Source organism: Streptomyces sp. NPDC093544 (assembly GCF_040683495.1).
Classification (GTDB): domain Bacteria; phylum Actinomycetota; class Actinomycetes; order Streptomycetales; family Streptomycetaceae; genus Streptomyces.
Map to the genome: position 1 here is coordinate 1 of NZ_JBFBEA010000038.1, position 56,596 is coordinate 56,596.

Here is a 56,596-nt window from a genome sequence, read left to right on the forward strand (position 1 = left end):
CACTCTTCGCCCGCTTCGCATCCCGCCAGGACGACTCACCGCAGATGAAGATGGTGGCGGCACTGCGCAACCAGTTCGGCGGCCACGCCGTCGAGTCGGCGAAGTAACCGCCATGGGGGACCTGTTGCTGGTCCGCCACGGCGAGACCGAGTGGAGCGTGTCGGGCCGGCACACCAGCTGGACCGATCTACCCCTCACCCAGCACGGCGAGGAACAGGCCAAGTCCCTCGCCCCGCTGTTCGCCGACCGGACCTTCGCCCTCGCGCTCACCAGCCCGCTGGGCCGCGCGATACGCACCGCGGAACTCGCCGGCCTGCACGGGGCCGCACCCGATCCCGATCTGCACGAGTGGGACTACGGCGCGTACGAAGGCATCACGACCAACGAGATTCACCGCACCCGGCCCGACTGGTACCTCTGGAGCGACGGGGTCCCGGTCGGACCCCCGGGGCACCCGGGCGAGTCGCCGACGGAGGTTGGCGAGCGCGCCGACCGCGTACTGAAGGGCCTCGGGCCGGCGCTCGACGGCGGTGACGTGGTCCTCGTGGCGCACGCCCACTTCCTGCGCGTGCTCACGGCCCGCTACCTGGAGCTGCCGGCCGCGGACGGCCGCCTGTTCCAGCTCGCGACGGGTACGGTCAGCCGGCTCTCCACGGAGCACGACCGTCCGGTGATCGCCGAATGGAACGCCACCGGGGTCGCCGCACCTGTCCGCCCGTGACCAGCACCGGGACCAGTGCGGAGACGGAACGACGAAGTCGATGAGCGGGGCCGGGCTCTGTACGAGCCCGGCCCCTGCTTCTCCCCCGAATGATTGCCTTACGCATACCGTCCTTTGGTTTTTGTATGCATATGTCCCTTTTATCCTGGTGGGAGATCAGGCCTGGTACGCAACAGGACCAGCGCACTCTCGACCGGATCATCGGAGGCAGACGTGACGACCGAACACCGAGTTCGTCCCACCCTCACCACCGAGGCGGGCGCACCCCTGGCGGACAACCAGAACACGGAGACGGCCGGTCCGGACGGGCCGATGCTGCTCCAGGACCAACAACTCTTCGAGAAACTCGCGCACTTCAACCGTGAGCGGATCCCGGAGCGCATCGTGCACGCACGCGGCGGCGCCGCGTACGGCACCTTCACACTGACCCGTGACGTCTCGAAGTGGACCCGCGCGAAGTTCCTGTCCGAGGTCGGCAAGGAGACCGAGACGTTCCTGCGTATGTCCACGGTCGCCGGCAGCCTCGGCTCGGCGGACGCGGTGCGCGACCCGCGTGGCTTCGCGCTGAAGTTCTACACCGAGGAGGGCAACTACGACCTCGTCGGCAACGACACCCCGGTGTTCTTCATCAAGGACGCGAGCAAGTTCCCCGACTTCATCCACACGCAGAAGCGCGACCCGTACACCGGATCCCAAGAGGTCGACAACATGTGGGACTTCTGGGGGCTGTCGCCCGAGTCGACGCATCAGGTGCTGTGGCTGTTCGGCGACCGTGGCATCCCGGCGTCCTTCCGCCACATGAACGGCTACGGCTCACACACCTACCAGTGGAACAACGAGGCCGGCGAGGTCTTCTGGGTCAAGTACCACTTCAAGACCGACCAGGGCATCAAGAACCTCACGGTGGAGGACGCCGTGAAGGTCTCCGGTCTCGACCCCGACTCCCACCAGCGCGACCTGCGCGAGTCGATCGAGCGCGGTGACTTCCCGTCCTGGACCGTGCAGGTGCAGATCATGCCGGAGGCCGAGGCCGCGGGCTACCGCTTCAACCCGTTCGACCTCACCAAGGTGTGGCCGCACGCGGATTACCCGCCGATCGAGATCGGCAAGCTGGAGCTCAACCGCAACCCGGACAACGTCTTCGCCGAGGTCGAGCAGTCGATCTTCAGCCCGGCCCACTTCGTCGCCGGCATCGGCCCGTCCCCGGACAAGATGCTCCAGGGCCGTCTCTTCGCGTATGGGGACGCCCACCGCTACCGCGTCGGCGTCAACGCCGATCTCCTGCCGGTGAACCGCCCGCACGCCACCGATGCGCGAACCTACGGACGCGACGGCGCTCTGTACGACGGGCGTCACGGCGGCGCCAAGAACTACGAACCGAACAGCTTCGGCGGACCGGTGCAGACCGACCGGCCACTGTGGTCGGCCACCGCGGTCGACGGCTACACCGGCAACCACGAAGCCACCTCGCACGCCGAGGACAACGACTTCGTACAGGCGGGCGACCTCTACCGGCTGATGCCGAACGACGCGAAGGACCGCCTGGTCACCAATCTCGCGACCGCCATCTCCAGTGTGTCCGCCGAGCGCGACGACATCGTCGACCGGGCGGTCGGCAACTTCGCCCACGCCGACGGCGATCTGGGCAGGCGGCTCGAACTCGCGGTGAAGGAGCGGCGCGGCCGGGACAACTAGCCTTGCCGTAAAGCCTTTTGCTCCTCCCGGTCACCGGCGCACCCGGTCACCCGGTCATCGAGCACCCGGTCGCTCCGAGACACCCCGCCGCTCTACGCCTCTTGTCCGGCGCACGCCGTGACGCCCTGCGTCTCCAGCGACGGCTCCACGACGCCCTGCGCACCGCCGAGTCCGCGGCACGGCTCTGGACGCCCTATGTGCGGAGTCCGCGGCTACGGCCCCGGCGGCCGGCGTTTCGCCCCGAGCGACCCGGCCCCAGCGCTCTCCACGCGGCGACCGCGCATCACAGGCTTCGCCTCGCGAGCGACCTCAGTTCCGACCCTCTCCTGCGGCGACCTCATATCCCGGGCTTTGCCTCGCTGTTCAGGCGCTTCGCGCCCGCGGCGCCCTCAGCTCCGGCAGTCGCCCCGCCCAGCCAAATCCCAGTCCCAGCCCGCCAGTCTCATAAGGACGCGAATCATGGCTGTACATGCTGATTTCCATCCCCGTTTCGGCCTCAACACCAACCGAACCGCCACCCGAGCCGCCTCCCGCAGCGTCGTCGGCGCCTACCTGGCGGAGTTCACCGGGACCTTCATCCTGGTGTTCGCCATCACCGCGACCGCCACCTCGGCGGGCCTGGCCCAGTCCGTCGCAGGATCCGCCTACGGTTCACTGGCCATCGTGCTGGTCAACGGAATCGCGCTGGCTGCGCTGGTCGGCGGTCTCGCCCATGCCTCCGGCGCGCATTTCAATCCGGCCGTGACGATCGCGATGGCTGTCGTCCGTAAGTTCTCCTGGCGGCATGTCCCCGGCTACGTCGCCGTCCAGATGGCGGGTGGCATCGTCGCCGCTCTCGCCACCTGGGCCATTCGCGGTGACACCGCGCGGACCGTCATGCATCTCGGCGCGACCAACCCGAAGCCGGGTGTGAGCGACTGGCGCGCACTCCTCGTCGAGTTCCTGATCACGTTCATCCTGGTCTTCGTCGTCACCGCGGCCGCCACCGACAGGCGGTTCCCGGCCCCTGCCGCTCCTCTCGTCATAGGATTCGCCCTCGCCACCGCGGTCTTCATCGGAGGCCCGACCGACGGCGCGGCAGTGAACCCGGCCCGCGGTCTCGGCCCGATGATCGTGTCCGGCTCCTATGGCGGCTGGTGGGTGATGATCGTCGGTCCGGTACTCGGCGGTGTCGTCGCGGCCGTGATGTACCAGGTGTTCGTCCGCAAGGGCCACGCCCCCGTCATCGAGCGGGCACCCCACGACGCGCGGGACCTGGAGGCCCACCCCCGCCACCCGGTCCGCTGACCGACGGCCGCGGCGCGCTCAGAACCGCGCCGCGGCGACGGACCGGCCGTCCGTCGCCCTGTTCACCGCGCCCCTCGCCCTCTGCTCCCAAGTCTCCGGCGCCCGCCAGGCGTTCGGGGACTCGGGCGTTCCCCCCGAGTCCCTCGGGCAATGCTGGAGCTCGCGTCGACTACGGTTACCCGATCACACGAGTGGCACCCGGCTGTGAGCTGGGCCGACGGGCGCGAGGGGCGGTGTACGGGCGTGGGTCGGGACGGATGGATACGGGTGCCGGTCGGGGACGACGCGGCCCGGTGGGTCACGCGCGGGAAGGCCCACCCCGTCTTGTTCGTCGTGCACAACGTCACGTCCGCCACGCGGCTCCTGGATGTCCTCCCCCTGTTCCACGACGATTTCCGGGTGCAGTTGCTGGTGACGTGCACGGAGTCGTCCGCGTTCCGCTCGGGCGTCGCCGAGCTGCTCGCCGACACCGCGGTGCCGGTGCTGCCCTGGGAGCAGGCGGTGGAGACCCCCGTATCCCTGGTGATCTCGGCTAGCTTCGGCGGCCAACTCCGTACATTTTCCGGTAAGTTGACCGTCTTGTCGCACGGCGTTGGTTACACTAAGAGGCTGGCGATACCGGATACCGGATACCGGATACCGGACGCCGAGAGCCTCTCCCCTCACCCGTGTTCGGGATGTCTCGCGAATGGCTGCTCGCCGAGGACGGAGAGCCGATCGCCGACGCGCTCGTGCTGTCGCATCCCGAGCAGTACGAACGGTTGCGCGTCGCCTGTCCCGAGGCGGCGCCGACGGCCGTGCTCGCCGGCGACCCCTGCCTCGACCGCATGCTGGCGGCCCGGCCGTACCGCGACCGCTTCCGCCGCGCCCTCGGCGTACGTACCGGCCAGCGGCTGATCCTGCTCAACTCCACCTGGAACCCGGAGTCGTTCTTCGGGGACGGCGGCGGAGATGACGTACTCCCCTCGCTGCTGCCCCGGCTGACCGCGGAGTTCCCGGCCGACGAGTACCGCCTCGCGGCCGTGCTCCACCCCAACATCTGGCACGGTCACGGCCCCGGCCAGATCCGTGCCTGGCTCGACCGGGCCCGGCGCGCGGGACTGGCCCTCGTCGACCCGCTGGAGGGCTGGCGCCAGGCCCTGCTCGCGGCGGACGCCGTGATCGGCGACCACGGCTCGGTCACCTACTACGCCGCCGCGCTCGGCACGCCCGTACTCCTCGGCGCCGCGCCCCTGGACGGCCTCGATCCGGACGCGCCCCTGTACGACTTCGTACGGGATGCTCCACGGCTCGACGCACGAGCCGCACTACCCCCTCAAGTGGAATCGCTACTTGCCGCCCACCGTCCCCTGCCCGGTCCCACCGAGTTCGCCAGCTCCGTGCCGGGCGAGTCCGCGGTCCGGCTGCGCCGCCTCTTCTACGAGTTCATCGGTATCCCGGAACCTGACGAGCCCGCGCTCCTCGAACCGCTCCCGCTCCCGCCGTACGAACCTCCGTCACGCACCGCGTCGTTGCGCGTCCTGACGCGGCTCCTCGGCTCGGGCGAGGTCTCGGTCGTACGCCATGCCGACCCCCGCGGCGAACCGGAGGGTGCCGGGGAGGCGCACACGGCCGTGCACGAGGACACTCGCGACCCCGGCCAACTCGCCCTCGCCGACGTCGTGTTCAGGTACGGCGAAGCAGCCGATCCACGGTTCGGCTCCCCCGCGGCTTGGACCCGCGAGGTGCTCGCCCGGCTCCCGGAGTGCACGCTCGCCTGCTACGTCACCGGGCCCGGCGACTGCACCGTCGGCACCCGCGCCGGGGACCTGCTCCACCTCACCGGCGAACCGTCCGAGGCGGACGCGGATCCGGCCGCGTACGCCTCCGCCCTGCACGCCTGGCTGGCGGCGGGCAAGTCGCTCGGCGACCTGGTCGCCCGGGGCCTGACCGTGCGCACCGGCCCGACCGTCCATCGCGTACGGATCACTCCTGAAGGCCGATCGGGTACGGATCTCACTCCTGAAGGCCGATCGGGTACGGATCACTCCTGAAGGCCCGCAGCGCTGACGCACCGCTCGCGCATCGCCCGCAGATGCACGAGGTGATAGGCCGCGTTCTCCTTCGCGAGCGCCGTGACCGCCTCGTCGATGAGCGACAGGGCATCCGTGAACTGACCGCCGTCCAGGCGGGTTTCGGCGAGGTCGGTGAGGGCGCGTGCCGTGTTGTACGCCTCGCCGCTCTCCCGGAAGAATCGCAGGGCTCGCTCCAGCCGCTCCCGTGCCTCCTCTTGACGGCCGAGGCCGCGCAGGGCGCGTCCACGGTGGCGTTCCAACAGGGCGCGGGCGCGCGGCAGATCGCCCGCGCCCTCGTCGTCGGGGCCGATGCAGTCGAGGATGCCGCCGGCCTCCTCGAAGGAGTCGTAGGCCTCCTGCCAGCGCCACTGGCGCAGTCGCAGCAGCCCGAGGATCTCGACGGCGGAGGCGTGGCCGCGCAGGTGTCCGGCGGCGTGTTCGTCGCGCGCCGCCGCCAGTGCCTCGGGTTCGGCCTCGTCCCAGCGGCGCAACTCGGTAAGACTGTGGGCGAGTTGGACGTGCAGTGATCCGGCCGTCCGGGTGCCGGGGAAGTGCGCCTCGGCCGTGCGCACGCCGATCCGGAGCGCGGGCAGGAGGACGTCGTGGTGGCCCGCTTTGAGCTGGAGCGGCCACAGCGCCTGGCAGAGTCTCGCGACGGTGTCCCAGTCGTGGAACTCCTCGGCGGCGTACACCGCTTGGACGAGATTGCGCGATTCGGTGGCGAGCGCGGCCACGGCCTCGCCTCGGTCCGCGTACCGGACCGGAGAGGTGCCGGACGGGACCCGCCAGCTCTCCGGGAGAGCCGCCTGTGCGGCGCCGACCGCCAGGCGCAGATAGCCCTCGACGGTGCGGGACATGGCGGCCGAGCAGGCGGCGATGCCGTCGGTGGCGGCCGCGGTGGCTTCGGCGTGCGCGCGGACGACGGGACGGTAGTGGTAGCGGCCGGCGCCGGTGCGCTCCAGCAGCAGCACGTCGGCCAGTTCCTCCAGGAATGTCGCCGCCTCGGTCTCCTCGATGTCCGCCGTTCGTGCGGCGGCCGTGGCGTCGAAGGCGGGCCAGTCGTAGAGGCCGGTCAGCCGGTAGAGCCGGGCCGCTTCGGGTCGCAGCAGGCGGTAGGAGTCGTCGGCCGCGGCGCGCACCGGATCACCGTCGGCCAACGGCAGCTCCGTCAGCGGGAGTTCGGCGAGGCGGGGTGCGGCGGCACGGAGGGCGTAGGGCGAGCCACCGCAGCGCTCCAGTAGGGAGGGCAGCGTGGCCTTGGCCGCGCTGATCGCGGGTTTGCCGGCCAGGTCGGTGAGCAGCCGTACGGCGTCGCGCCGGGCCAGGGGGCCGACCTGGACCGGCAGGGCGTCGATGCCGGTGAACGGACGGCGGGTGACGACGACCGTGAACACTCCGGGCGCGGGGGCCAGCAGGGGCCGGATCTGCGCGGCGGACTGAGCGTGGTCGAGCACGAGCAGCAGGCGCCGGTCGGCGGCGTGCCGTCGGAAACGGTCGACGCGGTCGGCCGCGGAGGGCGGTATCTCCTCGTCGGGCAGGCCGAGTTGGCTCAGTAGCGAGCTCAGGAGGGCCCCCGCGTCGGTCGCGCCGGGGCCGCGCAGGTCGACGTAGAGCTGTCCGTCCGGGAAGCGGTCCGCCTGACGCCAGCCCCAGTGCACGGCCAGCGTGCTGGTGCCCATGCCCTCCCGGCCGTGCAGGAGTGCCACCCGGGGGCTTCCGTCGAACGCGCGCGAGGCCTCTTTGTCGAGGAGCTTCAGCGCTTCCTGACGGTCCGTGAAGAACCTTGTGGAGGGTGGCAGTCGGGGGTGTGTGGGCCGGGGAGCGGCTCCGGCACCGGATGTCGGTAAGGCCTGGGCGAACAGGGCCCATGTGCGGGCGAGTTGCTGATCGCCCTGCAATCGCTCATGCACCAACTGCGCTACTTCGGTGAGCTGTTCGGTGCTCGTCGGCGCCGTGACCTCCCGGCCGACGATCCGGCGCACCAGTCCCCCGGTCGACTCCCAGGCCCACTTGCCCGCTTCGTTGGCCATTCCCGAACCGACGGTTCCAAGGACCGCCGTGATGGCCCCCAACGAGATGGGATCCAGCATGCCCGTGCTCCCCCGCTTCCGACGCCTCTGCCCAGCTGGGCGCCTTGCACCTCACACCCGTGTCGGGTTCGACCCTACGCGGCGGGTCATGCGTCGCGACGGCACAACCAGCCGTTTCCGGCAGCCAAGTTGACCTGCATCCCGTGTTACTCACACAGCCCTTGGCTCGTCGTTCGCGCCCCGTCCAGCAGCGGGCCGAGCTCCCTGGCCACAGTCGTCAGCGCACGTACGTCCCGCTCGGTCCTGGCGATGAGGAGCGCCCCCTCCAACGCGCTGATCATGACCGTCGCGAGCGGCTCGGCCCGGTCGCGCGGTACGCCCAGGTCCGTCAGCGCCTGGGCCACCGGGCGGTTCCAGCGGGCGAACGCGGCGGCGGCAGCGACCCGGGTGGACTCGACGGACTCCGCGCAGTCCACGGTCGCCGCCGCGACGGGGCAGCCCGAGGCGAACCCGGCCGTCCGGAACTCCTCGGTCCACTGCCGCACCATCGCCGCGAACAGTCCGCTCGGCGTCGGCTCCGGCAGCTCAGCGAGAAAGCGGGCGACGCGCTTGCCCGCGTATCGCCCTGCCCAGTCCACGGCCTCGTTGACCAACTGCTCCTTGCCGCCCGGGAAGTAGTGCTGGAGCGAGCCGCGCGGCGCCCCGGCATGCGCGGCGACCTCGCGCATGCCGGTCGCCGCGACCCCGTCCCGCCGGATGAGCTGCGCCGCGCTGAACACCATCCGCTCACGCGGCCCGCGCCCGGAACCCACCATCGTCGACCTCCCGCTCTGCCTGCCGTACGCACCACTGGTACACGCTGCTTCCACTATGACAGCCGTCATAGATCTCGCTACCATGACGACTGTCATAGTGGATGCGGTGGGGGCCGGCCCGGCGCACATGCCGGGCAGAGACGGCGGTGTGGCATGTGCGTGGGTTTCATCGGCCTCGGAACCATGGGACAGCCCATGGCACTGAACCTGGCCCGGGCGGGCACCGCTCTCATCGTCTGGAATCGCACGGCCGCCAGGGCCGAGCCACTGCGCGCGGCCGGCGCCGAGGTGGCGGCCCGCCCCGCCGAGGTCTTCGAGCGGGCCCGCGTCGTGTTCCTGATGCTGGCGGACGGACCCGCGATCGACGCGGCCCTCGGACGCGGCACCCCGGACTTCGCCACGCAGGTCGCCGGACACACCGTCGTCCACATGGGGACGACGTCACCGGAGTACTCGCGCGAACTGGAGGCCGAGATCCGCGCGGCGGGCGGCCGGTACGCCGAGGCCCCCGTCTCCGGCTCGCGGGTCCCCGCGGAGGCCGGGCAGCTCGTGGCGATGCTCGCCGGTGACCCCGCGGTCGCCGAGGAGGTACGCCCGCTGCTCGCGCCGATGTGTCAGGAGACGTTCGACTGCGAGGCGGTGCCGAACGCCCTGCTGATGAAGCTCTCGGTGAATCTGTTCCTGATCGCCCTGGTGACCGGCCTCAGCGAGGCGTTCCACTTCGCCGACCGGCAGGGCCTCGACCGGAAACTGTTCCTGGAGGTGCTGGGCGCCGGCCCCATGGCCAGTGCCGTGTCCCGGATGAAGGCGCCGAAGCTGCTGGAGCGCGATTTCACCGTGCAGGCGGCGGCGCACAACGTCCTGATGAACAACGAGCTGATCGCCGAGGCCGCCAGGAAGTCGGGCCTGGCCTCGCCGCTCCTTGACGTCTGCCACGCCCTCTTCGAGGAGACCGTGGCACTGGGACACGGCGGTTCCGACATGGCGGCCGTGCTCCACGCGATCGAGGCTCGCACCGACTCCGTGAGCGGGGAACGTTCAGCGTCCGCGGGGGATGCCGTACGCGCGCTCCACGTGGAACCGTAGGACGAGGCGGCGGTCGCGGACCATGGCGGCGCGGTAGTCGTCCCAGTCGGGGTGCTCACCCTGGACGTCCCGGTAGAGCCGAATGAGTTCCTCGACGGTCTCATCCTGCGGGTCGCTCGCGACGGGTGTCAGCTCGGCGGTGCCCTCGGCCACCGTGTACGCCCAGCGGTCCTCGCTGGTCACATGGTACGAGGCGCGCGGATCCCGACGCAGATTGCGGGTCTTGGCCCGGTCGTCCGTGAGTGAGACCCGGACGAGCCGCTCGTCGGGGTAGTAGGCATGGGTGACGTTCGACAGCTGGGGGCGACCGTCCTTCTTGAGGGTGACGAGCACTCCGCCCTTGTACTCGGAGAGCAGTTTCAACAGCGCGCCCTGCGTCGCATCCTGAGTCATGCGTTGATCAACGCTTCGGACAGGCCCAGGCATTCCGCGTAGACACTGTCTACTCACTCCTGGTAGACAGTGTCTATGGACAACATGGACAGCAGCGACGACGAGACAGGACTGCGGGCCCGCCTGATCGAGGCCGGCGTGGACCTGGTGACCAGGGAAGGCGCCCAGGCGTTGTCCCTGCGGGAGATCGCCCGGCGGGCCGGGGTCTCCCACGGAGCCCCGCGCCGCTACTTCCCCACACACCAGGAGTTGCTGTCCGCCATCGCCCGCCGTGGCTTCACCGACCTCGGAGCCCGGGCGGCGGAGTCGGTCGCCGGCAGCGAGGCATCGTCTCCCCGTACTCAGCTCACGACGCTGGGGCGGGTGTACCTGGACTTCGCGCTGAGCAACCGCGGAATGTACGAGCTGATGTTCCGTCACGATCTACTGGAGAGCAATCGGTTGGGGCTCCGCGAGACGAGCCTGCCGCTGTTCGGCGCCCTGGTGGACCTGGTGGGCCAGGTGCGCCCCGAGGCCGACGTCCCGGTCGTCGCGGGCGCGTTGTGGGCGAACCTGCACGGGATCGCCCAGCTGTGGAGCTTCGGCAGCCTCCAACTCACCACGGGCGCCGAGGACTTCGTACCCCTTCTGCATGCGGCGTTGGACGCGCACCTCGGGCCCGACCCTCGATGAACTCGCGCCTGCATCGTCCGCTCACGCTCGCGAGCAGTGTCATAGGTGCCGTGATCGTCGCCCTGGACGGCACCGTGCTCACCGTCGCGCAGCCCACCCTGCAACGCGATCTGCACGCCACCTTCGCGCAGGTCCAGTGGACGAGCACCGGGTATCTCATCACGGTGGCGTGCCTGTTGGTGTTCGCGGGCCGGCTCGGGGACCGGTACGGGCACCAACAGGTCTTCGCCGTGGGGATCCTGGGGTTCGGCGCGGCGTCGGCGGGGATCGGGTTCGCACCCGGGATCGGCTGGGTGATCGGACTGCGGGTCGCGCAGGGCGTGTTCGGCGCCCTGCTGCAACCCGCCACGCTGGGGATGCTGCGCGCCGGGTACCCCGCCGACCGGCTCGGGATGCCGATCGCGCTGCGCACCAGTGCCATCGGTCTCGCGGCCGCCGCCGGTCCGGTGATCGGCGGAGCACTGGTCACCGCCCTCGGATGGCGCGCGGTCTTCTTCCTGAACGTCGTGCCCGCGCTGCTCATGGGCGTGCTGGCGCTCGCCGTCCGGGGCCCGGCGCGGAACCGGGCCGCCTCGGGCGGGCTCGACATACCGGGGGCCTGCCTGCTCGCGGTGGCCCTGGTGAGTCTCGTCCACACCCTGGTCGGGATACCGGAGACCGGCTGGACGACGGCGTCCACACTCGGGCTGCTCGTGGTCGTGGCCGCGGGAGCCGCGTTCGTACGTCACGAGCGCCGCACCGCGAGCCCGTTGGTGCCGTACGACGTGCTCGGCTCTCCGACCATCGGTGCGGCGCTCGGCATCCTGGTGGCCGCCTCGGCAGCGATGCTTGGCTCACTCTTCGTCGGCAGTTACTACCTTCAGGGCGCCCTGGATCTGGACCCCCTGCAGACCAGCCTGCGGGCCCTGCCCGGAGCCGTGATGATGGTGCTGGGCGCGCCGGTCGCTGCCGTCCTGCTGCGCCGGCAGGGTGCGCGCCGGACGACGCTGGCCGGGATGACCGTCCTGACCGCCGGGGTCCTCCTGCTCTCCCGGCTCGACCGGACCTCGACCGCCGTGCCGATCGGCAGCGGATTCCTGCTGCTCGGCGCCGGTTTCGCGACCGTGATGGTCACCGCGACGGCGGTCCTCGTACGGCACGCCCCGGCGGAGTCGGCAGGTGTGGCGGGCGGGCTCCAGCAGACGGCGATGAATGTGGGGCCCACGCTCGGCGTCGCGGCGGCGACCCTGCTGATGACCCGCACGACCAGTGTCACCATCGGCCCACCGCTGACGGCACTCGCGGGCGTGTCCGCGCTCGGAGCACTGCTCGCGCTGAGGCTACCGGGGTCCGCGAGGTCGCCGTGGCGCAATCGCAAGGAGTCCATCAACAAGTGCGGGGCAGACGACGGTTCATGAACCAGTAGGGGACCATGAAGCGAGTTGGTCCAAGAGCCGCAGCCCGGAGGAGAGCCAAATGGGACATCTGCGACAGGAGGCCGAGCCGCACGAGGCCGGCCTCGATCCGAAGGCGCTGGCCCGTCTCGATCAGCATTTCGCCCACCTGGTCGACGACGGCAGACTCCCCGGGTATCTGGTGTCCGTCTCACGGCACGGCCGCATCGCCCACCTCACCACGTACGGCTGCCGCGACCGCGAGGCCGGGCTCCCCGTCGAGACCGACACCTTGTGGCGGATCTACTCGATGACCAAGCCGGTCACCTCGGTCGCCGCACTGATGCTCCTCGAAGAGGGCCGCCTCCGGCTCGACGACCCCGTCGCCGACTTCCTCCCGGCCTTCGCCGACCCACAGGTGTACGTCGACGGATCCGGCCCGGACACCAAGACCCGCCCGGCCGCACAACCCATCCTGATCCGACACCTGTTGACCCAGACGGCGGGCCTGACCTTCGGCTTCTACCACTCGCATCCCGTCGACTCGCTGTACCGGGACGCCGGTCTGGAGTCGTCCGTGCCGTCGGGTGCGGATCTGGCCGAGACCTGCGAGGCGTATGCCCGACTGCCGCTCCAGTTCGAGCCGGGCACGCAGTGGAACTACTCGGTGGCCACCAACGTGCTCAGCCGTGTCATCGAGGTGATCTCGGGCCAGGGCCTCGACGAGTTCCTGGCCGAGCGGATCTTCGCACCACTCGGTATGAAGGACGCCGGATTCTGCGTCACGGACGAACAGGGGGGCCGGCTGGCCGAGTTGTACGGCGAGGACGACGAGGGCCGGATCACTCCGATCGCCGGGCTGCCCCTGCACGGCCGCCCGCGCTGTGTTTCCGGGAGCGGCGGCATGGTGGCCACGGCCCACGACTACCACCGATTCATGGAGCTGCTCCGCCTGCGCGGGGAACTCGACGGCACCCGCCTGCTGAAGCCCGAGACCGTGGACCTGATGGTGTCCAACCACCTCCCGGACAACGCCGACCGCCGCACCTTCGGCAGCCCCGTCCACCAGGAACCCGGCAACGCGGGCCTCGGCTTCGGTCTTGGCGTCTCCGTCGTGGTGGACCCGGAGATCACCCAGTCCCCGGCCGGGCAGGGCGCGTACGGCTGGAGCGGCGTGGCGAGTACGACGTTCTGGGTCGACCCGGCCAACGACCTGACCGTGCAGTTCCTGACCCAGCTCCGCCCCACCTCCTCCCACTTGATCTTCCGCGAGCTGAAGCGGCTGGTGCAGGAGGCGGTGCTGGACTGAGGCGGCTCACCCCCACCCGCCCGGCTCACCCGACTCACCCGCTCACCCCACTCGCCCGGCACACCCCACTCACCCGGCTCGCAAGGTGAAGTCCACTCCGTCCTGGGCGAGTTCGGCCAGCCACGCCTCGGACCGCTCCGCCGTCTCGGCCGCCCGGCTGAGGCCCGGCGGGAGCGTGCCGTCGAGGATGTGGCGGACACCGAGGGCGAGGGTGCGGGAGACACAGCGGGCCATGGCGCTCTCGTCGGCGGTGCCTTCCAGGTCGAGGAGGTACCGCCCCGACCAGTCCTCCCCCGGGCCCGGACCGCCGCGTACCTCCAGCGATACGGCGAGGACGACCCGGTCACGGTCGGCCTCGGTGGTCGGATAGGCCGCCGCCAACTCCTGTGCGAGGGCGGCGATGCGCTGGTCGTCGCCCGCCTTCAGCTCCTCGAAGACGGCGTCCCAGGCGTGCAGCCAGCCGTCGAGGCGGAGGGTGCCGCGTACGAAGCTGCCCGGTTTCCAGGCCTCGGGAAGCCCGTACTGGTCGAGGAAGGGGACGCTGTCGCGGTTGGGGTAGACCTCGAAGGTCTCGCCGTCGATCTCATGGGGGCGGGTCGCCTCCCAGGGGCGGACGGCCGTCGTCACCGCGCCGTCCTCGACATAACGGGCGGGCGAGCGCAGAGCGCCCAATACCCCCGCCGGTGCCCAACTGAAGCGGTACTTGAAGTCGTTGGGCACGGCCGGGATGCCACCGCAGTACGAGGTGAGGCTGTACGAGGCGGCCGACTCGGCGCCGATCGCCTGCTGGGCGCGGGCGATCAGACTGTGCGCGAAGAGATGGTCGATGCCCGGGTCCAGCCCGCACTCCGTCAGCACCACGACACCCGCCCGCTCTGCCGCCGGCACCTGCTCCAGGACCGCGTCCGACACATAGCTGGAGCAGGCGAAGTGGGCGCCGTGCGCGACGCATGCGGCGAGCAGCGGGGCGTGTTCGGGCGCCGGCAGCATGGAGACGACGACGTCTCCGGGGGCGAGTTCGGCGGTGAGTGCGGGAAGCGTGTACGCGCGAGGCTCGGCGCGCCCGCTCAGACCCCGGGCGGCCAGGCTCCGTTCGGCACGCTCCTCGGTGCGGTGCCACAGTCGTACGCGCGCGGCGGCGTCGCAGATCGCGGCGAGACCGCTTCCGGTGGACAGGCCCGCACCGATCCAGTGCACGGTGCCGCTCGCGCCCTTCGCCTCAGTCATCGCGGAACTCCCCATCTCTTGTGCCTCGTCAGCCGATTTCAGTGCAGGCTCGGTGGAACCGGTCGAGACCGCGGCCCCACGCCCCGCCGGTCCCGAAGTCCAGGAGCAGCGGCAGCAGCGCCGCCGAGAAGTCGACACTCGCCTCGCGCGGCAGCAGCGACGGCAGATTGTCGATGGCGATCAGATCGAGGGCGGGCCTCTCACGCAGTCGGCGGACGGGATCCGTCCAGTCCGTGGTGGTGTCGTAGATCGGCAGGACGTTCATGGGCGACCCGACATCGCAGGTGACGTCGCACAGCGTGCGCAGCCGGCGGCCGGGCTCGTCGAGGTCCTTGTCGGTGAGGAAGGGCGGGATCGGCCGGGTGGTCAGCACGGTGTTGACCATCAACTCGTGTGCCAGCAGGGCGGGTCGGTCCAGGTCGCGGGTCTCTTCGAGGTCCCAGCAGGTGGGCTCGACCCCGGCCGTCTCCAGCGCGGCCCGCGCGCCCCGGCCGCTTCGGCCCAGGGCGCCGATCACCAGAGCCTTCGACTCCGAGCCGTCCGGTGCCAGTTCCGCGTCCAGCTCCTCCTTGGAGGTGGGCCGCAGCGGGGTCCGGAGCCTGCCCCTGTGGTGCAGGACGGCCAGGGCGGCACCGAGATATCCGGCCCAGTAGCCGAAGGCGGCGAGCCTGCGCCCGTCGTCGTCCACCAGATATTCGAGGTCGAGCAGGGCCCCGCCGCCCGTCCGGAACCTGCGCAGCAGGGCCTCCGCTCCGGGCTGCTGCTTGTAGGCATGCCCGAAGAAGACGTGGCGGTGTGTCAGTGCGGCCGGCTCGTCGGGGAGTTCCTTGAGTCCGAGGACGACCGCGTCCGGCGGTGCCGAGACCCAGGATCCGGTCTCGGCGACACGGCAGCCCGCCTCCTCGTACGCCTCGATCGGGAAAATCCGCTGCGGTGACTTCTCGACGGTGAGTGTGACGCCGCTCTCGACGAGTCGTCGGGCGTCAGCGGGCACGATCGGTGTGCGCCGTTCGGTCGTACGGGTCTCGTGACGGAGCCACAAATGGAGGGCTTTCATACGCAGTTGATCTCCGGGCGCAGGGCGTCGGCGGCGAAGCGTTCGGCGCTGAGGGGGCTGATGTCGACGAAGGGTACGCGGCCCAGGTACAGGTCACGGACCACCTCGCCGACCGCCGGTCCCTGGAGGAATCCGTGGCCGGAGAACCCCGTCGCGTACAGGAAGCGCGCACACGAACCCGCCTCGCCGATCAGCGCGTTGTGGTCCGGTGTCATCTCGTACAGGCCCGCCCAGCCACCCGTACGGCGGAGGTCGAGCAGGGCGGGCGCGCGTCGCTCCATGGCCTCGGCCAGGCGTGGGATCCAGCGGTCGTGGGTTTCCGTGGCGAAGCCGGGGGTCTCGTCGGGGTCGGACATGCCGAGCAGGAGACCGGGTCCCTCGGTGTGGAAGTAGAGGCTGCTGGCGAAGTCGATGGTCATCGGGAGGTCGGGCGGCAGCCCCGGGACGGGTTCGGTGACGGCGATCTGCCGGCGCAGCGGCTCCACCGGCAGGTCCACGCCCACCATCGCGCCGAGGGCCCGCGACCAGGCGCCGGCCGCGCAGACGACCGTGTCGGTCTCGATCCGGCCCCGGCTGGTGACCACGGCCGTGATCTCGTCACCGCGCAGTTCGATGCCGGTGACCTCGCAGTGCCGCAGCACGGTCGTGCCGTGCCGTCGGGCCCCCGCGGCATAGCCCTGGACGACGGACTCGGGAGTGCAGTGACCGTCGTCCGGTGAGAAGGCCGCCGCGAGCAGCCCGTCGGTGGTGATCAGGGGCGAGAGCCGGTGTGCCTCGGCAGGGTCGATCATGCGGCTGGGTACACCGAGCGAGTTCTGCAGCCGCACACCGGCCTCGAAGGACGCGACCTCTTCCGGTGTGGAGAGCAGGAACAGATAGCCGACCCGGTGCAGTCCGATGTCCTGGCCGAGCTCCTCGCCGAAGCGGGCGAACGCCTCCAGACTCCGGGCGCCCAGCTGGATGTTGAGCTCGTCGGAGAACTGCGCCCGGATCCCGCCCGCGGCCCGCGAGGTCGACCCGGAGGCCAGTTCGTCGCGCTCCACAAGCACCACGTCGGGTACGCCCGCACGGGCCAGGTGGTAGGCGATGCTCGTGCCCATCACCCCGCCGCCGATGACGACGACCCGCGCCTTCCGGTTCACCGGCGCGCCCCCTTCGCGCGGGCCGCGTGGATGACGGCCCAGGCCGCGGCGGCGTCCTGGATGCCGAGCCCGACGCTGTTGTAGAAGACGATGTCGTCGGGGTGCCTGCGGCCCGGGTGCGTGCCGGTGAGCACGCCGCCGAGCGGAATCAGATCCCCCGGGGCGAGCCGCCCGTACCGCAGCGCGTCGACGATCGGGCCGGCGTGCTCCGCCGCCGTCGCCGGGTCGTCGACGACCACCGCCGCGGCCCGCCGCAGGACCGCCGCGTCGACCTCGCTCCGGCTGGGCTCGAAGGAGCCGACGCTGACGACCGTGCACCCCGGAGCCAGCCACTCGCCCCGCACGACGGGCGTACTGCTGAGTGTGCAGGCCGCGACCATCGGCAGCCCCGCCACGGCTTCCTCGGCCGTCTCGACCGCTTTGACGGCGACACCGAGTTCGGCGGCGAGACGCTGCGCCGCGTGCGCCCGGCGGCCCGGGTCCGGGCTCCACAGCCGTACGGACCGCAGATCCCGCACCCGGGCGACGGCCCGCGCGTGGGCCAGGGCCTGCGTGCCGGAACCGAGCAGGCCCAGCTCCGCGCTGTCGGCATTGGCCAGCGCGTCGAAGGCGACGGCGCTCGCCGCGGCTGTCCGCAGGGTCGTCACCGCGGTGCCGTCCATGACGGCGGCGAGCTGCCCGGTGACCGGGTCGAGCGCGTTGATCACCGCGTGGACGGTCGGCAGCCCGGCCGCCGTGTTGCCCGGGTTGACGCTGCCGAACTTGGCGACGGTGCCGGTGTCCGGGGACAGCCGTGCGAGGTAGGCGAAGACGACGCTGTCGTCGAAGCGGCTGGGGTGCATGATCTTCCCCGGCAGCTCGGCGGTGCCGTCGCCGAGCGCGGTGAAGGCCGCGCGCTGCGAGGCGATCGCCGCATCCGTGTCGAGCAGCTCCCGCACCTGCTCGCGCGACAGATACAGCGGACCGGGGTCGGCGGCGTCTTCAGCGGCGTCGTCTTCTCTCATTCCTCAGTGATAGCCGTCTTTGCCGATCCGCAAAAGATCGCGGTCGACCAAGTGGCCTCCGTTGAGCTTGGGTCCGTTCAGCCGGGATCCGCCCAGGTGGACTCCGTCCAGGTGGGGGAGGTCGTGGTCCATGCGCTCGCGCTTGGTCAGCAGGTAGCTGAGGTTCTCCTCGCACGGCGGGATCAGCAGCGGGACCTGTTCGGCGACCTTGATGCCGTGGCGCAGCAGCGCCTCGCGCTTGCGCGGGTTGTTCGACATCAGCCGTACGGACCGTACGCCGAGGTCGTGCAGGATCTCCGCGGCGACCCGGTAGTCGCGGGCGTCCACCGGCAGGCCCTGGGCGAGGTTCGCCTCGACGGTGTCCATGCCCTCCGACTGGAGCTTCATCGCCCGGAGCTTGGCCAGCAGGCCTATGCCCCGGCCTTCGTGGCCCCGGAGGTAGACGAGGATGCCGCGTCCCTCCGCCACGATGGCGCGCAGCGCGGCGGCGAGCTGGTCACCGCATTCGCAGTGCATGGACCCGAAAGCGTCCCCGGTCAGGCACTCCGAATGCAGTCGGGTGAGGGTGTCCCCTTCTCCGATGCCATCCAAGTCCCCGTACACCAGAGCCACTTGTTCCTCTCCACGGTCGTGGTCGAGGTAACCGACGGCATGGAAAGCTCCGTACACAGTGGGCAATGGTGCAATCACGACGCGTTCGACACCTGTGTGGTGGGCATTCCCGCCGAGTACTCCAAAGTTATCTGTCATGATCTGATTCCTAAGCAGAGTCGAAAGGCCGTGAAAACATGAGTGGTTCGGGAACGCGCTCGACGGTATCCGGTCTGTTGCCGGTTGACACCACGGAGGACGTACGGGCGCGGGGGGCGGGTGTGTCACGGCAGGTCGCCGTGCTTCCCGTCGGCAGCTTCGAACAGCACGGTGCGTTCCTGCCGCTCGCGACGGACACGCTGGTCGCGTGTGCCATCGCGCGGGAGGTCGCGGCCGCGTATCCGGTCCATCTCCTTCCTCCGGTGACGATGTCCTGCTCGCACGAGCACGCCGCGTGGCCGGGGACCGTCAGCATCTCTTCCGTCACGCTCCACGCGGTGGTCAGGGACATCGCCGACTCGCTCCGCCGGTCGGGCGTCGACACCCTGGTGGTGGTCAACGGACACGGTGGAAACTACGTACTGGGCAATGTGGTTCAGGAATCGGCGGGCAGCGGTACGCGCATGGCGCTTTTCCCGGCCATGGAGGACTGGGAAACCGCGAGGGAGCGGGCCGGCGTACAGACCTCGCTGCTCAGCGATATGCACGCGGGAGAAATAGAGACCTCCATTCTTCTGCACGCCCATCCGGAATTGGTGAAGGCCGGATATGAGACCTCCGATTTCCTCGCGGACGACCGACGGCACCTGCTCACTCTCGGCATGTCCGCCTATACCGAGTCCGGTGTCATCGGCCGGCCCTCGATGGCCAGCGCCGCGAAGGGGAAGGAACTGCTGGCCGCGCTGACCGAGGCGTTCGGGGCGTACTTCTCCCTGGTGACTTCGGCGAGACTGCCCTTGGAAGAGGGAAATCCGGAGACCGGAACCTCGTAGACCGGTACGGCGGAAACCGTGACTCCGGAGGCCAGTACGGCGGAAACCGGAACTTCGGAGACCGGCACTGCGGAAACCGGAACTTCGGCGGTCGTCGATCGTCGGCATTGATCGTGCCCTCCTGCGCTCTCCTCCCGGGGGCGCCGGAGCGCCGCCGACCACCGGACGACCAGGACGGCCACGCCGGGGAGGCTCGCGGCGAAGCTGAGCACTCCGTAGACAACGGCGACGGTCAGGCCCATGCTCGCGCCGAGCCCGGCGGCGCCGAACGCCCAGGCGGTGACGCCTTCCCGCGGGCCCCAGCCGCCGACGTTCAGGGGCAGGCCCATGGCGAGCAGGGCCAGCAGAGCCAACGGCAGCAACTCGGCGGCGGACGCGGTGGATCCGGCGACACGGGCCGCGAGCAGGAACATGGCCAGGTGACCGGCCATCACCACGACCGACGAGAGCGCAAGGCCGGGCCAGGTCCCGCGGGCGAGCAGGGCGCCGCGCGCTTCGACGAGCGCGGCGCGGACAGCCGCGAACCACTGGGAGCGGCGGCTGGGGGTCCGCACCCTGCGCACCACTCCGAGAGTCACCGCCGCGCACACCGCGACGATCGCGAGGACCAGCGCGAAGTGGCGCGTCTCCGCGAGCACCGGGGACGGCTGTGTGAGCAGCACCGCCACCGCGACGGCCGTGAACACGGCCTGGCCCGCGGTCCGTTCGAGGACCACCGCCCGTACGCCGCGACTGATGTCCCCTTCGCTCTGGCCGTGCCGTACGGCACGGTGCACATCGCCGAGGATCCCGCCGGGCAACGCCGCGTTGAGGAACAGGGCACGGTAGTAGTCCGCGACGGCCGGACCCAACGGCAGCCGGATCTTCAGCCCGCGCGCCACCAGACACCAACGCCAGGCGCTGAACACCGTGGTGAGCAGCCCGAGCCCGAGCGCCGCGAGCAGCGTCACCCCGTCGATCCGCCGCAGCCCGTCCAGAAAAACGCCGGTACCGAGCCGCCAGAGCAGCACACCGAGGATCGCGGCACCGGCGACCGTGCCGAGGTGGGTGCGGATCCGGCGGGAGGTGAAGCGGACGGGCTTCGAGCCCGTGCCCACCTCCGCCCCCGCGCTCACAGGGCCCCGCCCGTCGGCCGGGGCAACGCCAGCAGATCGCTGTGGTGAACGAGCACGCGCAGCTCGCCCGCGGCGAGCGCCGCCACACGGGACCGCAGATACGTCTCTGCGCGCGCGGCGAGTTCGGGTCGCTGCTCGCAGGCAGCGCCGACCCAGCCGCGCAGCCACTCCTCGGTCAGCGCGGCGGTGTCGGGACCGAGCCGCCACGGGCTCGGGTGGGTGCGGACCGTCGCGCCATAGCGGGCGAAGGCCTCGCAGGCGGCCGTGATGGATTCCGGGCCGAGCAGGTCACCACGGCGCTGGTGGGCGTTGAACGCCTCGGCGAACTCGGCGTCGAGCGGGTCGGCCGGTGTGAATTCGACCCGGCCGACGACGGAGAGCGTCAGCAGGGCCGGGACTCCGGCGCCCGCGCACGCCGCCGCGAGGCGGTCGATCTCGTCGCCGGTGAGGACGTCGAGCAGCGCGGAGGCGGTCACCAGCGAGGCCCCTGCCAGTGCCTCGGCGGTCAGCCGGCCGATGTCACCGCGCTGGGTTGTGACGGTGACCCGGCTGCCGTCGGCGGCCGCGCGTGGTGCGCCCACGGTCGCGAAGTGCAGAAGATAGGGGTCCCGGTCGTGCAGGATCCAGTGCTGACCGCCGTCGAGCCGAGGCGCCAGCCACCGGCCCATGGACCCCGTGCCGCAGCCGAGGTCGTGAATCACCAGGTCGCCGCCCCGCCCCGGCCTGTTCGCGAGCCGGATGCGCAAGGGGTCGAGCAGGTCGGACGCCCGCGCGGCGGCATCGGCGCCCTCGCGCAACTGCAGCCACTGGGGCGCGTACCGAGGGACGTCATCGGCGCCGAACGCGTCGACGCGCTCCCCCGGCGCACCCGCGCGCGCCTCGCGCCCGGACACGTCCGAAACATCCGATACGTCGGGCACGTCAGGCACATCTGGCAACTCCGACGGAGTGAGAGCCGTACTCATGCCGCCCTCCGGGGTTCCCGCGGCAGCCGTCCCAGGACGCCCGCCAGGCTGCGGGCCGTGGTGGCCCAGCCGTTCAGCGCGGAGCGTCGGCCGCGGGCGGCCGCCTTCAGACGACGGCGTACGTCGGCCTCGCCGAACCAGCCGCGCAGCTCCGCGGCGAGAGCGGCCGGGTCCTCCGGTGGTACGAGGATGCCGGGCACGCCGCCATCAGGCGCGCGACCGACCGCCTCGGGAAGCCCGCCGACATCGGTCGCCAGCACCGGGATGCCGCGTGCGAGCGCCTCGGTGACGGCCATGCCGTACGTCTCGGCGTACGAGGTGAGGACCATGAGGTCGGCGGCGGCATAGCTCGCGTCCAGCTCGGCGCCCGCCTGCGGTCCCACCAGGTGCAGCCGGTTGCCGAGGCCGTACTTCTCGATCAGGGCGCGGATCTGGGCGACGTACGCCGGATCCTGGCCGAGTCCGCCGACCATGACGCAGCTCCAGGGCAGGTCGGTGACGGTCGCGAGGGCCTCGACAAGGCGGTGCTGCCCCTTGCGCGGGGTGACCGCGGCGACGCACAGCAGCCGCGAGACCCCGTCGGTGCCGGAGGCGAGCGGCGCGATGTCGGCGCCGGGCTCGGCGACATGGACCCGGTCGGGGGCGAGCCCGTGGTGGGCCACCAGCCGGCGCACCGCCCACTCGCTGGTGGCCACGACGGCGGACACAGCCCGCAGCGTCGTACGTTCCTTGGCGTCCAGCTCGGCGGCCACGGCGGGCGCGAGTCCCGTCTCGTCGCCGAGCGGCAGGTGCACGAGGACGGTGAGGGAGAGCCGCTCGGCCTCGGGGACGATGATCTCGGGGACACCGCAGGCGACGAGCCCGTCGAGCAGGACGGTCGTGCCGTCGGGCAGGTCCCGGAGCGTACGGGCGAGTTCCGTACGGGCGGCGGCGCCGGGGCGCGGCCACTCGCCTGGGACGGCATGCCGGTGGACCTGCCAGCCGAAGCCGGGGAGGTCCAGGCAGAGCCGCCGGTCGTACGCGTTGCCGCCGCTCGGCGCGGCCGGGTCGTCGACACCGCCCGGCATCACGAAGTGCACGGAGCTCAGGGACATGGGAATGATCTCGGCATTCTGGAGAGCCGCACTCTGCACCGGCACGTAGTTCAGGGAAGCCTGGTTCCCGCTCACGGACGCCTGGTCGATGGTCGTGTCGGTCACAGCGCACGCTCGTAACTCGCCCAGGCGATGTGCGACTCGTGCAGGGTGACGGTGATGCCCACGAGCCCGTGGGCGCCCTCGCCCAGTGCCCCGGCGTGGACGCGGTCGGCGAGCCGGTCGGCGATGACCTTGGCCAGGAACTCCGTCGAGGTGTTCGTGTCCTTGAAGACCGGTTCGCTGTCGAGGTTGCGGTAGTTCAGGTCGCTCACTACAGCGCCGAGCTCCTGCGTGGCCAGCCCGATGTCGACGACGATGTTGTCGTCGTCCAGCTCGGCGCGCCGAAAGGTGGCGTCCACCAGGAACGTCGCCCCGTGCAGGCGCTGCGCGGGTCCGAAGACCTCGCCACGGAAGCTGTGGGCGATCATCAGGTGATCGCGAACGGTGATGCTGAACAACGGACGACCCTCCAGGTGCGGTGCGTCTGATCCCCTGCCGGGACCGTGCCGTGTAGTACGGCTGGTCCGTTCTCCTTGTTCAGCTGCGTGTTCCCCTTTCTTCAGAGGTCAGGCAGCTTGTTCCGGACTCAAACCCCGTCGTAGACCACACGGTGACACAAGGCGGGTATTGATCCGGACGACAATTTGCCCATCACGTCGGGCAGTTCCTCGAATCGGCACTCGCCCGTGACAAGCGCGTCGAAGGCGGGTTCGGCGAGCAGTTCGAGGGCGAGCGCGAACCGGTCGGCGTAGGTGCGGCCCGCTCGCCGCGCCGGGGAGAGGGAGCCGACCTGGCTGCTGCGGACCGTCAGGCGCCGGGAGTGGAAGGCCTCGCCCAGCGGCAGGCTGACCCGCCGGTCGCCGTACCAGCTGAGTTCGATCACGGTTCCTTCCGGGGCGAGGAGCTCCAGCGCCCTCGTGAGCCCGGCCTCGGTGGCACTGGCGTGCACGACGAGGTCCAGGTCGCCCGCCGCGTCCTCGGGAAGCGCGAAGTCGACGCCGAGCGCCCGCGCGATGTCACCGCGTGCCGGATCGGCGTCGACGAGCTGGACCCGTACCCCCGGGAACCGGGCGAGGAGCGCGGCGACGGAGCAGCCGACCATGCCACCGCCCACCACGGCGATCCGGTCGCCGATCAGCGGCGCCGCGTCCCACAGGGCGTTCACCGCGGTCTCCACGGTCCCGGCGAGCACGGCGCGCGAGGCGGGCACGGAATCCGGTACGAGGGTCACGGCGCTCGCGGGGACGACGTAGCGCGTCTGGTGCGGATAGAGGCAGAAGACGGTCCGGCCGAGCAGCTCCGGGGGCCCCTCCTCCACCTGGCCGACGTTGAGATAGCCGTATTTCACGGGTGCGGGGAAATCGCCGTCCTGGAACGGTGCGCGCATCGTGGCGTACTGGTTCTCCGGTACGCCGCCGCGGAAGACGAGGGTCTCGGTGCCCCGGCTCACTCCGGAGTAGAGCGTGCGCACCAGCACCTCGCCCTCGGCGGGTTCCGGAAGGACGACTTCCCGTATCTCTCCGTGGCCCGGCGCGCCGAGCCAGAAGGCGCTGGCTGTGAGTTTCATGAGCGTCCCCTGAACGATCCGGCAGATCTTCACGTACGGAGCTGTGACAAGCCGCGCACTGTACGCGGCGCTGATCGACTCTGTCATACGGCCGGAGGACTAGCGGTGGCCCTGAACAACACATACGACCTGAGGCTCCCCCACCAGGAGACCATTGTCGGAGCGGGTGTGCAGCTCCTGGTTCTGGCCCTGCTGGGCTCGGCGATCGGCATGGGCCCTGCGGGCTGGCTGACGGGTCTGGCCTTCGCGATCTCCACCTGGGCGGTGCTGAACCGCGCCCTGCGCCGCTCGCAGCCCCGCACCTTCGGGCCCGCCAACCGCGTCACCCTGGGCCGGGCCATCCTCGTCGGCGGCGTCACCGCCCTGGTCGCGGACTCCTTCCGGAGCTCGCCGCCGGTCACCCTCCTGGTCGGTCTGACGGCGGTCGCCCTGATCCTCGACGGCGTCGACGGCAAGGTCGCCCGCCGCACGGGCACCTCGTCAGCCCTCGGGGCCCGCTTCGACATGGAGGTCGACTCGTTCCTGGTCCTGGTGCTGAGCGTGTACGTCTCCATGTCGCTCGGCCCGTGGGTGCTGCTGATCGGCTCGATGCGCTACGTCTTCGTGGCGGCGTCCTGGGCGCTGCCGTGGCTGAACGCCCCGCTCTTCCCTAGCATGGCGCGCAAGACGGTCGCCGCCCTACAGGGGATCGTGCTGCTCGTCGCGGCCGCGGGAGTGCTGCCGTACGAGGTGATGGCCGGGGCTGTGCTGCTGGCGCTCGGGGTGCTGGTCTGGTCGTTCGGACGCGACATCGGCTGGCTGTGGCGGTCAGGAGCGCAGGGCGAGCGCGCCTTCGAGTGAAGCCCGGCAACCGTCCCCGCCCGCGGGAGAGTTGAGGATTCAACGTCGACTAATGTGTGCCCACGTCAGGCGGACGACGGTGTATGAGGAGCTGAGCAGCATGAACGAGCGGTCGGCGGGCGGAATGGTCCCGATCAACTCCTCGGTGGCGCATCCCGCGCGGGTCTACAACGCCTGGCTGGGCGGCAAGGACAACTACCCGGCCGACCAGGAGGCCGCCGAGCTGGCCGCCTCCGCCAATCCGGAGATCATCCCCGCGGTCCGCGCGAACCGGGCCTTCCTGGGTCGGGCGGTGCGCGAGCTGGCCGGAGTGGGCATCCGGCAGTTCCTCGACATCGGTACCGGCATACCGGCCGCGGACAACACCCACGAGGTGGCCCAGCGGATCGATCCCGGCGCCCGGGTGGTGTACGTCGACAACGACCCGATCGTGCTGGCCCACGCCCGCGCCCTGCTCGTCAGCACCCGGGACGGTGCGACGGACTACCTCAACGCCGACCTGCGCGACGTGGACCACATCCTCAGCGCGGCGCGGGACACGATCGACCTGTCGCAGCCCGTGGGCCTCATGCTGGTGGCGATCCTGCAGTACATCCCGAACGCCGATGATCCCTACGCCATCGCACGCCGCCTCCTCGACGCGCTCGCCCCCGGCAGCCACGTGGTCCTCTCGCACCCCGCGTCGGACATCGGAGCGGACGAGGTCGCCGAGTCGATGCGCGTCTACAACGAGCGGGCCGCCGCGCACGCGTCCGCGACACCCCGCACGCAGGCCGATGTCACCCGGTTCTTCGACGGTACGGAGATCCTGGCCCCCGGAGTCGTGCAGCTCCCCCAGTGGCGGCCCGGCCCGAACGACGTACCGCCCGCCGGCCCGCTGCCCATGTGGTGCGGGGTCGGACGCAAGGCGTAGGCGTCCTGGGACACGATTGACCGGACCTCGTGTCCCAGCACCCGGCCCGTGTCCACCTTCGGGGAGACCAGCCGGGTGCGGGTGAGGGCCAAGGAGAGGCCCCGCTCGCGGTCGGCGAAGGCGATGCTGCCGCCGCTGCCGTGATGACCGAAGGACGTGAGTTCACCGGCTGTTTCGGGCAGGCCCAGGAAGTAGCCGAGGCCCTTGGTGTATCTGCTGAGGAACGTCTTGTCCTTGCCGTCGACGGCCACCGCGGAGGCGAGCCGCATCCGCTCCGGGGTGAGCAGCCGTACGCCGTCGACCTCGCCGAGGAGCGCGGCGTACATGCGGGCCGCCGCCCGCGCTGTGGTCGTACCGCCGGCGGGCAGGTCCGCGAGCAAGTAGTCGCGGCGGTTGGCCAGTTCGGCGGTGGTCCACACACTGCGGTTCCGCGCGACGAGCCGGACGAAGGGCACGGACGGCGGCAGGCTCGCCAGGTACGCCGCCCAGTCGCCCTCCACCAGCGGTGCCGTGCGCGCCAGTTCACTCTCCGGCAGTCCGAAGAAGAGCTCGTCGGCGACGCCGAGCGGCTCCGTGACGTACACACGCAGTGCCTCGGCCGGACTCAGGCCGGTGATCCGGCGTACGGTCTCACCGAGGATCCAGCCGAACGTCCAGCCGTGGTAGCCGCTGGCGGTGCCGGGCTCCCACAACGGTTCCTGCGCCGCGACGATCGCGCACATCGTGTCCCAGTCGCACAGCTCGGCCGGGGTGATGGCGGCGGGCAGCTGCGGTACGCCCGTCGCGTGGGTCAGGGCGTGCCGTACGGTGGCGCGGCCCTTGCCGTGGGCCCCGAACTCCGGCCAGTAGTGGGCGATCGGGGTGTCGTAGTCGACCAGCCCGCGGTCGGCGAGGACATGGACGAGGGTGGCGGTGAAGCCCTTGCCGAGCGAGAAGCTGTGGATCAGCGTGTCGGGTGCGACGACGCTGCCGTCGGAGGCGTCGGCCACACCCGCGCACGCGTCGACGATCAGCTCGCCGTCCAGATACACCGCCAGCTGGAGACCGTTCTCCTGCCCCGACTCCACGAGCCGTTCGAGGACGGCGCCGACCCGCGCCCGCATCTGTGCACCCACACCGTCGCGACTCACCTGGGCATCATGGCACCGGGCTTCGCCTCCGTGCGGGACACCTCCTCGGAGGATGCGCGGGGCGTGCCGGACATCCGCCCGGCGCGCTGCGCCGGCACGAGGAGCGCCGCGAGTGCCGCCGCGAGGCAGAGCAGGGCGAGCAGGGTGAAACCGTGGGTGTATCCGGAGGCGTACGGGAGGCCCGAGGGCTGGAGGCGGCTGGTGACCAGGACGCTGGTCACGGCCGCGCCGATGGAGCCGCCGATGGTGCGGATGTTGGCGTTCATACCGGTCGCTGCGCCGGTCTGCTCGGGCGGGACGCTGCCGACGATCAGGTTGGCCATCGAGGCGAAGGCCAGTCCGATGCCGAGGCCGAAGATGCCCGCCGCGAAGGCGACCTGCCACTGCTCGTCGTGCCAGAGGGCGAGGAAGCCGCAGGCCACGGCGCCGAGCGCGGCGCCGGCCGTGAGCAGTTTCTTGGCGCCCAGTACGGGTTGCAGGCGGCCGCTGAGCACGCCCGAGCAGAACATCGCGATGAGCATCGGCAGCATGAGCAGTCCGGCCGCGGTGACGCTGGCGCCGAAGCCGTAACCCGCGGAGCTGGGGGTCTGTACGAAGCCGGGGAGGAAGGACCAGATCGAGTACATGCCCGCGCCGAACAGCAGCGCTGCGACGTTCGTGGTCCACACGGCGGGCAGCCGCATGATGCGCAGGTCGATCAGCGGGGAACGGGAACGTGCCTCGGTCAGCAGCCACAGCGCGAAGAGCAGCACGGCGGCGGCGAACAGTCCGATCACCCGGGCCGACCCCCAGCCCCACTGGCCCGCCTGGCTGAGCGGGAGCAGCAGGGCCACCAGCCAGCCGGACAGCAGGACGGCACCGAGCCAGTTGACGCGTCCCTCGGCCCGGCTGGGCGACTCGGGAATGTAGCGCAGGGCGATGAGTGTGGTGACGGCGACGATGCCGACGGGGAGCCAGAACAGCCAGCGGTAGTCGAGCGCGGTCACGATGGGACCGGCCGCGACCATGCCGACCCCGCCGCCTGCGGCGATCACGGCGGACAGGTTGCTGATGCTGGGGCTGACCTCAGCGGGGGTGAACTCGTCCCGGATGATGCCGAAGGACAGCGGGAACAGCGCACCGCCGATGCCCTGGACGACGCGGGCGACGATCAGCAGGCCGATGGTCGGCGCGAGCGCGGCGAGCAGACAGCCGATCGTCACGGTCACCAGGACGGCGACGAGGGTGCGTTTCTTGCCGATCAGGTCGCCGACACGGCCGAGGATCGGGGTGAAGACCGAGGCGGACAGCAGGTACGCCGTCATCACCCAGGTCGCGGTGGACTGTGAGGTGTGCAGGGCCTGCTGAACGGTCGGCAGGGCCGGTGCGATCAGCGACTGGAGCATGGAGAACACGCCGGCACCGGTCGCGAGGACCGCGAAGGTGAGGCGGGTGGACTTCCGGGGCATCAAAGAGCCTCTCCGAGCAGAACAGAGCGGAGCCAAAGAGTGGAGCTGAAGCGCTGCGAGGCAGCGGTGAGCACGCCGACGACCACGCTGAGCGGTCGCCGAAGGACGGTGAGGGCGGGCGGTGCACAGGACGCAGGGCCCGGTATGCGGTCGAAACGGGGGTGGGGGCGTCGATGACGCGTGCTGCCGCACGCGTCCACGCGGAACTCACCCCGACTGGTAAAGTGGAGGTACGCCTCCACTGTAGCGGAGGCATACCTCCGCTTCAACCTCGGACCGCCCCGGGAGGCAGCAGTGACGGCTCAGCCGTTCCCCGTCAGCGAGATCGTCGCGGCCCGGCGCCCGCACCGTAAGGACGCCGCGCGCAACTACGACGCCCTGATGACCGCTGCCCGCGAGGCATTCGCGGAGAACGGCGCCGAGGCCTCGCTGGAGGACATCGCTCGGCGCGCGGGCGTGGGCGTCGGCACGCTCTACCGGAACTTCCCCACCCGCCGCCACCTCTTCGAGAGCGTCTACGCGGCCGAGGTGAACGACCTGTGCCGGGTCGCCGAGGAGGTCGCCGTCCTGGAGCCGTGGGAGGCGCTGGCCTCGTGGCTGCGTCGCTTCGTCGACTACACCGTGACCAAGCGGGCCATCCGTGAGGCGCTCAACAACGAGTCGGAGATCTTCCTGGCCTGCCGCGACTCGATGTACGCGGCGGGCGGCCCGCTGTTCGAACGGGCACAGAAGGCCGGCCAGGCGCGTACGGACATCGCCTTCGACGACCTCCTGCGGATGGTCGCCGGAATCACCTCGACGAACTTCCTCGACGACGCCCAGCGCGACCGCGTCCTGGCCGTCGCCCTCGACGGTGTCCGCTCCGCCCGCTGAACCACCCGGCTTCCCTACGGGTACCGCATACGGCGCAAACCCCAACTGGCTAGACTGCGCACCCTCGTACACGTGATCGCACCACGTGCGAGCCTGCGCTCCCCGAAGGGTTTCGACGCTTGATAGCCATCGAAGATGTCAGCAAGCGATACGCCGACGGCACTGTGGCCGTCGATCGCCTGTCACTGCAGATACCGAACCACTCCATCACCGTGCTCGTCGGGCCTTCGGGGTGCGGCAAGACCACCACGCTCCGCATGATCAACCGCATGATCGAACCCAGCAGCGGCACGATCCGGGTCGACGGCGAGGACATCCAGCGCAAGCCGGTCAACGCCCTGCGCCAGTCCATGGGTTACGTCATCCAGAACGCCGGGCTCTTCCAGCACCGCACGATCGTCGACAACATCGCCACGGTGCCGCGGCTGCTCGGCTGGTCCAAGCAGCGTGCCCGGGCCCGTGCCGCCGAACTCATGGAACGGGTCGGCCTCGACAAGGACATGGCCCGCCGCTATCCGTACCAGCTCTCCGGAGGTCAGCAGCAGCGGGTGGGCGTCGCCCGTGCGCTGGCCGCGGACCCGCCGGTGCTTCTGATGGACGAGCCGTTCTCCGCGGTCGACCCGGTGGTCCGCCGGGGCCTCCAGGAGGAGTTGCTGCGTATTCAGGGCGAGTTGGGCAAGGCGATCGTGTTCGTCACCCACGACATGGACGAGGCGATCAGGATCGGCGACCAGGTCGCGGTGTTGCGCACCGGCGGCAAGCTCGCCCAATTCGCCGCTCCGGACGAGCTGTTGTCCTCGCCCGCCGACTCCTTCGTCGAGGAGTTCCTTGGCGCCGACCGGGGCATCCGCGGTCTGTCGTTCCTGTCCACGCGCGACCTCCCCCTCGACCGCTCCCGGATCCTCCCGGTCGGCACCGACTGGCAGGAGACCGCCGGGCGCATCGGCGCGGAGGCCCCGGCCCTGGTCACCGACGCAGGCGGCAAGCCGCTGGGCTGGGCCGACCTCACGGTGTGGAAAGGCGACGTCAAGACGCTGGAACCGTACGGGCAGAGCTTCGAGATCGGCCGGGACTCGCTGCGGGTTGCCCTGGACCGGGCGGTGCTCTCGCCCACCGGCCAGGCGGTCGCCGTGGACGGAGCGGGGAAGGTGCTGGGCCTCGTCGGACAGGAGAAGATCGCCGCGGCTATCCGCGCGGCCCGCCGGCAGCGGGCGGCCGAATCGCCGGAACTTCCGGTACAGGTGAAGGCCTCGCGATGAACGGCTTCTTCGACATCCCGAGCGACCTCCAGAGCAGCTATCTCGGCCTGATCTCCACTCATATGCAGGAGGCGCTGGTCCCGGTGCTCGTCGGCCTCCTGCTGGCGCTGCCGGTAGGCCTGCTGTGCGTCCGCTTCAACTGGATCTATCCGCCGGTCCTCTGGTTCACCACGGTGCTGTACGCGATCCCGTCGATCGCCTTCTTCGTGGTGCTCATCGACTACACGGGGCTGAGCAAGACGACCGTGATGATCCCGCTGAGCCTCTACAGCCTGGTGATTCTGGTCCCGGCGGTCGTCGACGGTGTCCGCTCGGTGCCCGAGGAGACGAACGCAGCCGCCACGGCGATGGGCATCGGTCCCGGGCGCCGTTACCTCCAGGTCCAACTCCCCATCGCCGTACCGGCGATCATGGCGGGACTACGGGTGGCGACCGCGTCGAGCATCAGCCTGGTCAGCGTCGGCGCGCTGATCGGCAACGAGGGGGCGCTCGGCAATCTGCTGACCACCGCGATGCTCTACCACCGCCCGCTCCTCGCCGTGAACTCGGTGCTCACCACCGCCGTCCTCGCGATCCTTGTCGACGCCGTGCTCGTCCTGCTGCGGCGCGTGCTCACCCCCTGGCAGCCGCCCTCCGGCCGCAGGACCGCACGCCGTACGTCCACGATCGCGGGCGCCGCCCGCACCCCGGAGAGCGTCTCGTGAACGTCCTCAACTTCATGCAGTCCTTCTTCAGCGACGGGTCCCACTGGCACGGGTACGACGGGATCCCGCAGCGCGTGTGGGAGCACGTCCAGTACACCGTCGGGGCGCTCGCGATCGCCGCGGCCGTCGGCCTGCCCATCGGGCTCGTCACCGGACACACCGGACGCGGTGGCAACGCACTGGCGTTCGTGGCCTCGGGGGCCCGGGCGCTGCCGACGTTCGGGCTGCTGGTCCTGATGTTCGTCTGGCTGGGCCTCGGCATCGTGCCCGTGATGATCCCGCTCGTGGTGCTGGCGATCCCCCCGATCCTCATCACCACCTACGAGGCGATCCGCACGCTGGACCCCTCCCCCGTCGACGCCGCCCGCGGCATGGGCATGTCGGAGGGGAAGATCCTTTTCCAGGTCGAGGTGCCGGCGGCGCTGCCGCTGATCCTCAGCGGTCTGCGCTCGGCGGCGATCCAGATCGTGTCGACGGCCACGATCGCGGCCTACGTGGCCCTGGGCGGCGTCGGCCGGTACATCCTGGACGGCCTCTACCAGCGCAACTTCGAGAAGGTGGCCGGCGGGGCCGCCCTCACGGCCGTCCTGGCGCTGCTCGTCCTCGTGCTGTTCTGGGTGGTGACCCGGGTGGCGGTGTCCCCGGGGGTCCGCAGGCGCCGTACGGCCTGACGGAAAAGCGAAAGGGGCGACGGGCCATGGCCCGTCGCCCCTTCTTCCGGCTACTTCTCCGCGGTGGCCAGGGCGTGTTCGAGGACGACGAGGAGCGCGTCACGTACCGATCCGCGGCTGCGGGCGTCGAACACGGTGAGCGGTACGTGCTCGCCGACGTCGAGGGCCCACCGTACGTCGTTCAGGTCGTGCTCGACCTTGCCGTCGAAGGCGTTTATGGCCACCGCGAACGGGATCTGGCGGTGCTCGAAGTAGTCGACCGCCGCGTAGCAGTCGTCGAGGCGGCGGGTGTCGACGATGACGAGCCCGCCGAGCGCGCCCTCGATCAGGTCGTCCCACATGAACCCGAAGCGCTCCTGGCCGGGGGTTCCGAACAGGTAGAGCTTCAGGGTCGGGTCGAGAGTGACGCAGCCGAAGTCCATGGCGACGGTGGTCGTCACCTTGTGCGGCGTGTGGGAGAGGTCGTCGACGCCCGCGGCGACCGAGGTGATGGACGCCTCGGTGGTCAGCGGCTCGATTTCGGAAATGGCGCCTACCGTCGTGGTCTTGCCCACGCCGAAGCCGCCCGCGATGACCATCTTCACCGGCAGCGGCGGCCGGGGACCCTGGGTGTCAGCGCTCACGGATCGCGCCCCGGGAGTCGGGGATAGCTCGGAGACCATCGATAACCCTTCGCAATACTGTGGCGTCGCGGGCGGAATCGGCCTGCGGTGCGTACAAGGCCAGTTGACCGTCGGCGCGCAGATCGTCGGCGAGCACCCTGATCACATTCAAGTGCATCCGCAGTTTCGCCGCGATCTCCGCCAGCGACTGCGGCTGACGACAGACCGCGATGATGTCGCGGTGCTGGTCGAAGACGAAGGCGTCGAGCGCGGCCAGACCCATGTCGGTCGCGACCACCTGGGTCTCGATCGGGATCGGCGGCACCAGACTGTCACCGCCCGCGATCCGTCCCGCGGTCAGCAGGAAAGGCCGGACAACCGACGCGGGAGGCTCAACTCCCCACGCGGTTTCATCGTCGCCTGATGGCTCGCCGGCCGTCGTCACGTCCTGATCCCTTCGCCTCGCGGGTCGTCATGGACCGGCGACGTCCTTGTCGACCGTCAACGTCGACCGTCAACCGGTCGGAGCGATGCCCACGGTGTTCTTGAGTTCCATGACCAGCTGAGGACTCAGGACGGCGCCCGCGCGATTGGCGAAGAGCGTCATCTCGTACGCGATGTTGCCGAGCTTCGCCTCCTTGGAGGCGACCACTCCGAGCACCGCGCCCGCGCCAAGGGCCGACACCAGGACGTGCCCCTCCTCCAGATCGATGATGACCTTGTTCAGGCCACCCAGCCCGTAGTTGCCGGAGGCCCCCATGGCGAGGCTGGTGATACCGGAGACGATCGCCGCGAGCCTCTCCGAGTCGGCCTGGCCGCGCAGTTGGGAGACCGCGAGCAGCAGTCCGTCGGAGGAGACTCCGATGACGTCGACGACCCCGGCGGTCTCGGTGGCGAATCGATTGAGCAGCCAATTGAAGTCGGCAGCGGCGGCCTTGACGTCCGTCACCGGTTCCGCGGCTCCGGATTCCGGCTTGCCTGTCCACATGGTCACTTGCTCGTGCCTTCCGGGAATGAGGATCTGTTGCTCTGATTGGTCTGTTCGCCCGGCGCCCCGGAGCGGTTCGCGCCAGGGTCCGTGCCCCTCGCCGCGCTCTCGCTCTGGGCCCGTAGCACCGCGGCCTCGAACTCGTCGAGCTCGGAGCGCGCGGCCTCCGGGTCGACGGGCTGCCAGGCGGGCGGCCGTGGAGTCGGCATGGGCTGCTTGGGCAGCCGGGTCGACGCGGTGGTGGCCGACAGGGTCGCACCGCGCACCCGGCGCCGCAGCGAACCGGCGCCCTCGACGGGGTCCGACGGGGCCATGCCCGAGTCGCCGTTGCCGCGTGGCCTGCCGAGTCCGTTGGTGGGATGGGCCAGGGCGTCCTCGCCTCCGGTTCCCGTCGCGGGTTCCTGCCTGCGTGTGTGGCCGGGGAATTCCTCGCCCGGGCGTGCACGGACCCTGCGGGGCAGGGCCGAGGCGCCGGGCGCCGACTCGACCGTCGCGGGACGCGGCTCGGGCGGGCCGGACCGGCGGGCGGCCGGCATGATGTGCGGGGCCCGCGTCGCGGCTCCCGTCGGGTCGGCGAGCAACAGGTGCGAGGAGGGGACCGCGACGGTGACGGTGACGCCGCCGCCGGGGGTGCGGGACAGGACGACTTCGATGCCCCAGCGCCGGGACAGACCGCCGACCACGAAGAGGCCGAGGACCTCGGTGGGCGCGAGGTCGAGTCGTTCGCGGCGGATCAGCCGGCCGTTCTCCTCGGCCAGCCGCTCGGGGCTCATCCCCAGGCCGTGGTCGATGATCTCGACGAGGGCGCCGCCGGTGGAACCGTGCCGCGGTCGCAGGACCACCTCGACGTTGCTGGAGGCCGGGGAGAACATCACCGCGTTCTCCAGCAGTTCGGCGAGCATCAGCGTCAGGTCGCCGACGATGTCCGGAGCGACGTTGACATCGCCCTCGGCGTGCGGGGTGACCCGCTGGTAGCCCTCGATCTGGCCGAGCGCGGCGCGGACGATGTTACTGAGCCGCATGGGACCGGCGTTGAGGCCGCCCTCACGGATTCCGGCGAGCAGCATCAGGCTGTCGGCGTTGCGCTGGAGGCGTACCGCGATGTGGTCGATGCGGTAGAGCCGTTCCAGTACCTCCGGGTCGGTCTCGCCGCGCTCCACCGAGTCGATCAGCGCGAGTTGGCGTGCCGTCAGGTTGCTGACGCGGCGGCCGACGTTGCCGAACATGACGGCGATGTTGCGGCGGCTCACGACCTGGCGCTCCAGCAGGGCGGTCGCGGTGACCTGAACCTGGTTGAAGGCCTCGGCGAGTTCACCGATCTCGTCGCGGACCGGCACGGGTACGGCGTCCAGACGCGGCGGACTCGCGTCCTCGGCGTCGTCGTCCGCGACCCTGGCCAGCTCCGTCCCGGCCGCGGCGGCCACGTGCTGGGCCGCCCCGGTGAGCGTCCGTACGGTCCGCAGTACGGAGCGGCGGACCAGCACGGAGAACAGGAACCAGGACACCAGCGCGAGCAGGGTGCCCGAGACCAGCCAGATGACTTCCCACCAGGCGTCGGTCGACGCGTCGTCGGCCTGGGTGGCGAGCTGGCCGATGAGCGACTGGGTGATCTTCAGCCGGCTCTCGGCCTGGCGCGCGTAAGTGGGTTCGGCGCTCAGCGCGTCGGACAGGGCGGTGCGCAGCTCCGCCGGGCTCCCGGCGATCAGAGCACTCGGGTCGACCTGTAGCTGGGCGAAGTGCTGCGCGATGACGCCCTGGTACGGGTTGTGTTCCATCCCGTCGATCGCGGCGGCCTGGTCGGGGCTGGCGAACCGGGTGAACCGGTCGGCCTGGGAGAGGTACTGGTCGTAGTCACCGACGGCGCTGGTGAACTCGATGAGCGCGTTGGCGTCGCCTGTCCGGGCCGCGAAGACGCTGGTCTCGAAGGACGCGTGGGCGGTGTCGGCGCGCAGCAGCGCGTCGAGCAGGCTGGCCGCGGAGGTCGAGGACGTATCGGCCTGGCCGAGCCTGAGGCCGTTGATGAGACCGTCGATCACCGATCCGTACGCGGGGTCGATGTTGTCGGCGGGGATGGGCCCCTGCTCGACCGTCTGGCGGAGGGTGTCCAGGCCCTCCAGCTCCCTGAGCACCTGGGCCTCGGCCGCGGGCAGCCGGTCCCCGAAGGCCGAACGGACGGCGTCCGCCTGAACGTTGACCTTCTGCTGCGCGTCGAGGTACGCGGAGGTGTTGGGCGCGCTGTCGCCGGAGCTCGCGGCCTCGTAGCGCAGGGAGACGAGGAGCGCCTGCCGGTGCTCGGCCTGCACGGTGTCGATGAGCTTGGTGACCTGCGCGCTGTCCCGCACCAGTTGGGCGGTGTCGGCGGCGGTCAGGGCCCGGTCGACCTGTGCGTAGATGACGTAGAAGAGCATCGCCGAGACGACCGCGAGCGGCACGATGACCAGGACGTTGAGCTTCCGACGGAAAGGCCAACGGTCAAGGAGGGGCGGAGTCCGACCTATTCGGGGGGCCACTGACGGCTCCTCCAGGACGGCTTTCCTGTGCGCGGGCACCAAACCTCCTTGACTTCATTCCATGGAAGCCCGCTGTCCGGGCTTGGTGGGTTCAGGGTCGCGACAGCGCGCTCAGGCCGGCAAGTGGAACAAGGCCCTCGACTCGGCCAACATTAGCGGCTGACGGAAGTGTTCGGCCATGATCAACCAAACTCCGACAGACGGATACGCCGGGTTCACACACATTTTGTGCACGATGCGCCCACAGGATGAAGCCGAACCGTCTCCAAAGGTGATGCAGAGTTGATCCCGCGGTGATCCTTTGGTCTCCGTCAGTGATCTATTCGTGTCTTGACGGTCCGTAAGTGGGCTCGCTTGGATCGTCTGGACCGTCGCCACGCCGTGCCTTTCGGCCCGCCGCCACACCCCACGCCAAGTCTGGATGACCAACGTGACATTCGCCAGAAGCACCCGAACGTCCGCAACGTACGCTGTTTCCCTGCTGGTTGTGGCAGCGGCCGCCCTGACGGGCTGCGGTTCCTCCGACTCCGGCAGCGACGACCCCTTGCAGGACGACGCCGCTGCCGGCGGGACGGTCGTGGTCGGTTCCAACAACTTCCCCGAGAGCATTCTGCTCGCCGATATCTACGGTGAGGCCCTCAAGTCCAAGGGCATAAAGGTCAGTTACAAGCTGAACATCGGCAGTCGTGAGACCACGTACGGACTTATCAAGAACGGCACGCTCACGGTCATGCCCGAATACAACGGCGCCCTTCTGTCGTATCTGGACGCCAAAGCGGTTCCGACTTCGGCCGAGGACACCATCAACCTCATCAACGCCGAACTCGACCCGAAGCTCACCCTGTTGGAGCCGTCCAAGGCCGAGGACAAGGACGCGGTCGGGATCAACGAGGCGACGGCCAAGCAGTACGGCCTGACCAGCGAGTCATCGATCGCCGACCTCGCCGACGTGGCCTCCGACCTGGTCATCGGCGGGTCGCCCGAGTTCCAGACCCGTCAGCAGGGGCTGCTGGGCCTGAAGTCGGAGTACGGCCTCGAATTCAAGTCCTTCAAGGCGCTGGACGCCGGCGGTCCGCTGACGGTCGCGGCCCTCAAGGGAAACAACATTCAGGCCGCGGACCTCTTCACGACGGACCCCACGATCAAGGCGAACAAGTTCGTCATCCTCAAGGACCCGAAGAACCTGTTCAGTTTCCAGAACGTGCTTCCGCTGGCATACAAGAGCGAACTCCCGGCAGAGGGAGTTTCCGTACTCAACGAGATATCGGCGAAGCTCGACACGGAAACCCTGATCGATCTCAACAGCCAGGTGCAGACCGACAGCAAGGACCCGCTGGACGTGGCCAAGGCGTGGCTGTCCTCCGCCGGACTGTCCTGACCGACGCGTGAGGGCCGGGGCGGACGTCCGTCCCGGCCGACGGCGCGATGATCCGCCGCACGCTCCGCGAGTTCCATGACGTCGTCATACTGCATGCAATACGAACTGTATGCAGTATGCTGACGGCTCCAACGGCCCCGGCTCGGAGGAGACATGGAAGATCTGGATCCCGCGGTGGTGCTGGGAATGGCTGCCCAGGCCCCCGACGGCATTGTGATCATCGACCGTGAAGGGCTGATCCGCTACTGGAACCGTGGAGCGGAGCGCATCTTCGGGTTCACCGCCGGCGAGGTCGCCGGCCGCAGCCTGGACATCATCATCCCCGAGAAGCACAGACAGCGTCACTGGGACGGCTTTGTGACGGCCATGGAGCAGGGGACCAACCGGTACGGCGACGCGGACCTGCTCGCCGTTCCCGCGCTGGGGGCGGACGGCCGCAAGCTCTCCATCGAGTTCAGCGTGGTGCTGCTGGCCGATCCCGACGGCGGCGCGGCGCACTGCGGCGCGGTCATCCGGGATGTCACCGCGCGCCGGGCCCGGGAGAAGGAGCGGATCCGCCGCAACGACGCCGCCGCGGAACACACCACAACCTGAGACGCACCACCGAAGCACCGGGCCACCGCCGCGACACGCGACGGTGGCCTTCCTTCGTCCTACGCACGCTCCGACGCCCCGCTGACATGCCGGTACCCCGCGTGCGGACCTCGCACGCGGGGTACCGGGTCATTTCAGCCAGGGGCCGGTCAGGCGACGACCTTGCCCTCGTGCAGCCTGCGGATGTCGTTGGCGTCGTAGCCGAGGTCCGCGAGCACCTCGTCGGTGTGCTCGCCGAGCAGCGGCGCACCCTCGATCTCGGGCTTGAAGCCGGAGAACTTGATCGGGCTGCCCACCGTCAGGTAGGTGCCGCGCTCCTTCTGCTCGACCTCGACGATCGTGCCGCTCTTGCGCATGTCGGGGTCGGCGGCGAGCTCCTTCATGCTGAGCACGGGCGCGCAGGGCACGTCGAACGTGCGCAGGATGTCGACCGCCTCGTACTTCGTCTTGTCGGCCAGCCACTTCTCGATCTCGCCGAAGATGTCCATGATGTGCGGCTGACGGGCCAGGGCGGTGGTGTACTCCGGGTCCTCGGCCCACTCGGGCTTGCCGATGGCCTCGGTGGTGCGCACCCAGTTCTGCTCCTGGATGGTGAAGTAGATGTAGGCGTTGGGGTCCGTCTCCCAGCCCTTGCACTTCAGGATCCAGCCCGGCTGGCCGCCGCCGCCGGCATTGCCGCCACGGGGCACCGCGTCGCCGAACTCACCGTTCGGGTACTGCGGGTACTCCTCCAGGAAGCCGAGCCTCTCCAGACGCTGCTGGTCACGGAGCTTGACCCGGGTCAGGTTGAGCACGGCGTCCTGCATGGACACCGATACCTTCTGGCCGAGGCCCGTCGCGTTGCGCTGGATGATCGCGGTGAGCAGGCCGATCAGCAGGTGCATACCGCTGTTGCTGTCACCGAGGGCGGCGCCGCTGATGGTCGGCGGGCCGTCCCAGAATCCGGTCGTGGACGCGGAGCCGCCGGCGGCCTGGGCGACGTTCTCGTAGACCTTGAGGTCGTTCCACTTCGAGTCGTCGTTGAAGCCCTTGACCGAGCCGAAGATCAGCCGCGGGTTCAGCTCGTGGATGTACTCCCAGCTGAGGCCCATGCGGTCCATGGCGCCCGGCGCGAAGTTCTCGACCAGGATGTCCGCCTCGCGGATCAGCTTCTCCATGACCTCCTTGCCCTCGGGGGCCTTGGTGTTGATGGCCAGCGAGCGCTTGTTGCTGTTCAGCATGGTGAAGTAGAGGGCGTCGAGGTCCGGGATGTCACGGAGCTGACGGCGCGTCACATCGCCGCCGTTGATGCGCTCGACCTTGATGACGTCGGCGCCGAACCAGGCGAGCATCTGTGTACACGCGGGACCGGCCTGGACCCCGGTGAAGTCGATCACCTTGATTCCGGCGAGCGGCTTTTCACTCATGATGTATTCCTTCTCCTGAATGCTCTCGGTGCGAGAGTCGGCTGTGCGGGGGCGGTGGTTCTGGGGTGGAGCGCTCGGGGTCGAGGCGCTCACTTCTTCTTCGGTGCGATGTTGCCGACGGTGATGCCCTTGGGGTTGAGGTGGGCGATGTGGCCGCTCTCGGTGCCGGCCGAGGGGTCGATCACGCAGTCGATGAGCGCGGGGCCGCCGAGCGCCAGCGCCTCCTTCAGGGCGGCGCTGACCTCGGCGGGCGTGGTCGCGCGGTAGCCCTTGCCGCCGAACGCCTCGATCATCAGGTCGTGGCGTGCCGAGAGCATCAGGGTGGTCGGCGACGGGGCGTCGTCGAGGGGGTTGACGTCATCGCCGCGGTAGACGCCGCCGTTGTTCATGATCACGGTGACCACGGGCAGCTTGTAGCGGCAGATCGTCTCCAGCTCCATGCCGCTGAACCCGAAGGCGCTGTCGCCCTCCACGGCCACGACCGGCTCGCCGCTCTCGACGGCGGCGGCGATCGCGTACCCCATGCCGATGCCCATGACGCCCCAGGTACCGCTGTCGAGGCGGTGGCGGGGTACGTGCATGTCGATCACGTTGCGGGCGATGTCCAGCGCGTTGGCGCCCTCGTTGACGATGTACGTCTCCGGGCGCTCGACCACGATGTCGCGGATCGCCTTCAGCGCGCCCATGAACTGCATCGGGTGCGGGTCGGCCTTGAGGCGCTCCGCCATCTTGGCCACGTTCTGCGCGGAGCGGGACGCCAACTCCTCGCGCCAGGCGGTGGGGGCGGCGATCTGGCCGGGCTTGGTCCGCTCGGCGATCGCGTCGAGCACGGACTCGATGTCTCCGACGAGCGGGGCCGCGATGGGCTGGTTGCTGTCCAGCTCCTTGGGCTCGATGTCGATCTGGATGAACTTCGCGTCAGGGTTCCAGCTCGGTGCTTCGCCGTGGTTCAGCAGCCAGTTGAGGCGGGCGCCGACCAACACGACGACGTCGGCCTTCTTCAGCGCCAGCGAACGGGCGGTGGCGGCCGACTGGGGGTGGTTGTCGGGCAGCAGGCCCTTGGCCATCGACATCGGTACGTACGGGATGCCGGTGGACTCGACGAACTCGCGGATCTTGTCGTCCGCCTGCGCGTACGCGGCGCCCTTGCCGAGCATGATCAGCGGCCGCTGTGCCCCCGCCAGCAGCTCGATCGCCCGGTCCACCGCCTCGGGCGCGGGCAGCTGACGCGGCGCCGGGTCGACGAGCCGGCTCAGCGTCTTGGCGCCGGCCTCCGCGTCCATGATGGAGCCGAGCACCGCGGCCGGGATGTCGAGGTAGACACCGCCGGGACGCCCGGAGATCGCGGTGCGCAGCGCGCGGGCGATACCGCGGCCGATGTCCTCGACCCGGCTCACGCGGTACGCGGCCTTCACGAACGGCTGCGCCGCGGCGAGCTGGTCCATCTCCTCGTAGTCGCCCTGCTTCAGGTCGACGAGGTGGCGCTCGCTGGAGCCGGAGATCTGGACCATCGGGAAACAGTTCGTGGTGGCGTTCGCCAGCGCGACGAGCCCGTTGAGGAAGCCCGGTGCGGACACCGTAAGCGCCACGCCCGGCTTCTTCGTGAGGTAACCGGCCGCCGCAGCCGCGTGTCCCGCGTTGCTCTCGTGACGGAAGCCGATGTAACGGATGCCCTGTGCCTGCGCGAGGCGGGCCAAGTCGGTGATCGGGATGCCGACCACCCCGTAGATGGTGTCCACGTCGTTCAACTTGAGCGCGTCGACGACCAGGTGGTACCCGTCGGTGAGCTCGGTCGGAACGTCGGCGGTCGCCGCTGTCTCCAGAGTCGAGGGGGCGGTCATGATCCGAGGTCCTCCTTGGGCAGGTCCTGCCGGTGCGGCTACTCATCTCACCATCCTGACCTGGGCTCCGCACGTCCAAGACCCATCGACGACCAGCTGATAAACAGCATCTATCGATACCTGGTGGCAGGCCTCCGACCAGCCCCGCGACCCCCTTGATAGACACCTGCTATCGCCCATTCGCCAGTGCGTATTGGACGCGCACCGCACACCACCGCAGGCTCGCAGTGGACTGGTTCATCAGACGTGTCGCGGGAGGTGGAGTCATGGCCGTTCCGGCGGCGGCATCCGTGTACGACGCGGAGCGGTACGGGCCACCCTCGGTCACGGGCCTCGTGGATCTCCTCGACCGGCACGTCCGCGAGCGACCGCACGCCCGTGCTCTCGTCGTCACCGGGGACCGGGTGCACCTGTCCTACCGCGCCCTCTCTGCCCTTGCCGACGACGTGGCGGCCCGTCTCGCCGGGACCGGACTGCGACGCGGTGACGCGATCGGGCTGATCTGCGCCAACAACGCCGAGTTCGTCGTCGGGCTCCTGGGTGCGGCGCGGGCCGGTCTGGTGGTCGCTCCGCTGGACCCGACGCTGCCCGCGACGCAGCTGTCCGACCGGCTCGAAGCACTGGGCGCCCAGGCCCTCCTGCTCGGTCCTTCCGTGAACGACGCCCCGCCTGCCGCTCAGGTCCCGGTCCCGACGTGGCCGCTCCGCGTCCTCGCCTCCCGTGCCGGAACGGCGACGGTCGCCCTGGACACGAGCGCGCCTGCCGTACGGGAGGTCCGCGGCGCGGCGGGCGAGCTCTCGGCCCAGGACGCCCTCGTCCTGTTCACCGCGGGTACCACCGCCCGCGCCAAGATGGTCCCGCTGACGCACGCCAACGTGGCCGCGTCCGTGCGGGGCATCTGCGCCACCTACGAACTGGGACCGGGCGACGCGACGGTCGCGGTGATGCCGTTCTTCCACGGCCACGGCCTGTTCGCGGCGCTGCTGGCGTCGCTGGCCAGCGGCGGATGCGTACTGCTGCCCGAGCGTGGACGGTTCTCGGCGCACACGTTCTGGGACGACATGCGGGCCGCCGGGGCCACCTGGTTCACGGCGGTCCCGACCATCCACGAAATCCTGCTGGACCGGGCGGGGACCGAGTACCCGGGTCCGCAGACCCCGCCGCTGAAGTTCGTCCGCAGTTGCAGCGCGCCCCTCAACACCGCGACGCAGCGGGCGCTGGAGCGCACGTTCGGCGCGCCACTGCTGTCCGCGTACGGGATGACCGAGTCCACGCACCAGGCCACCAGCGAACCGCTGCCGCCGGGCGGGCCCTTGAAGCAGGGGTCGGTCGGCCGGCCCACCGGAGTGGACCTCCGGGTCGTCGACCCGAGCGGGCGCACGTCTCCGGTCGGCACCGAGGGCGAGGTGTGGGTGCAGGGTCCGACGGTCGCCCGCGGCTACCTCGGCAACCCGGGCGAGACGGCACGCACCTTCACCGACGGCTGGCTGCGCACCGGTGACCTGGGCGTACTCGACGAGGACGGGTATCTGTCCCTCACCGGGCGGATCAAGAACCTCATCAACCGGGGCGGCGAGAAGATCTCGCCCGAGCATGTCGAGGACATCATCGCCGGTTGTCCCGGAGTGACCGAGGCTGCCGTGTTCGCCATCCCCGACGCGGTCTACGGGCAGCGGGTGGGCGCCGCCGTGGTCGTCCGCGAGGGCGAGAGCATCGGGTCCGAGCAGATCCTGCAGTACGCCCGTGACCGGCTGGCGGCCTTCGAGGTGCCGGACCGGATCGAACTCGTGGCCGCGCTGCCGCACACCGCCAAGGGAGCGCTCGACCGGCTGGCGGTGGAGGCCAAGTACGCGCCGTGAGGCCCGGCGCCACGCCGTGAGGTCCGGCTCGGCGCACGGGGCCCCGGCTCAGCGCACCCGGTGCTCGGCGGGCAACGGCTGGTTGAAGAAGTCGTCCAGCGCCAGTCCCGTCGCCGCGTTGACGAACGCCCGGGCGGCGACCGAACCGGGGGTCGCCGCGTGGATCGCCACCGAGACCTGCGCCCCGGCCTCGGGATCGACCAGGTGCAGCGCTCTCGTCCGGCCGATCACCGGCATCGCGCGCAGCCACGCGTGGGGCACGATGCTCGCCCACTCGCCGCCGCCCACGTGGGCGTAGAGGGAGGCGATCGAGTCCGTCTCCACCTGCGGGGTCACCACGAACCCCTTGTCCGCGAACACACTGTCGATGATCTGGCGGATCCGCATGTCGGGCGTCAGCAGCGCGAGGGGCAGCTGGGCCGCGTCCGCCCAGGTCATGGTGGAGGTGGTCCCCGAGGTCAGCTGATCGGCGGAGATCAGCAGCATGTACCGCTCCTGGTACAGGGGGACGACCTGGAGGCCCTCCTGGTCACCGGGGTCGAAGTGGGCGATCGCCACGTCCAGCTCGAAGTCGCGCAGCTGGCGGTGCAGCTCCTTCGTCGACAGCCGGGAGCGGACCTGGACCTTGGCCAGCGGATGGGCCGCGCAGAACGCGGCCACGGGGAGCGCCAGGGTCGTCGACGCGGTGGGGTCCGTGCCCAGCCGCAGCGTCCCGGTGATGCCGGACTGTACGGCGGCCACCTCGGCCTTGAAGGCGTCCTGCTCGGCGAGGATGCGCTTGGCCCACACGACGAGCCGTTCGCCCTCCGGGGTGAGGCCCTGGTAGTTGTGCCCGCGGTTGATCAGCGTGACGTTCAGCTCGCGCTCCAGCTTGGCGATGGCCGCCGAGAGCGCGGGCTGCGAGACGTAGCAGGATTCCGCCGCCCGGGCGAAGTGTCTCTCCCTGGCCACCGCTACGAAGTACTCCAGCTGACGGAACAGCATGAACGACTCCTCGCTGGTGCCATGTGATCGGCCAAGCCTACCCAGCCCGGCTGGTCACGCCCGTTGTCCGCTCCGCGCCAGGAGGTCCGTGGCGGCGTGGACCGCGCGCAGTGTGGGCGCGTCGGCCCCGGAGATGTCGGCCATCTCCACCACCGCGGTCACGATGGCGTCGAGCTCCAGCTGCTTGCCGGCCTCCAGGTCCTGGAGCATGGACGTCTTGTGGTGGCCCACCCCTTCAGCACCCCGCAGCCGCTTCTCGATCGAGATGTCGGGCGTACTGCCGACCCGGGAGGCGATGTCGAGGGTCTCCTCCATGAGCAGGGTGACCAGCCGCCGGGTGGGCGGGTGCCCGCAGATGTCGGCCATGGTGGCCCGGGTGAGCGCGCTGATCGGGTTGAAGGCGACGTTGCCCATGAGCTTGATCCAGATGTCGTCGCGCAGGTTCGGTTCCACCGGGCTCTTCAGCCCGCCCGCGACCATGGCCTCGCTCAGGGCCGTACAGCGGTCTGAGACACCTCCCGCCGGCTCGCCGATCGAGAACCTGGTGCCCTCCAGGTGCCGGATGACGCCGGGGGCCTCGATGACCGTGGCGGGGTAGACCACACAGCCGATCGCCCGCTCCGGCGGCAGCACCCGGCTGGTGGCGCCGCCGGGGTCGACCGCCTCGATCCTGCGGCCTTCGTAGGGGCCGGCCAGTTTGTGGAAATACCACCACGGAACGCCGTTCTGACCGGCCACCACCGCGGTCCGTTCGCCGAGCAGCGGGGCGATCAGGGATCCGCTGGACGGGTAGGAGTGCGCCTTCAGCCCCAGGAACACGTAGTCCACGGCGCCGACCTCGGCCGGGTCGTCGGTGGCGTGCGGCTGTGCCACGAAGTCGCCGCGCGGGCTGTTCACCCGCACCCCGTGGGCCCGTATCGCCTTCAGGTGCTCACCTCGCGCGATCAGGTGGACCTCGGCGCCACCACGGTGCAGTGCCGCTCCGACATAGGCGCCGATCGCACCGGCTCCGAGAACGGCGATTTTCATGGCGGCTCCTCTTCGAAGGGGGCGTGATGAATACTGTATGCAGTATCCTCACGAGATGTACAGTCTCGTGACACAGAGCCAAGGGGGCAGCTCGTGCTGACCGACACGCATGGCCGGACTGCCACCGATCTGCGGGTCTCACTGACCGACCGGTGCAATCTGCGGTGCACGTACTGCATGCCGGAAGAGGGCCTGCGGTGGCTGCCCAAGCCCGAGCTGCTCACGGACGACGAGATCGTGCGCATGGTCTCGATCGCGGTGACGGAACTGGGCGTCACCGAGGTGCGCTTCACCGGCGGCGAGCCCCTGCTCCGCCCTGGCCTGGTGGGCATCGTCGAGCGCTGCGCCGCCCTCGACCCGCGCCCCAGGCTCTCCCTCACCACCAACGGCATCGGCCTGGCCCGCACCGCCCAGGCGCTGCGCACCGCCGGGCTCGACCGGGTCAACGTCTCCCTGGACACCCTGAACCCGGAGGTCTTCCGCACCCTCACCCGGCGCGACCGGCACCACGACGTCATCGCGGGCCTCACCGCCGCCCACGACGCGGGCCTCACCCCGGTCAAGGTCAACACGGTCCTGCTGCGCGGCGTCAACGACGGCGAGGCCGCCGACCTGCTCGACTGGGCCCTCCAGCACGGCTACGAGCTGCGGTTCATCGAACAGATGCCGCTCGACGCCCAGCACGGCTGGCAGCGCGCGGACATGGTCACCGCCGCCGAGATCATCGAGCGGCTCTCGGCCCGTTTCGCCCTCACGCCCGAGCCGTCCGCGGTACGTGGCTCCGCGCCCGCCGAACGCTGGCTGGTCGACGGCGGACCCGCCCGGGTCGGAGTGATCGCCTCCGTCACCCGGCCGTTCTGCCGCGCCTGCGACCGCACCCGGCTCACCGCCGACGGGCAGGTCCGCGACTGTCTGTTCGCCCGCGAGGAGTCCGACCTGCGTGCAGTCCTGCGTGCCGGTGCGCCGGACCAGGCGATCGCCGACAGCTGGCGCGCCGCGATGTGGGGCAAGAAGGCAGGCTCAGGACTCGACGACCCGTCCTTCCTCCAGCCCCAACGCCCGATGTCCGCCATCGGCGGCTGACACTCCCCGATCGCTCGGAGCCGGCGGGCCACACCGCACCCAGTTGCCCGGGTCCGGCTGGCCGCACCGCACCCGATCGCCCGGGACCGGCGGGCCACACCACACCCGATCGCCCGGGACCGGCTGGCGGTACCGGCGCCGAGTGCCGGTACGGCCCGCCGGTCAACGCGTCAGCCGCGCGCACCGGTGCGGCCCGCCGTTCACCGCATCAGCCTTACCGCGGCGACCACCAACGGGTCGAGCCCGTCAGCTCCGGCGTCGACGAACTCGTACAGCCGGTCGCGCATGCGTGGGTCCCAGAACCTGCCCATGTGTCCCGCGATCGCCTCGGCGGCCGCCTCGCTCGTCAGGTGGACGTGGTTGGCCGCGATGTCGTTGGCCATCCGCGACTCCGGTGGCACTCCGCCCGCCATCTCAGTCCACCACCGTGACGAGTTGGTGGTCGTCCTCCACTTGGTGGTCGTCCTCGGCGACCGCCGTGTCGCTCTGCCCGAGCGGGTGCACGAGACCGACCTGTACGGCGGTCACCTTGTACTCCGGGCAGTTGGTCGCCCAGTCGGAGTTCTCGGTGGTGACCACGTTGGCGCCGGTCACCGGATGGTGGAACGTGGTGTAGACGACGCCGGCCGGCATCCGGTCGGAGATCTCCGCGTGCAGCGTCGTCTGCCCGACCCGGCTGGCCAGGGTGACCAGGTCGCCGTCCCTGATGCCGCGGGTCTCGGCGTCGTGCGGGTGCAGCTCCAGGATGTCCTCGGGGTGCCAGGCGACATTGCCGGTACGGCGGGTCTGCGCGCCCACGTTGTACTGGCTGAGGATGCGGCCCGTGGTCAGGACCAGCGGGAAGCGCCGGGTGCTGCGCTCGTTCGTCGCCACATAGCTGGTGACCACGAACTTGCCCTTGCCGCGCACGAATTCGTCGACGTGCATGACCGGCGTGCCCTCCGGAGCCGACTCGTTGCACGGCCACTGGACGCTGCCGAGCTTGTCGAGGACCTCGAAGGAGACACCGGTGAAGGTCGGCATGACCGTGGCGATCTCGTCCATGATCTGGCTCGGGTGGTCGTACGACATGGGGTAGCCCATGGCGGTGGCGACCTCGCTGATGATCTGCCACTCGTGCTTGCCCGTCTTCGGCTTCATCACCGCGCGCACCCGGTTGATCCGGCGCTCGGCGTTGGTGAAGGTGCCGTCCTTCTCCAGGAAGGACGCGCCGGGCAGGAAGACGTGCGCGAACTTGGACGTCTCGTTGAGGAACAGGTCCTGTACGACGACCAGTTCCATCGCTTCGAGCGCGGCGGTGACGTGCTTGAGGTTCGGGTCGGACTGGGCGATGTCCTCGCCGTGCACGAACAGACCCCGGAAGGTGCCGTCGATCGCGGCGTCGAACATGTTCGGAATCCGGAGTCCGGGCTCGGACAGGAGCGTGCCGCCCCAGAGCTTGTCGAACACCTCGCGTACGGCGTCGTCGGAGACGTGCCGGTAGCCGGGCAGTTCGTGCGGGAACGAGCCCATGTCGCACGCGCCCTGCACGTTGTTCTGACCGCGCAGCGGGTTCACGCCGACACCGTCACGGCCGATGTTGCCGCACGCCATCGCGAGGTTGGCCATTCCCATGACCATGGTCGAGCCCTGGCTGTGCTCGGTGACGCCGAGGCCGTAGTAGATGGCCCCGTTGGGTGCCCCCGCGTACAGCCGGGCGGCGGCCCTCAGTTCCTCGGACGGTACGCCGCTGACCTCCTCGGTGGCCTCCGGGCTGTTCTCCGGGCGGGCGACGAACTCGGCCCACTCGGCGAACCCTTCGCACCTCTGCGCCACGAAGGCCAGGTCCGCCAGCCCCTCGGTGACCACGACATGCGCCATGGCGTTGACGACGGCGACGTTCGTGCTCGGCTTGAGCTGGAGGTGGTGCGCGGCCTCGATGTGCGGCGAGCGCACCAGGTCGATACGGCGCGGGTCGACCACGATCAGCTCGGCGCCCTCGCGCAGCCGGCGCTTCATCCGGGAGGCGAACACCGGGTGCCCGTCGGTGGGGTTGGCCCCGATCACCATGATGACGTCGGCCTCTGCGACCGAGCGGAAGTCCTGGGTGCCCGCCGACTCGCCGAAGGTCTGCTTGAGTCCGTATCCCGTCGGGGAGTGGCAGACCCGGGCGCAGGTGTCGATGTTGTTGTTGCCGAAGGCCGCGCGCACCATCTTCTGTACGACGTAGACCTCTTCGTTGGTGCAGCGCGAGGAGGAGATGGCGCCGATCGAACTGGGACCGTACCGGCCCTGGAGTTCGCGCATCTTCGTGGCGACCGTACCGATGGCCTCTTCCCACTCGACCTCGCGCCACGGGTCGGTGATCTTCTCGCGGACCATGGGCTTGAGCACCCGGTCGGGGTGCGAGGCGTAGCCGAAGGCGAAGCGGCCCTTCACACAGGAGTGGCCCTCGTTCGCGCCACCGTCCTTGTGGGGCACCATCCGCACCAGTTCGTCGCCGCGCAGTTCGGCCTTGAAGGAGCAGCCGACACCGCAGTACGCGCAGGTGGTGATCACCGACCGGGTCGGCATGCCGAGTTCGACGACCGACTTCTCCTGGAGCGTCGAGGTCGGGCAGGCCTGCACGCAGGCCCCGCAGGAGACGCATTCGGAGTCCATGAAGGTCTCGCCGGCGCCGGCCGACACCTTGGAGTCGAAGCCGCGCCCCTCGATGGTGAGCGCGAACGTGCCCTGTACCTCGCCGCAGGCCCGCACGCAGCGGGAGCAGGTGATGCACTTGGAGGGGTCGAAGTCGAAGTACGGGTTGGAGGTGTCCTTCTCGGCGTCGAGGTGGTTCTCGCCCTCGTAGCCGTACCGCACCTGCCGCAGCCCGACCACGCCCGCCATGTCCTGCAACTCGCAGTCGCCGTTGGCCGGGCAGGTCAGACAGTCCAGCGGATGGTCGGAGATGTACAGCTCCATGACGCCCTGGCGGAGCTTCTCCACCTTCGGCGTCTGTGTCCTCACCTGCATGCCGTCGGCGCACGGTGTGGTGCAGGACGCCGGGGTGCCGCGACGGCCGTCGATCTCCACCACACACAGCCGGCACGAGCCGAACGGCTCAAGGCTGTCGGTGGCACACAGTTTGGGTATGTCGATCCCGGCCTGCGCGGCGGCGCGCATCACCGACGTGCCCTCCGGGACGGTCACCGGCATCCCGTCCACCTCCACCGAGACGGTCGCCTCGCCGGGCCTCTCCGGTGTGCCGAAGTCGGGTTCCTTGAGCAGTGTCATGCCGTGCCCTCCGTCCTCAAGCCGGTCGCAGATACGGGTTGGATCCCCAGGCTTCGACGACCGCCGAGGAAGTCGTCGGGGAAATACGTGATCGCGCTGCGTACGGGCATCGGCGTCAGGCCGCCCATCGCACAGAGCGAGCCATCGGTCATCAGGTCGCACAGATCCTCGAGCAACGCCAGGTTCTCGTCCCGGTGTTCACCGGCCACGATCTTGTCGATCACCTCGACACCGCGGACCGAACCGACCCGGCACGGGGTGCACTTGCCGCAGGACTCCTCCGCGCAGAACTCCATCGCGAAGCGCGCCTGTGCGGCCATGTCGACACTGTCGTCGAACACCACGAGGCCGCCGTGGCCGACCATCGCGCCGGCCGCCGCGAACGCCTCGTAGTCCATCGGCAGGTCGAACATCGTCGTCGGCAGATAGGCGCCGAGCGGCCCGCCGACCTGCACCGTGCGCACCGGGCGCCCGGAGAACGTGCCTCCGCCGTAGTCCTCGACGAGTTCGCGCAACGTTACGCCGAACGCGGTCTCCACGATGCCGCCGTGCGCGATGTTGCCGCCGAGCTGGAACACCTGGGTGCCGCGGGAGCGTTCGACGCCGAGTTCCTGGTAGGCCTTCGCGCCGTCCGCGAGCACGACGGGGACGGTGGCCAGCGTGAGGACGTTGTTCACGACGGTCGGTTTGCCGAACAGGCCCTCGATCGCGGGGATCGGCGGCTTGGCGCGGACCGTGCCGCGCTTGCCCTCCAGGCTCTCCAGCATGGAGGTCTCCTCGCCGCAGATGTACGCGCCGGCGCCGACCCGGACATGCAGATCGAAGTCGAGCGCGGAACCGAGGATGCCCTTGCCGAGCCAGCCGTGTTCGCGGGCGATGCCGATCGCCGCGCGCATCGTGGCCACCGCGTCGGGGTACTCCGAGCGGATGTAGAGGTAGCCCTCGCTCGCACCGACCGCGTGCGCGGCGATCGTCATGCCCTCGATGAGCATGAAGGGGTCTCCCTCCATGACCATCCGGTCGGCGAAGGTCCCGCTGTCGCCCTCGTCCGCGTTGCAGCAGACGAACTTGAGCTCGTCCCTGCAGCCGAGCACGGTCTTCCACTTGATGCCGGCCGGGAATCCCGCGCCGCCGCGGCCGCGCAGTCCGGAGTCGGTGACCTCCGTGACCACGTCCTCGGGGGCGAGCGCCAGGGCCGCTCGCAGCCCCGCCAGTCCGCCGTGCGCCACATAGTCCTCGGTCGACAGGGGGTCCGTGACGCCGATTCTGGCGAAGGTGACGCGGTTCTGGCGGGCCAGCCAGGGCAGTTCGTCCACCAGGCCGAGCCGCAGTGGGTGGTCGGCGCCGTCGAGCATGCCGGCGGCGAGGAGGCCCTCCAGGTCCGCGGGGGCCACCGGTCCGTAGCCGACGCGGCCCTGCGGGGTCACCACCTCGACCAGCGGCTCAAGCCAAAGCATGCCGCGCGATCCGTTGCGTACGATCTCGATGTCGAAGTCGGCTCCGACGGCGGCCAGTTGAAGGGCGTCCGCGACCTCGTCCGCGCCGACGGACCTGGCCGCCGAGTCGCGGGGGACATAGACCTTCGCGGTGGAACCCGACTGCGCCGTTGGGCGCGAAACGTCGTTCACGATGACACCGTCCCGTTGAGTATCGCGCCCAGCTTGGCCGGGCCCACTCGTCCGTGCAGTCGGCCGTTCACCTCTACCGCCGGGCCCAGCGCGCAGTTGCCGAGGCAGAAGACCTGCTCCACGGTCACCGCGCCGTCCGCCGTCGTCTCCCCCAGCGCAAGTCCGGCCTCGCGGGCGTAGCTCACCAGGCTGTTCGCACCCAGGGACTGGCAGGCCTCGGCGCGGCAGATCCGTACCGTGGTGCGCCCGGCGGGCTCGCGGCGGAAGTCGTGGTAGAAGGTCACCACTCCGTGGACGTCCGCGCGGGAGAGGTTGAACTCGTCGGCGAGTACCGGTATCGCCTCCTGCGGCACATGGCCCAACTCGGCCTGAACGGCGTGCAGTACGGGCAGCAGCGCGCCGCGCTCGCCCCGGTGACGGGCCGCCACCCTCCGCACCACGTTCTCGACCGTCACGTCACTCCCGCTGGTCGTCATGATCGCTCTCCAAGAGCCGATAGCGGTGCTTGCAGGGGTCTGAGACGATACCCCATACAGGCTTCTGTATACAGAACTCCGTCACACTCCACCGCGGAACAGTGGACGCCATCTTGCATACCAAAACCTGTATGCTGAGGCCGCCGTCGGCAACCCTCTCGGCGACCACCACTTGGCAAAGCCGTCGGCCCCACCGGCCCGGTGGCAGAACGGGGCAATCATGCGCGAGGCACTCACGGCCGCCGCGTCCCGGCGCGTCACCCGCCCGGCACCGCTGCGCCAGGCCGTCTACGACGCCCTGACCGAGCTGATCGTCAGCGGCTCCCTCAAGCCCGGCCAGCACCTCGTCGAGGCCGAGCTCGCCGAACACCTCGGGGTCAGCCGGCAGCCGGTCCGCGAGGCCCTGCAACGGCTCCAGACCAACGGCTGGGTCGACCTCCGCCCCGCCCAGGGCGCCTTCGTGCACTCCCCCACCGAGGTGGAGGCCGCCCAGCTCCTCAGTGTCCGCGCGGTCCTTGAGACCTACTCGGCCCAGCTCGCCGCCGAGAACGCGAAGCCCGAGGACGTCGAACGGCTCTGGGAGCTGCAGGAGCAGGGCGTCCAGGCGCTCGCCGAGGGTGATGTCGTACGCCTGGTCGCGGCCAACACCGCGCTGCACGCCTTCGTCACCTCCGTGGCCGACAACGCCGTACTGACGGAGTTGATCTCGCTGGTGGGCCAGAAGGTGCGCTGGTACTACACGCCCATCGCACAGCCCCGCGGCAAGGAAGCCTGGAACGAGCACTCCCAGCTCATCAAGGCCATCGCCAAGGGAGACGCGGACCGCGCGAGCGAGATCATGCGCACCCACACCGAACACACCACCGACTTCTATCGCAGGCAGATCGCCGCCGGGGCCACCCAGGACTGACCCGTCGAGCGTCCCCACGGGCTGCCCCACGGCCGGACTCAGGACGCCGCGAGGGAGTCGGCGGCCCGGTGGGCGGCCCGGAGCGGGGCACCGGCCACCGCCGGATGGACCGCCTCCGCGCCGACGGCTGCCTGTAGTTCGAGCAGCCACGGCAGGACCGTACGCAACACGATGTCGAGCCCTCCGCCGTCCCGTCCGAGCATCGCGTCGGCCGGAACCAGCACCGGGTCGGCGAACACGGTGGATGTCGCGCTGCCGCCCGGCCCTCCCCCGTCGGGCCGGGCCGGCACGAACAGGTCCGGGGCGTGCGCCGGAACCACCCAGAGCGTCAGCCCGTCCGCCGCGGTGAGCGGCCGGGAGGACCAGACATAGCTGTCCGCCTCTCCTGCCGCGACCACCTGATGCTTACGGGCCCGCAGGGCGACCACGTCCCCGGAGCGGGCGGCGGTGGAGCGCGACGCCCAGAACTCCCCCTGCGCGCCCTGTTCGCCGGGCGCGTCCTCGGCCAGGGCGAGGCTGCCGAGATGGCGTCCGGCGGCGACCTCGCCGCGGACCCAGGCGCTGCCGTACGACTCGATGACGGCGACCGCCGCGTAGTGGGACTGGAGCACGGCCGCCGTCGCCGGGCAGACGCGGGCGATCCGCGCCACCACCTCGGCGGCGTCCGACAGGCCCATCCCGGCGCCGCCGAATTCCGTGGAGACGGTGAGCCCCAGCAGCCCGGCGCGGCCGAGGGCCGTCACCGAGGCGCGGGGAAATCTCGCTGTCGTGCCGGTCGCTTCGGCGGTCGGCTCGATGACGGTACTCAGAACTTCAGAGAGAGCGGTGCGGTACGACACGGGGTGACCCCCTCCTCGGGAGCGCGGCTCCACTGAGCGGCGCGCATGATTGCATACAGTATTCTGGATCCGACCGGATGCGCCAGAGGTGCGGCAAGGGCAATTGGCGAAGGAGGTGATTTCCGCGATATTCGCGTCACGAGCGGCGCTCAAGATGGCTATTGCATACTAAAGTCAGTATCCCGAAGCCAGTGGCTGTGGATCAGCGGTCCGACGCGGATCGGCAGCCCAACGGGGACCAGCAGTCCAATGACGGGGAGGGTTCCATGCCCGACACACCCACCGTGACGGCCCGCGGGCCGATCGCCCGGCCCGCCCCACTGCGCCAGGCCGTCTACGACGCCCTGACCGAGCTGATCATCAACGGCTCCCTCAAGCCGGGTCAGCACCTCGTCGAGGCCGAGCTCGCCGACCATCTCGGCGTCAGCCGCCAGCCCATACGCGAGGCGCTGCAACGGCTGCACACCACCGGCTGGGTCGATCTGCGCCCCGCCCAGGGCGCGTTCGTGCACTCCCCCACGCCGGAGGAGTGCGCCCAGCTCCTCAGTGTCCGAGGCGTCCTCGAAACGCACTCCGCACGGGGCGCCGCGGAACACGCCACACCGCACGACGTCGAGCACCTGTGGGAACTGCAGCAGGTCGGTCTCACCGCCCTCGCGGCCGGCGACGCCCGCGCCATCGTCGAGGCGAACGCCGCGCTGCACGGCCACATCACGCACCTGTCCCGCAACGCGGTCCTCGCGGAGCTCATCCCCCAGGTCGACCGTCGCGTGCGCTGGTACTACATGCCCATCGCCAAGCCGCGCGGCAAGGACGCCTGGAGCGAGCACGCCCAGATCATCCGGGCCATCGCCGACGGCGACCCCGAGCGTGCCGAACACCTCATGGGCCGGCACACCCGGAACACCGCCGACTTCTACTGCGCGCAGATCGCCGCGGTGGCCGCCCGACGCACCTGGTGACCGGGGTGGGAGCGGTTCACCGCCCCGGGTCTATCTCCCGCAGCAGCCCGGTCGACACGTCGAAGACGAAACCCCGCACGTCGTCGGTGTGCGGGAGGAACGGCGAGGTCCGCACCCGCTGGATCGACTGGCGTACGTCCTGATCGACGTCCTTGAAGGACTCGACGGCCCACGCCGGCCGCTGCCCGACCTCCATCTCCAGCTCGATCCGGAAGTCCTCGGTCAGGCTCTGCAGACCGCAGCCGGTGTGGTGGATGAGGACGACGCTGCGGGTGCCGAGGGCGCGTTGGCTGATCGTCAGAGAGCGGATCGTGTCGTCGGTGACCACACCGCCCGCGTTGCGGACGGTGTGGCAGTCGCCCAGCTCGAGGCCGAGCGCGGCATGCAGGTCGATCCGGGCGTCCATGCAGGCCACGACGGCGACGCCGAGGACCGGGCGGGCGCCCATACCGGGATCGACGAATCCGGCGGCGTAGGCGCGGTTGGCCTCCAGGAGCCGGTCGGTGACCGTCTCGCCGCCGGGATTCCTGTTGGTGGGCTGAGCGAGAAGACGGGGTGCTGGTGTCGACATGCTGGGCTACCTCACTCCGGTCGAGCGCCTGAGAAAGAGGAACTGCATCAGACCTGTATACGGTATGAAGTAGCCAGTATTCGTAATCCCGAGGCCCCTTGTCCAGAGGCCGTACAAGGGTTCAGGCGACCAGCGCGGGCTCCAGCCGGACGACGACCCCCTTCGACGTGGGGGTGTTGCTGATGTCGGCCACGCTGTCCAGCGGCACCAGGACGTTGGTCTCGGGGTAGTACGCCGCTGCCGAACCGGGGGTGGTCGGGTAGGCGACCACCCGGAACTTCGGGGCACGGCGTTCCACACCGTCGTGCCAGACGCTGACCAGGTCCACCTCGCTGCGGTCGGCGAGCCCGAGCGCCTCCAGGTCGGCGGGGTTGACGAGGACCACCCGGCGTCCGTTGTGGATGCCCCGGTAGCGGTCGTTCATGGCGTACGGGATGGTGTTCCACTGGTCGTGCGAGCGCAGCGTCTGGAGCAGCAGATGCCCTGCGGGGGCGCTCAGCATCTCGAAGTCGTTGCAGGTGAAGACGGCTTTGCCGCTCTGGGTGGGGAACACGCCCGAGTTCACCGGGTTGGGCAGCCGGAAACCGCCCGGCCGGTCGACCCGGGCACTGAAGTCGTCGAAGCCGGGGACGACCCGGGAGATCCGGTCGCGGATCGTGCCGTAGTCCGCCTCGAACTTCTCCCAGGGGATGGACGACTGGTCACCCAGGGTCCGCCGGGCCAGTCGCGAGATGATCGCGACCTCGCTCAGCAGGTGCGGTGAGGCCGGGTGCAGACGGCCCCGGGAGGCGTGCACCTCGCTCATGGAGTCCTCGACGGTGATGAACTGCTCGACGCCCGACTGGATGTCCCGGTCGCTGCGGCCCAGCGTGGGCAGGATCAGCGCGGTATCGCCGCAGACGGTGTGCGAGCGGTTGAGCTTGGTGGAGATGTGCGCGGTGAGACTGCAGCGGCGCATCGCCCGCTCGGTGACGTCGCTGTCGGGCGTGGCCCTGATGAAGTTGCCCGCGACGCCGACGAAGACCTTGGCCTCGCCGTCGCGCATGGCGCGGATGGCGTTCACCGAGTCCAGACCGTGCTTGGTGGGCGGGGTGAAGGCGAACTCGCGCTCCAGGGCGTCCAGGAAGGTCTGCGGCATCCGTTCCCAGATACCCATGGTCCGGTCGCCCTGCACATTGCTGTGGCCGCGCACCGGGCAGACGCCCGCTCCGGGTTTGCCGATGTTGCCGCGCAGCATGAGGAAGTTGACGACCTCACGGATGGTGGGGACGGCGTGCTTCTGCTGGGTGAGCCCCATCGCCCAGCAGACGATGATGTTCTCCGCGCCGAGGACGCGCTCGCCCACCTCCTCGATCTCCTCGCGGGTGAGCCCGGTGGCCTCCAGGATGTCGTCCCAGTTGGCCTTGCGGGCCTGCGCGGCGAACGCCTCGAAGCCGATCGTGGAGACGTCGATGAATCCGTGGTCGATGACCGTTCCGGGCTTCGCGTCCTCCGCCTCCAGGAGCAGCAGGTTCAGTGCCTGGAAGAGCGCGAGGTCGCCGCCGGGGCGGATCTGCAGGAACTGGTCGGCGATGGCGGTGCCGCGGCCGATGATTCCGCGGGCCTTCTGCGG

The 56,596-nt window shown here is 70.2% G+C and carries 49 protein-coding genes and 3 pseudogenes (1 of these 52 cut by a window edge); 22 read left to right on the forward strand and 30 right to left on the reverse strand.

The genetic code is table 11. From position 1 onward, the window contains the following. The 5 genes and pseudogenes from AB0N66_RS38085 to AB0N66_RS38105 form a co-directional block, all read left to right on the forward strand. Positions 1-107, forward strand: a pseudogene (locus AB0N66_RS38085) (6-phosphogluconate dehydrogenase); the annotation flags it as partial. 5 nt (positions 108-112) lie between these two features. Continuing rightward, a complete protein-coding gene (locus tag AB0N66_RS38090) occupies positions 113-721 on the forward strand; it encodes a histidine phosphatase family protein (RefSeq protein ID WP_365443969.1) in 609 nt (202 codons plus the stop codon). 213 nt (positions 722-934) lie between these two features. After that, entirely contained in the window at positions 935-2,416 is a 1,482-nt protein-coding gene (locus AB0N66_RS38095; protein WP_365443972.1) for a catalase, read from the forward strand. 459 nt (positions 2,417-2,875) lie between these two features. After that, a complete protein-coding gene (locus AB0N66_RS38100) occupies positions 2,876-3,703 on the forward strand; it encodes an aquaporin (RefSeq protein WP_365443975.1) in 828 nt (275 codons plus the stop codon). Positions 3,704-4,380: 677 nt separating this feature from the next. Continuing rightward, positions 4,381-5,736 (forward strand): hypothetical protein, encoded by a 1,356-nt coding sequence (locus tag AB0N66_RS38105; RefSeq protein WP_365443978.1) that lies wholly within the window; start codon positions 4,381-4,383, stop codon positions 5,734-5,736. Here the strand turns inward: AB0N66_RS38105 and AB0N66_RS38110 are convergent. Together AB0N66_RS38110 and AB0N66_RS38115 are read right to left on the reverse strand one after the other, a co-directional pair. Beyond that, a complete protein-coding gene (locus tag AB0N66_RS38110; RefSeq protein ID WP_365443981.1) occupies positions 5,727-7,847 on the reverse strand; it encodes a tetratricopeptide repeat protein in 2,121 nt (706 codons plus the stop codon). The two genes, AB0N66_RS38105 and AB0N66_RS38110, sit on opposite strands and share 10 nt — an antisense overlap. Positions 7,848-7,993: 146 nt before the next feature. Further along, positions 7,994-8,602 carry a TetR/AcrR family transcriptional regulator gene (locus tag AB0N66_RS38115; protein ID WP_365443984.1) on the reverse strand — a complete coding sequence of 203 codons (609 nt, stop codon included), beginning with the start codon at positions 8,600-8,602 and terminating at the stop codon, positions 7,994-7,996. Here AB0N66_RS38115 and AB0N66_RS38120 point away from each other — a divergent pair. Further along, positions 8,495-9,688 (forward strand): NAD(P)-dependent oxidoreductase, encoded by a 1,194-nt coding sequence (locus AB0N66_RS38120; RefSeq protein WP_365443987.1) that lies wholly within the window; start codon positions 8,495-8,497, stop codon positions 9,686-9,688. The two genes, AB0N66_RS38115 and AB0N66_RS38120, sit on opposite strands and share 108 nt — an antisense overlap. Here the strand turns inward: AB0N66_RS38120 and AB0N66_RS38125 are convergent. Further along, entirely contained in the window at positions 9,641-10,081 is a 441-nt protein-coding gene (locus AB0N66_RS38125) for a PPOX class F420-dependent oxidoreductase (protein ID WP_365443990.1), read from the reverse strand. The genes AB0N66_RS38120 and AB0N66_RS38125 overlap by 48 nt on opposite strands. Positions 10,082-10,165: 84 nt before the next feature. Here AB0N66_RS38125 and AB0N66_RS38130 point away from each other — a divergent pair, with 84 nt between their 5' ends. The 3 genes from AB0N66_RS38130 to AB0N66_RS38140 are packed head-to-tail and all read left to right on the forward strand — an operon-like array spanning position 10,166 to position 13,435. Then, a complete protein-coding gene (locus AB0N66_RS38130) occupies positions 10,166-10,753 on the forward strand; it encodes a TetR/AcrR family transcriptional regulator (protein ID WP_365444110.1) in 588 nt (195 codons plus the stop codon). Next, entirely contained in the window at positions 10,750-12,150 is a 1,401-nt protein-coding gene (locus AB0N66_RS38135; protein WP_365443993.1) for an MFS transporter, read from the forward strand. The genes AB0N66_RS38130 and AB0N66_RS38135 overlap by 4 nt, the downstream gene beginning before the upstream one ends. A gap of 58 nt (positions 12,151-12,208) precedes the next feature. Then, on the forward strand, positions 12,209-13,435 hold the full coding sequence (locus tag AB0N66_RS38140) for a serine hydrolase domain-containing protein (protein ID WP_365443996.1): 1,227 nt from the start codon (positions 12,209-12,211) through the stop codon (positions 13,433-13,435). A gap of 69 nt (positions 13,436-13,504) precedes the next feature. On the opposite strand, the gene AB0N66_RS38145 is transcribed toward AB0N66_RS38140, so the two are convergent. From AB0N66_RS38145 to ribA, 5 genes are read right to left on the reverse strand one after another with little or no spacing between them, the layout of a single operon-like run. Next, complete coding sequence (locus AB0N66_RS38145) at positions 13,505-14,662, reverse strand: saccharopine dehydrogenase family protein (protein WP_365443999.1); 1,158 nt, start codon at positions 14,660-14,662, stop codon at positions 13,505-13,507. A gap of 28 nt (positions 14,663-14,690) precedes the next feature. After that, positions 14,691-15,719 (reverse strand): saccharopine dehydrogenase, encoded by a 1,029-nt coding sequence (locus AB0N66_RS38150; protein ID WP_365444002.1) that lies wholly within the window; start codon positions 15,717-15,719, stop codon positions 14,691-14,693. Next, on the reverse strand, positions 15,716-16,861 hold the full coding sequence (locus AB0N66_RS38155; protein WP_365444005.1) for an FAD-binding oxidoreductase: 1,146 nt from the start codon (positions 16,859-16,861) through the stop codon (positions 15,716-15,718). Before AB0N66_RS38155 ends, AB0N66_RS38150 begins: the two co-directional genes overlap by 4 nt. Beyond that, on the reverse strand, positions 16,858-17,865 hold the full coding sequence (locus tag AB0N66_RS38160) for an ornithine cyclodeaminase family protein (protein WP_365444008.1): 1,008 nt from the start codon (positions 17,863-17,865) through the stop codon (positions 16,858-16,860). Before AB0N66_RS38160 ends, AB0N66_RS38155 begins: the two co-directional genes overlap by 4 nt. A 3-nt stretch (positions 17,866-17,868) precedes the next feature. Continuing rightward, complete coding sequence (gene ribA / locus AB0N66_RS38165) at positions 17,869-18,615, reverse strand: GTP cyclohydrolase II (protein ID WP_365444011.1); 747 nt, start codon at positions 18,613-18,615, stop codon at positions 17,869-17,871. Between the two features lie 38 nt (positions 18,616-18,653). Here ribA and AB0N66_RS38170 point away from each other — a divergent pair, with 38 nt between their 5' ends. Then, the gene (locus AB0N66_RS38170) at positions 18,654-19,448 is read left to right on the forward strand and encodes a creatininase family protein (RefSeq protein WP_365444014.1); all 795 of its coding nucleotides are present in this window, start codon (positions 18,654-18,656) and stop codon (positions 19,446-19,448) included. 248 nt (positions 19,449-19,696) lie between these two features. On the opposite strand, the pseudogene AB0N66_RS38175 reads toward AB0N66_RS38170, so the two are convergent. The 5 genes and pseudogenes from AB0N66_RS38175 to AB0N66_RS38195 all read right to left on the reverse strand — a co-directional run. Further along, a pseudogene (locus tag AB0N66_RS38175) lies at positions 19,697-20,563 on the reverse strand (lysylphosphatidylglycerol synthase transmembrane domain-containing protein); the annotation flags it as partial. After that, entirely contained in the window at positions 20,560-21,528 is a 969-nt protein-coding gene (locus tag AB0N66_RS38180) for a class I SAM-dependent methyltransferase (protein WP_365444017.1), read from the reverse strand. The pseudogene AB0N66_RS38175 and the gene AB0N66_RS38180, both read right to left, overlap by 4 nt. Continuing rightward, complete coding sequence (locus AB0N66_RS38185; RefSeq protein WP_365444020.1) at positions 21,525-22,727, reverse strand: glycosyltransferase family 4 protein; 1,203 nt, start codon at positions 22,725-22,727, stop codon at positions 21,525-21,527. The genes AB0N66_RS38180 and AB0N66_RS38185 overlap by 4 nt, the downstream gene beginning before the upstream one ends. Next, entirely contained in the window at positions 22,724-23,122 is a 399-nt protein-coding gene (locus tag AB0N66_RS38190; RefSeq protein WP_365444023.1) for a 6-carboxytetrahydropterin synthase, read from the reverse strand. The genes AB0N66_RS38185 and AB0N66_RS38190 overlap by 4 nt, the downstream gene beginning before the upstream one ends. Positions 23,123-23,250: 128 nt before the next feature. Continuing rightward, positions 23,251-24,231, reverse strand: a complete 981-nt coding sequence (locus AB0N66_RS38195) for a dehydrogenase (protein WP_365444026.1) — start codon at positions 24,229-24,231, stop codon at positions 23,251-23,253. 105 nt (positions 24,232-24,336) lie between these two features. Between AB0N66_RS38195 and AB0N66_RS38200 the strand changes: the two genes are divergently transcribed. Next, entirely contained in the window at positions 24,337-25,071 is a 735-nt protein-coding gene (locus AB0N66_RS38200; RefSeq protein WP_365444029.1) for a CDP-alcohol phosphatidyltransferase family protein, read from the forward strand. 100 nt (positions 25,072-25,171) lie between these two features. Continuing rightward, a complete protein-coding gene (locus AB0N66_RS38205; RefSeq protein ID WP_365444032.1) occupies positions 25,172-25,984 on the forward strand; it encodes an SAM-dependent methyltransferase in 813 nt (270 codons plus the stop codon). A gap of 71 nt (positions 25,985-26,055) precedes the next feature. Here the strand turns inward: AB0N66_RS38205 and AB0N66_RS38210 are convergent. Both AB0N66_RS38210 and AB0N66_RS38215 read right to left on the reverse strand, forming a co-directional pair. Further along, positions 26,056-27,087: pseudogene (locus AB0N66_RS38210) on the reverse strand (serine hydrolase domain-containing protein); the annotation flags it as partial. A gap of 23 nt (positions 27,088-27,110) precedes the next feature. Next, positions 27,111-28,562 (reverse strand): MFS transporter, encoded by a 1,452-nt coding sequence (locus AB0N66_RS38215; RefSeq protein ID WP_365444035.1) that lies wholly within the window; start codon positions 28,560-28,562, stop codon positions 27,111-27,113. A 294-nt stretch (positions 28,563-28,856) separates the two neighbouring features. On the opposite strand from AB0N66_RS38215, the gene AB0N66_RS38220 reads away from it, so the two are divergent. The 4 genes from AB0N66_RS38220 to AB0N66_RS38235 all read left to right on the forward strand — a co-directional run bounded on the left by AB0N66_RS38220 (position 28,857) and on the right by AB0N66_RS38235 (position 32,069). Further along, positions 28,857-29,435, forward strand: coding sequence for a helix-turn-helix domain-containing protein (locus AB0N66_RS38220; RefSeq protein ID WP_365444038.1), 579 nt, complete (start codon positions 28,857-28,859; stop codon positions 29,433-29,435). 119 nt (positions 29,436-29,554) lie between these two features. Continuing rightward, positions 29,555-30,694, forward strand: coding sequence for an ABC transporter ATP-binding protein (locus AB0N66_RS38225; RefSeq protein WP_365444041.1), 1,140 nt, complete (start codon positions 29,555-29,557; stop codon positions 30,692-30,694). Then, entirely contained in the window at positions 30,691-31,398 is a 708-nt protein-coding gene (locus AB0N66_RS38230) for an ABC transporter permease subunit (protein WP_365444044.1), read from the forward strand. The genes AB0N66_RS38225 and AB0N66_RS38230 overlap by 4 nt, the downstream gene beginning before the upstream one ends. Next, positions 31,395-32,069 (forward strand): ABC transporter permease, encoded by a 675-nt coding sequence (locus AB0N66_RS38235; protein ID WP_365444046.1) that lies wholly within the window; start codon positions 31,395-31,397, stop codon positions 32,067-32,069. Before AB0N66_RS38230 ends, AB0N66_RS38235 begins: the two co-directional genes overlap by 4 nt. Before the next feature lie 50 nt (positions 32,070-32,119). Here AB0N66_RS38235 and AB0N66_RS38240 read toward each other — a convergent pair whose 3' ends face one another. From AB0N66_RS38240 to AB0N66_RS38255, 4 genes are all read right to left on the reverse strand, one after another. After that, positions 32,120-32,731: an ATP/GTP-binding protein gene (locus tag AB0N66_RS38240; protein WP_365444049.1), complete on the reverse strand. Its 612-nt coding sequence runs from the start codon at positions 32,729-32,731 to the stop codon at positions 32,120-32,122. After that, entirely contained in the window at positions 32,682-33,116 is a 435-nt protein-coding gene (locus AB0N66_RS38245) for a DUF742 domain-containing protein (protein WP_365444052.1), read from the reverse strand. Before AB0N66_RS38245 ends, AB0N66_RS38240 begins: the two co-directional genes overlap by 50 nt. A gap of 69 nt (positions 33,117-33,185) precedes the next feature. Then, entirely contained in the window at positions 33,186-33,659 is a 474-nt protein-coding gene (locus AB0N66_RS38250) for a roadblock/LC7 domain-containing protein (protein ID WP_365444113.1), read from the reverse strand. A gap of 2 nt (positions 33,660-33,661) precedes the next feature. Continuing rightward, positions 33,662-36,208 carry an ATP-binding protein gene (locus AB0N66_RS38255; protein ID WP_365444055.1) on the reverse strand — a complete coding sequence of 849 codons (2,547 nt, stop codon included), beginning with the start codon at positions 36,206-36,208 and terminating at the stop codon, positions 33,662-33,664. A gap of 382 nt (positions 36,209-36,590) precedes the next feature. Between AB0N66_RS38255 and AB0N66_RS38260 the strand changes: the two genes are divergently transcribed. Both AB0N66_RS38260 and AB0N66_RS38265 read left to right on the forward strand, forming a co-directional pair. Next, positions 36,591-37,547 (forward strand): ABC transporter substrate-binding protein, encoded by a 957-nt coding sequence (locus AB0N66_RS38260; protein ID WP_365444058.1) that lies wholly within the window; start codon positions 36,591-36,593, stop codon positions 37,545-37,547. A 153-nt stretch (positions 37,548-37,700) separates the two neighbouring features. Continuing rightward, positions 37,701-38,141: a PAS domain S-box protein gene (locus AB0N66_RS38265; RefSeq protein ID WP_365444061.1), complete on the forward strand. Its 441-nt coding sequence runs from the start codon at positions 37,701-37,703 to the stop codon at positions 38,139-38,141. Positions 38,142-38,290: 149 nt separating this feature from the next. Here the strand turns inward: AB0N66_RS38265 and frc are convergent, their stop codons facing one another. Next, the gene (gene frc / locus AB0N66_RS38270) at positions 38,291-39,547 is read right to left on the reverse strand and encodes a formyl-CoA transferase (RefSeq protein ID WP_365444064.1); all 1,257 of its coding nucleotides are present in this window, start codon (positions 39,545-39,547) and stop codon (positions 38,291-38,293) included. Positions 39,548-39,636: 89 nt separating this feature from the next. After that, complete coding sequence (gene oxc, locus AB0N66_RS38275; protein WP_365444067.1) at positions 39,637-41,388, reverse strand: oxalyl-CoA decarboxylase; 1,752 nt, start codon at positions 41,386-41,388, stop codon at positions 39,637-39,639. Between the two features lie 266 nt (positions 41,389-41,654). On the opposite strand from oxc, the gene AB0N66_RS38280 reads away from it, so the two are divergent. After that, the gene (locus AB0N66_RS38280; protein WP_365444070.1) at positions 41,655-43,247 is read left to right on the forward strand and encodes a FadD7 family fatty acid--CoA ligase; all 1,593 of its coding nucleotides are present in this window, start codon (positions 41,655-41,657) and stop codon (positions 43,245-43,247) included. 48 nt (positions 43,248-43,295) lie between these two features. Here AB0N66_RS38280 and AB0N66_RS38285 read toward each other — a convergent pair whose 3' ends face one another. Then, positions 43,296-44,231 (reverse strand): LysR family transcriptional regulator, encoded by a 936-nt coding sequence (locus tag AB0N66_RS38285; protein WP_365444073.1) that lies wholly within the window; start codon positions 44,229-44,231, stop codon positions 43,296-43,298. 54 nt (positions 44,232-44,285) lie between these two features. Then, positions 44,286-45,260 (reverse strand): 2-dehydropantoate 2-reductase, encoded by a 975-nt coding sequence (locus tag AB0N66_RS38290; RefSeq protein ID WP_365444076.1) that lies wholly within the window; start codon positions 45,258-45,260, stop codon positions 44,286-44,288. 93 nt (positions 45,261-45,353) lie between these two features. On the opposite strand from AB0N66_RS38290, the gene moaA reads away from it, so the two are divergent. Then, the gene (gene moaA / locus AB0N66_RS38295) at positions 45,354-46,343 is read left to right on the forward strand and encodes a GTP 3',8-cyclase MoaA (protein ID WP_365444079.1); all 990 of its coding nucleotides are present in this window, start codon (positions 45,354-45,356) and stop codon (positions 46,341-46,343) included. Positions 46,344-46,543: 200 nt separating this feature from the next. On the opposite strand, the gene AB0N66_RS38300 is transcribed toward moaA, so the two are convergent. The 4 genes from AB0N66_RS38300 to AB0N66_RS38315 are packed head-to-tail and all read right to left on the reverse strand — an operon-like array spanning position 46,544 to position 51,702. Beyond that, the gene (locus AB0N66_RS38300; RefSeq protein ID WP_365444081.1) at positions 46,544-46,726 is read right to left on the reverse strand and encodes a formate dehydrogenase subunit delta; all 183 of its coding nucleotides are present in this window, start codon (positions 46,724-46,726) and stop codon (positions 46,544-46,546) included. Positions 46,727-46,757: 31 nt separating this feature from the next. After that, positions 46,758-49,598 carry a formate dehydrogenase subunit alpha gene (fdhF, locus tag AB0N66_RS38305; RefSeq protein WP_365444084.1) on the reverse strand — a complete coding sequence of 947 codons (2,841 nt, stop codon included), beginning with the start codon at positions 49,596-49,598 and terminating at the stop codon, positions 46,758-46,760. Then, a complete protein-coding gene (locus AB0N66_RS38310) occupies positions 49,595-51,226 on the reverse strand; it encodes an NADH-ubiquinone oxidoreductase-F iron-sulfur binding region domain-containing protein (protein WP_365444087.1) in 1,632 nt (543 codons plus the stop codon). The genes fdhF and AB0N66_RS38310 overlap by 4 nt, the downstream gene beginning before the upstream one ends. Continuing rightward, the gene (locus AB0N66_RS38315) at positions 51,223-51,702 is read right to left on the reverse strand and encodes an NAD(P)H-dependent oxidoreductase subunit E (RefSeq protein WP_365444090.1); all 480 of its coding nucleotides are present in this window, start codon (positions 51,700-51,702) and stop codon (positions 51,223-51,225) included. The genes AB0N66_RS38310 and AB0N66_RS38315 overlap by 4 nt, the downstream gene beginning before the upstream one ends. A 220-nt stretch (positions 51,703-51,922) precedes the next feature. Between AB0N66_RS38315 and AB0N66_RS38320 the strand changes: the two genes are divergently transcribed. Continuing rightward, a complete protein-coding gene (locus tag AB0N66_RS38320; RefSeq protein ID WP_365444092.1) occupies positions 51,923-52,612 on the forward strand; it encodes a GntR family transcriptional regulator in 690 nt (229 codons plus the stop codon). Between the two features lie 38 nt (positions 52,613-52,650). On the opposite strand, the gene AB0N66_RS38325 is transcribed toward AB0N66_RS38320, so the two are convergent. Further along, on the reverse strand, positions 52,651-53,451 hold the full coding sequence (locus AB0N66_RS38325; RefSeq protein WP_365444095.1) for an acyl-CoA dehydrogenase family protein: 801 nt from the start codon (positions 53,449-53,451) through the stop codon (positions 52,651-52,653). 266 nt (positions 53,452-53,717) lie between these two features. Between AB0N66_RS38325 and AB0N66_RS38330 the strand changes: the two genes are divergently transcribed. Next, on the forward strand, positions 53,718-54,413 hold the full coding sequence (locus AB0N66_RS38330) for a GntR family transcriptional regulator (protein ID WP_365444098.1): 696 nt from the start codon (positions 53,718-53,720) through the stop codon (positions 54,411-54,413). Between the two features lie 16 nt (positions 54,414-54,429). Here AB0N66_RS38330 and AB0N66_RS38335 read toward each other — a convergent pair whose 3' ends face one another. Further along, positions 54,430-54,984: a carbonic anhydrase gene (locus tag AB0N66_RS38335; protein ID WP_365444101.1), complete on the reverse strand. Its 555-nt coding sequence runs from the start codon at positions 54,982-54,984 to the stop codon at positions 54,430-54,432. A gap of 121 nt (positions 54,985-55,105) precedes the next feature. Next, positions 55,106-56,596: the 3' portion of an FdhF/YdeP family oxidoreductase gene (locus tag AB0N66_RS38340; RefSeq protein ID WP_365444104.1), read on the reverse strand. Its footprint extends 798 nt past the window's final position; only the last 1,491 of its 2,289 coding nucleotides appear in the window; the start codon falls outside the window, past its right edge — the gene reads right to left on this strand; its stop codon occupies positions 55,106-55,108.

Coding starts and splice junctions, on each gene's coding strand:
- AB0N66_RS38215 (WP_365444035.1), bottom strand. CDS start 28,562: ATGCCCCGGAAGTCCACCCGCCTCACCTTCGCGGTCCTCGCGACCGGT.
- AB0N66_RS38150 (WP_365444002.1), bottom strand. CDS start 15,719: ATGAAAGCCCTCCATTTGTGGCTCCGTCACGAGACCCGTACGACCGAA.
- AB0N66_RS38330 (WP_365444098.1), top strand. CDS start 53,718: ATGCCCGACACACCCACCGTGACGGCCCGCGGGCCGATCGCCCGGCCC.
- AB0N66_RS38320 (WP_365444092.1), top strand. CDS start 51,923: ATGCGCGAGGCACTCACGGCCGCCGCGTCCCGGCGCGTCACCCGCCCG.
- AB0N66_RS38100 (WP_365443975.1), top strand. CDS start 2,876: ATGGCTGTACATGCTGATTTCCATCCCCGTTTCGGCCTCAACACCAAC.
- AB0N66_RS38260 (WP_365444058.1), top strand. CDS start 36,591: ATGACCAACGTGACATTCGCCAGAAGCACCCGAACGTCCGCAACGTAC.
- AB0N66_RS38230 (WP_365444044.1), top strand. CDS start 30,691: ATGAACGGCTTCTTCGACATCCCGAGCGACCTCCAGAGCAGCTATCTC.
- AB0N66_RS38180 (WP_365444017.1), bottom strand. CDS start 21,528: ATGAGTACGGCTCTCACTCCGTCGGAGTTGCCAGATGTGCCTGACGTG.
- AB0N66_RS38290 (WP_365444076.1), bottom strand. CDS start 45,260: ATGAAAATCGCCGTTCTCGGAGCCGGTGCGATCGGCGCCTATGTCGGA.
- AB0N66_RS38140 (WP_365443996.1), top strand. CDS start 12,209: ATGGGACATCTGCGACAGGAGGCCGAGCCGCACGAGGCCGGCCTCGAT.
- AB0N66_RS38115 (WP_365443984.1), bottom strand. CDS start 8,602: ATGGTGGGTTCCGGGCGCGGGCCGCGTGAGCGGATGGTGTTCAGCGCG.
- AB0N66_RS38105 (WP_365443978.1), top strand. CDS start 4,381: ATGTCTCGCGAATGGCTGCTCGCCGAGGACGGAGAGCCGATCGCCGAC.
- AB0N66_RS38125 (WP_365443990.1), bottom strand. CDS start 10,081: ATGACTCAGGATGCGACGCAGGGCGCGCTGTTGAAACTGCTCTCCGAG.
- AB0N66_RS38250 (WP_365444113.1), bottom strand. CDS start 33,659: ATGTGGACAGGCAAGCCGGAATCCGGAGCCGCGGAACCGGTGACGGAC.
- AB0N66_RS38135 (WP_365443993.1), top strand. CDS start 10,750: ATGAACTCGCGCCTGCATCGTCCGCTCACGCTCGCGAGCAGTGTCATA.
- fdhF (WP_365444084.1), bottom strand. CDS start 49,598: ATGACACTGCTCAAGGAACCCGACTTCGGCACACCGGAGAGGCCCGGC.
- AB0N66_RS38280 (WP_365444070.1), top strand. CDS start 41,655: ATGGCCGTTCCGGCGGCGGCATCCGTGTACGACGCGGAGCGGTACGGG.
- AB0N66_RS38335 (WP_365444101.1), bottom strand. CDS start 54,984: ATGTCGACACCAGCACCCCGTCTTCTCGCTCAGCCCACCAACAGGAAT.
- AB0N66_RS38090 (WP_365443969.1), top strand. CDS start 113: ATGGGGGACCTGTTGCTGGTCCGCCACGGCGAGACCGAGTGGAGCGTG.
- AB0N66_RS38240 (WP_365444049.1), bottom strand. CDS start 32,731: ATGGTCTCCGAGCTATCCCCGACTCCCGGGGCGCGATCCGTGAGCGCT.
- AB0N66_RS38285 (WP_365444073.1), bottom strand. CDS start 44,231: ATGCTGTTCCGTCAGCTGGAGTACTTCGTAGCGGTGGCCAGGGAGAGA.
- AB0N66_RS38265 (WP_365444061.1), top strand. CDS start 37,701: ATGGAAGATCTGGATCCCGCGGTGGTGCTGGGAATGGCTGCCCAGGCC.
- AB0N66_RS38145 (WP_365443999.1), bottom strand. CDS start 14,662: ATGACTGAGGCGAAGGGCGCGAGCGGCACCGTGCACTGGATCGGTGCG.
- AB0N66_RS38170 (WP_365444014.1), top strand. CDS start 18,654: ATGAGTGGTTCGGGAACGCGCTCGACGGTATCCGGTCTGTTGCCGGTT.
- AB0N66_RS38205 (WP_365444032.1), top strand. CDS start 25,172: ATGAACGAGCGGTCGGCGGGCGGAATGGTCCCGATCAACTCCTCGGTG.
- AB0N66_RS38300 (WP_365444081.1), bottom strand. CDS start 46,726: ATGGCCAACGACATCGCGGCCAACCACGTCCACCTGACGAGCGAGGCG.
- AB0N66_RS38195 (WP_365444026.1), bottom strand. CDS start 24,231: ATGAAACTCACAGCCAGCGCCTTCTGGCTCGGCGCGCCGGGCCACGGA.
- AB0N66_RS38315 (WP_365444090.1), bottom strand. CDS start 51,702: ATGACGACCAGCGGGAGTGACGTGACGGTCGAGAACGTGGTGCGGAGG.
- oxc (WP_365444067.1), bottom strand. CDS start 41,388: ATGACCGCCCCCTCGACTCTGGAGACAGCGGCGACCGCCGACGTTCCG.
- frc (WP_365444064.1), bottom strand. CDS start 39,547: ATGAGTGAAAAGCCGCTCGCCGGAATCAAGGTGATCGACTTCACCGGG.
- AB0N66_RS38130 (WP_365444110.1), top strand. CDS start 10,166: ATGGACAGCAGCGACGACGAGACAGGACTGCGGGCCCGCCTGATCGAG.
- AB0N66_RS38120 (WP_365443987.1), top strand. CDS start 8,495: ATGCGCGGCGACCTCGCGCATGCCGGTCGCCGCGACCCCGTCCCGCCG.
- AB0N66_RS38110 (WP_365443981.1), bottom strand. CDS start 7,847: ATGCTGGATCCCATCTCGTTGGGGGCCATCACGGCGGTCCTTGGAACC.
- ribA (WP_365444011.1), bottom strand. CDS start 18,615: ATGACAGATAACTTTGGAGTACTCGGCGGGAATGCCCACCACACAGGT.
- AB0N66_RS38160 (WP_365444008.1), bottom strand. CDS start 17,865: ATGAGAGAAGACGACGCCGCTGAAGACGCCGCCGACCCCGGTCCGCTG.